The 56,476-nt window shown below is 60.3% G+C and carries 54 protein-coding genes and 1 riboswitch (2 of these 55 running past the window's edge); of the genes, 15 read left to right on the forward strand and 39 right to left on the reverse strand.

What is annotated here, in order from left to right:
- Positions 1-203, forward strand: the end of a protein-coding gene (locus IB254_RS08115; RefSeq protein WP_008042115.1) for an MraY family glycosyltransferase. It extends 811 nt beyond the left edge of the window; only the last 203 of its 1,014 coding nucleotides appear in the window; the start codon falls outside the window, past its left edge; it ends in the stop codon at positions 201-203.
- A gap of 100 nt (positions 204-303) precedes the next feature.
- On the opposite strand, the gene IB254_RS08120 is transcribed toward IB254_RS08115, so the two are convergent.
- The 11 genes from IB254_RS08120 to mtnA all read right to left on the reverse strand — a co-directional run bounded on the left by IB254_RS08120 (position 304) and on the right by mtnA (position 13,946).
- Positions 304-543 (reverse strand): lipopolysaccharide assembly protein LapA domain-containing protein, encoded by a 240-nt coding sequence (locus IB254_RS08120; protein WP_192226150.1) that lies wholly within the window; start codon positions 541-543, stop codon positions 304-306.
- A gap of 21 nt (positions 544-564) precedes the next feature.
- Complete coding sequence (gene ihfB / locus IB254_RS08125; protein ID WP_008042113.1) at positions 565-858, reverse strand: integration host factor subunit beta; 294 nt, start codon at positions 856-858, stop codon at positions 565-567.
- Between the two features lie 148 nt (positions 859-1,006).
- A complete protein-coding gene (locus tag IB254_RS08130) occupies positions 1,007-1,285 on the reverse strand; it encodes a hypothetical protein (protein ID WP_192416966.1) in 279 nt (92 codons plus the stop codon).
- A 217-nt stretch (positions 1,286-1,502) separates the two neighbouring features.
- Positions 1,503-3,191: a 30S ribosomal protein S1 gene (rpsA, locus tag IB254_RS08135; RefSeq protein WP_008031789.1), complete on the reverse strand. Its 1,689-nt coding sequence runs from the start codon at positions 3,189-3,191 to the stop codon at positions 1,503-1,505.
- A gap of 119 nt (positions 3,192-3,310) precedes the next feature.
- A complete protein-coding gene (cmk, locus tag IB254_RS08140; RefSeq protein ID WP_008031791.1) occupies positions 3,311-4,000 on the reverse strand; it encodes a (d)CMP kinase in 690 nt (229 codons plus the stop codon).
- A complete protein-coding gene (locus IB254_RS08145; RefSeq protein ID WP_230427588.1) occupies positions 3,997-6,204 on the reverse strand; it encodes a bifunctional prephenate dehydrogenase/3-phosphoshikimate 1-carboxyvinyltransferase in 2,208 nt (735 codons plus the stop codon). The genes cmk and IB254_RS08145 overlap by 4 nt, the downstream gene beginning before the upstream one ends.
- Before the next feature lie 28 nt (positions 6,205-6,232).
- Positions 6,233-7,345, reverse strand: a complete 1,113-nt coding sequence (gene hisC / locus IB254_RS08150) for a histidinol-phosphate transaminase (RefSeq protein ID WP_192416967.1) — start codon at positions 7,343-7,345, stop codon at positions 6,233-6,235.
- A gap of 10 nt (positions 7,346-7,355) precedes the next feature.
- Positions 7,356-8,450 (reverse strand): prephenate dehydratase, encoded by a 1,095-nt coding sequence (gene pheA, locus IB254_RS08155; RefSeq protein ID WP_007899727.1) that lies wholly within the window; start codon positions 8,448-8,450, stop codon positions 7,356-7,358.
- The gene (gene serC / locus IB254_RS08160) at positions 8,450-9,535 is read right to left on the reverse strand and encodes a 3-phosphoserine/phosphohydroxythreonine transaminase (RefSeq protein WP_008042110.1); all 1,086 of its coding nucleotides are present in this window, start codon (positions 9,533-9,535) and stop codon (positions 8,450-8,452) included. The genes pheA and serC overlap by 1 nt, the downstream gene beginning before the upstream one ends.
- Before the next feature lie 252 nt (positions 9,536-9,787).
- On the reverse strand, positions 9,788-12,442 hold the full coding sequence (gene gyrA / locus IB254_RS08165) for a DNA gyrase subunit A (RefSeq protein WP_192416968.1): 2,655 nt from the start codon (positions 12,440-12,442) through the stop codon (positions 9,788-9,790).
- A 427-nt stretch (positions 12,443-12,869) separates the two neighbouring features.
- Complete coding sequence (mtnA, locus tag IB254_RS08170) at positions 12,870-13,946, reverse strand: S-methyl-5-thioribose-1-phosphate isomerase (RefSeq protein ID WP_008031801.1); 1,077 nt, start codon at positions 13,944-13,946, stop codon at positions 12,870-12,872.
- A 108-nt stretch (positions 13,947-14,054) separates the two neighbouring features.
- Between mtnA and IB254_RS08175 the strand changes: the two genes are divergently transcribed.
- From IB254_RS08175 to IB254_RS08190, 4 genes are all read left to right on the forward strand, one after another.
- On the forward strand, positions 14,055-15,389 hold the full coding sequence (locus IB254_RS08175) for a TRZ/ATZ family hydrolase (RefSeq protein WP_192416969.1): 1,335 nt from the start codon (positions 14,055-14,057) through the stop codon (positions 15,387-15,389).
- Positions 15,390-15,445: 56 nt separating this feature from the next.
- Positions 15,446-16,144, forward strand: a complete 699-nt coding sequence (ubiG, locus tag IB254_RS08180; protein WP_008031806.1) for a bifunctional 2-polyprenyl-6-hydroxyphenol methylase/3-demethylubiquinol 3-O-methyltransferase UbiG — start codon at positions 15,446-15,448, stop codon at positions 16,142-16,144.
- A 4-nt stretch (positions 16,145-16,148) separates the two neighbouring features.
- Positions 16,149-16,820 carry an N-acetylmuramic acid 6-phosphate phosphatase MupP gene (gene mupP / locus IB254_RS08185; RefSeq protein ID WP_008031808.1) on the forward strand — a complete coding sequence of 224 codons (672 nt, stop codon included), beginning with the start codon at positions 16,149-16,151 and terminating at the stop codon, positions 16,818-16,820.
- A gap of 177 nt (positions 16,821-16,997) precedes the next feature.
- Entirely contained in the window at positions 16,998-17,738 is a 741-nt protein-coding gene (locus IB254_RS08190; RefSeq protein WP_008031809.1) for a YciK family oxidoreductase, read from the forward strand.
- Here the strand turns inward: IB254_RS08190 and IB254_RS08195 are convergent.
- A complete protein-coding gene (locus IB254_RS08195; protein ID WP_192416970.1) occupies positions 17,725-17,883 on the reverse strand; it encodes a hypothetical protein in 159 nt (52 codons plus the stop codon). The two genes, IB254_RS08190 and IB254_RS08195, sit on opposite strands and share 14 nt — an antisense overlap.
- Positions 17,884-18,116: 233 nt before the next feature.
- Between IB254_RS08195 and IB254_RS08200 the strand changes: the two genes are divergently transcribed.
- Positions 18,117-19,043, forward strand: a complete 927-nt coding sequence (locus IB254_RS08200) for a GGDEF domain-containing protein (protein ID WP_192416971.1) — start codon at positions 18,117-18,119, stop codon at positions 19,041-19,043.
- A 49-nt stretch (positions 19,044-19,092) separates the two neighbouring features.
- Here IB254_RS08200 and IB254_RS08205 read toward each other — a convergent pair whose 3' ends face one another.
- The 4 genes from IB254_RS08205 to IB254_RS08220 form a co-directional block, all read right to left on the reverse strand.
- A complete protein-coding gene (locus IB254_RS08205; protein WP_008031813.1) occupies positions 19,093-20,967 on the reverse strand; it encodes an MFS transporter in 1,875 nt (624 codons plus the stop codon).
- 86 nt (positions 20,968-21,053) lie between these two features.
- The gene (locus IB254_RS08210) at positions 21,054-22,202 is read right to left on the reverse strand and encodes a TDT family transporter (RefSeq protein WP_192416972.1); all 1,149 of its coding nucleotides are present in this window, start codon (positions 22,200-22,202) and stop codon (positions 21,054-21,056) included.
- Between the two features lie 105 nt (positions 22,203-22,307).
- On the reverse strand, positions 22,308-22,619 hold the full coding sequence (locus tag IB254_RS08215) for a cupin (protein WP_192416973.1): 312 nt from the start codon (positions 22,617-22,619) through the stop codon (positions 22,308-22,310).
- A 33-nt stretch (positions 22,620-22,652) separates the two neighbouring features.
- The gene (locus IB254_RS08220) at positions 22,653-23,552 is read right to left on the reverse strand and encodes a LysR family transcriptional regulator (RefSeq protein ID WP_192416974.1); all 900 of its coding nucleotides are present in this window, start codon (positions 23,550-23,552) and stop codon (positions 22,653-22,655) included.
- A 160-nt stretch (positions 23,553-23,712) separates the two neighbouring features.
- Between IB254_RS08220 and IB254_RS08225 the strand changes: the two genes are divergently transcribed.
- Positions 23,713-24,462, forward strand: coding sequence for an SDR family NAD(P)-dependent oxidoreductase (locus IB254_RS08225; protein ID WP_192416975.1), 750 nt, complete (start codon positions 23,713-23,715; stop codon positions 24,460-24,462).
- A 44-nt stretch (positions 24,463-24,506) separates the two neighbouring features.
- Here IB254_RS08225 and IB254_RS08230 read toward each other — a convergent pair whose 3' ends face one another.
- Positions 24,507-25,703 (reverse strand): MFS transporter, encoded by a 1,197-nt coding sequence (locus tag IB254_RS08230; RefSeq protein WP_192416976.1) that lies wholly within the window; start codon positions 25,701-25,703, stop codon positions 24,507-24,509.
- 91 nt (positions 25,704-25,794) lie between these two features.
- On the opposite strand from IB254_RS08230, the gene IB254_RS08235 reads away from it, so the two are divergent.
- Both IB254_RS08235 and IB254_RS08240 read left to right on the forward strand, forming a co-directional pair.
- A complete protein-coding gene (locus tag IB254_RS08235) occupies positions 25,795-26,334 on the forward strand; it encodes a TetR/AcrR family transcriptional regulator (protein WP_008031824.1) in 540 nt (179 codons plus the stop codon).
- Between the two features lie 151 nt (positions 26,335-26,485).
- A complete protein-coding gene (locus IB254_RS08240; protein ID WP_008031826.1) occupies positions 26,486-29,956 on the forward strand; it encodes a hybrid sensor histidine kinase/response regulator in 3,471 nt (1,156 codons plus the stop codon).
- Positions 29,957-30,072: 116 nt separating this feature from the next.
- Here IB254_RS08240 and rmuC read toward each other — a convergent pair whose 3' ends face one another.
- Together rmuC and IB254_RS08250 are read right to left on the reverse strand one after the other, a co-directional pair.
- Positions 30,073-31,437, reverse strand: a complete 1,365-nt coding sequence (gene rmuC, locus IB254_RS08245; RefSeq protein ID WP_177318191.1) for a DNA recombination protein RmuC — start codon at positions 31,435-31,437, stop codon at positions 30,073-30,075.
- A 175-nt stretch (positions 31,438-31,612) separates the two neighbouring features.
- Entirely contained in the window at positions 31,613-31,936 is a 324-nt protein-coding gene (locus IB254_RS08250) for a sel1 repeat family protein (RefSeq protein WP_192416977.1), read from the reverse strand.
- 998 nt (positions 31,937-32,934) lie between these two features.
- Between IB254_RS08250 and IB254_RS08255 the strand changes: the two genes are divergently transcribed.
- The 3 genes from IB254_RS08255 (at position 32,935) to IB254_RS08265 (ending at position 36,227) form a co-directional block, all read left to right on the forward strand.
- The gene (locus IB254_RS08255) at positions 32,935-33,159 is read left to right on the forward strand and encodes a hypothetical protein (RefSeq protein WP_008031832.1); all 225 of its coding nucleotides are present in this window, start codon (positions 32,935-32,937) and stop codon (positions 33,157-33,159) included.
- A 1,158-nt stretch (positions 33,160-34,317) separates the two neighbouring features.
- The gene (locus IB254_RS08260) at positions 34,318-34,800 is read left to right on the forward strand and encodes a hypothetical protein (RefSeq protein WP_008033583.1); all 483 of its coding nucleotides are present in this window, start codon (positions 34,318-34,320) and stop codon (positions 34,798-34,800) included.
- 146 nt (positions 34,801-34,946) lie between these two features.
- On the forward strand, positions 34,947-36,227 hold the full coding sequence (locus IB254_RS08265; RefSeq protein ID WP_192416978.1) for an OmpP1/FadL family transporter: 1,281 nt from the start codon (positions 34,947-34,949) through the stop codon (positions 36,225-36,227).
- Between the two features lie 90 nt (positions 36,228-36,317).
- On the opposite strand, the gene IB254_RS08270 is transcribed toward IB254_RS08265, so the two are convergent.
- The 14 genes from IB254_RS08270 to cobO form a co-directional block, all read right to left on the reverse strand.
- Positions 36,318-36,866, reverse strand: a complete 549-nt coding sequence (locus tag IB254_RS08270) for a glutathione peroxidase (RefSeq protein WP_411736630.1) — start codon at positions 36,864-36,866, stop codon at positions 36,318-36,320.
- 61 nt (positions 36,867-36,927) lie between these two features.
- A complete protein-coding gene (locus tag IB254_RS29650; protein WP_008033574.1) occupies positions 36,928-37,050 on the reverse strand; it encodes a hypothetical protein in 123 nt (40 codons plus the stop codon).
- Positions 37,047-38,255: an MFS transporter gene (locus tag IB254_RS08275; RefSeq protein ID WP_008033572.1), complete on the reverse strand. Its 1,209-nt coding sequence runs from the start codon at positions 38,253-38,255 to the stop codon at positions 37,047-37,049. The genes IB254_RS29650 and IB254_RS08275 overlap by 4 nt, the downstream gene beginning before the upstream one ends.
- Before the next feature lie 52 nt (positions 38,256-38,307).
- Positions 38,308-38,712 (reverse strand): MarR family winged helix-turn-helix transcriptional regulator, encoded by a 405-nt coding sequence (locus tag IB254_RS08280; protein WP_192416979.1) that lies wholly within the window; start codon positions 38,710-38,712, stop codon positions 38,308-38,310.
- A 151-nt stretch (positions 38,713-38,863) separates the two neighbouring features.
- Complete coding sequence (locus IB254_RS08285; RefSeq protein ID WP_192416980.1) at positions 38,864-39,595, reverse strand: adenosylcobinamide-GDP ribazoletransferase; 732 nt, start codon at positions 39,593-39,595, stop codon at positions 38,864-38,866.
- A 2-nt stretch (positions 39,596-39,597) separates the two neighbouring features.
- Positions 39,598-40,173, reverse strand: coding sequence for an alpha-ribazole phosphatase family protein (cobC, locus tag IB254_RS08290; protein ID WP_192416981.1), 576 nt, complete (start codon positions 40,171-40,173; stop codon positions 39,598-39,600).
- Positions 40,170-41,225 carry a nicotinate-nucleotide--dimethylbenzimidazole phosphoribosyltransferase gene (gene cobT / locus IB254_RS08295; RefSeq protein ID WP_192416982.1) on the reverse strand — a complete coding sequence of 352 codons (1,056 nt, stop codon included), beginning with the start codon at positions 41,223-41,225 and terminating at the stop codon, positions 40,170-40,172. The genes cobC and cobT overlap by 4 nt, the downstream gene beginning before the upstream one ends.
- Positions 41,222-41,743, reverse strand: a complete 522-nt coding sequence (cobU, locus tag IB254_RS08300; RefSeq protein ID WP_192416983.1) for a bifunctional adenosylcobinamide kinase/adenosylcobinamide-phosphate guanylyltransferase — start codon at positions 41,741-41,743, stop codon at positions 41,222-41,224. Before cobU ends, cobT begins: the two co-directional genes overlap by 4 nt.
- Positions 41,744-41,898: 155 nt before the next feature.
- Positions 41,899-43,350: a cobyric acid synthase gene (locus tag IB254_RS08305; protein ID WP_192416984.1), complete on the reverse strand. Its 1,452-nt coding sequence runs from the start codon at positions 43,348-43,350 to the stop codon at positions 41,899-41,901.
- Positions 43,347-44,339, reverse strand: coding sequence for a threonine-phosphate decarboxylase CobD (cobD, locus tag IB254_RS08310; RefSeq protein ID WP_192416985.1), 993 nt, complete (start codon positions 44,337-44,339; stop codon positions 43,347-43,349). The genes IB254_RS08305 and cobD overlap by 4 nt, the downstream gene beginning before the upstream one ends.
- Entirely contained in the window at positions 44,332-45,240 is a 909-nt protein-coding gene (gene cbiB, locus IB254_RS08315; protein WP_008033562.1) for an adenosylcobinamide-phosphate synthase CbiB, read from the reverse strand. Before cbiB ends, cobD begins: the two co-directional genes overlap by 8 nt.
- Positions 45,237-45,887 (reverse strand): 5,6-dimethylbenzimidazole synthase, encoded by a 651-nt coding sequence (gene bluB / locus IB254_RS08320; RefSeq protein WP_192416986.1) that lies wholly within the window; start codon positions 45,885-45,887, stop codon positions 45,237-45,239. Before bluB ends, cbiB begins: the two co-directional genes overlap by 4 nt.
- Positions 45,884-47,281 carry a cobyrinate a,c-diamide synthase gene (locus IB254_RS08325; protein ID WP_192416987.1) on the reverse strand — a complete coding sequence of 466 codons (1,398 nt, stop codon included), beginning with the start codon at positions 47,279-47,281 and terminating at the stop codon, positions 45,884-45,886. Before IB254_RS08325 ends, bluB begins: the two co-directional genes overlap by 4 nt.
- Entirely contained in the window at positions 47,278-47,889 is a 612-nt protein-coding gene (cobO, locus tag IB254_RS08330) for a cob(I)yrinic acid a,c-diamide adenosyltransferase (RefSeq protein ID WP_008033559.1), read from the reverse strand. Before cobO ends, IB254_RS08325 begins: the two co-directional genes overlap by 4 nt.
- Positions 47,890-47,969: 80 nt before the next feature.
- A riboswitch (cobalamin riboswitch) is annotated at positions 47,970-48,205 on the reverse strand.
- 154 nt (positions 48,206-48,359) lie between these two features.
- Between cobO and IB254_RS08335 the strand changes: the two genes are divergently transcribed.
- Together IB254_RS08335 and IB254_RS08340 are read left to right on the forward strand one after the other, a co-directional pair.
- A complete protein-coding gene (locus tag IB254_RS08335) occupies positions 48,360-48,944 on the forward strand; it encodes a hypothetical protein (RefSeq protein ID WP_192416988.1) in 585 nt (194 codons plus the stop codon).
- Between the two features lie 68 nt (positions 48,945-49,012).
- The gene (locus IB254_RS08340; protein ID WP_192416989.1) at positions 49,013-50,326 is read left to right on the forward strand and encodes a PQQ-dependent sugar dehydrogenase; all 1,314 of its coding nucleotides are present in this window, start codon (positions 49,013-49,015) and stop codon (positions 50,324-50,326) included.
- A 120-nt stretch (positions 50,327-50,446) separates the two neighbouring features.
- Here the strand turns inward: IB254_RS08340 and IB254_RS08345 are convergent, their stop codons facing one another.
- From IB254_RS08345 to IB254_RS08370, 6 genes are all read right to left on the reverse strand, one after another.
- The gene (locus IB254_RS08345) at positions 50,447-51,100 is read right to left on the reverse strand and encodes a class I SAM-dependent methyltransferase (protein ID WP_192416990.1); all 654 of its coding nucleotides are present in this window, start codon (positions 51,098-51,100) and stop codon (positions 50,447-50,449) included.
- 15 nt (positions 51,101-51,115) lie between these two features.
- Positions 51,116-51,652, reverse strand: coding sequence for a C40 family peptidase (locus IB254_RS08350; RefSeq protein ID WP_192416991.1), 537 nt, complete (start codon positions 51,650-51,652; stop codon positions 51,116-51,118).
- A 220-nt stretch (positions 51,653-51,872) separates the two neighbouring features.
- Entirely contained in the window at positions 51,873-52,499 is a 627-nt protein-coding gene (locus IB254_RS08355) for a C40 family peptidase (protein ID WP_008033546.1), read from the reverse strand.
- 213 nt (positions 52,500-52,712) lie between these two features.
- Positions 52,713-53,417 carry a DnaA regulatory inactivator Hda gene (hda, locus tag IB254_RS08360; RefSeq protein ID WP_008033543.1) on the reverse strand — a complete coding sequence of 235 codons (705 nt, stop codon included), beginning with the start codon at positions 53,415-53,417 and terminating at the stop codon, positions 52,713-52,715.
- 230 nt (positions 53,418-53,647) lie between these two features.
- Positions 53,648-54,721 carry an AI-2E family transporter gene (locus IB254_RS08365; protein ID WP_192416992.1) on the reverse strand — a complete coding sequence of 358 codons (1,074 nt, stop codon included), beginning with the start codon at positions 54,719-54,721 and terminating at the stop codon, positions 53,648-53,650.
- 38 nt (positions 54,722-54,759) lie between these two features.
- Positions 54,760-55,818 (reverse strand): DUF2066 domain-containing protein, encoded by a 1,059-nt coding sequence (locus IB254_RS08370; protein WP_192416993.1) that lies wholly within the window; start codon positions 55,816-55,818, stop codon positions 54,760-54,762.
- A 385-nt stretch (positions 55,819-56,203) separates the two neighbouring features.
- Here IB254_RS08370 and purM point away from each other — a divergent pair, with 385 nt between their 5' ends.
- On the forward strand, positions 56,204-56,476 hold the start of the coding sequence (gene purM, locus IB254_RS08375) for a phosphoribosylformylglycinamidine cyclo-ligase (protein ID WP_008033526.1). The gene runs 786 nt beyond the window's last position; only the first 273 of its 1,059 coding nucleotides appear in the window; the start codon lies at positions 56,204-56,206; the stop codon falls past the right edge of the window.

The following is a 56,476-nucleotide window of genomic DNA, read 5'->3' on the forward strand; positions in this document are numbered from 1 at the left end:
ATGCCTATCAGTTTGCTTCCCGCCAGTTTGGCAAGCACTTGCCAGTCACCCTGACGGTCGCAGCGATCAATCTGTGCTGGCTGTTACCGATCGCCCTGGTGGTCGGGAGCGGAAAACTGGATGGCCTGTCGGGAGTGTGCCTGGCTTATCTGCCGTTGGTAGTTTTAGCCGTCAAGTTCAAGGCTGGGGAAAAAGAGGCTTAACAGCCGGGTCAGGGAATGGAGATGGGGGATGGGGGATGGCACTAACCCCCTCCTCCGGCCAACCACTGGAAGTAACCGGTGACGCTTCCATCGTTGTAGATCAAACCAGACGCTTGCGCCGCGCTCTTGCGGTGCGACCAACGATCCAGCCAATCGCAGGCCCTGCGACCATCCCTATCAGCAATGAAACCACCACTACAACGGAAACTGGCAGCTGCGGCCCAGCCCATCCAAGGAACAGCAAGGAAACCGACTGCTGGTTCTCAAGCACAAAAGCCAGTATCGCCAGCACCAGCAACAGTAGAACGACCATCACCAGCACGCGCTTCAAGCTACTCATGAGCCCCTCCCTGTCTGGATTTCAAACTTCTTCCTCTTCTTCATTTACCCGATCCCGCAACTCTTTCCCCGGCTTGAAATGGGGAACGAATTTGCCGTCAAGGCTCACGGACTGACCGGTTTTCGGATTGCGGCCTACGCGCGGTGCGCGATAGTGCAGGGAGAAGCTGCCAAATCCACGGATCTCGATACGATCACCGGTGGCCAGACATTGGGACATTTGTTCAAGCATGGTCTTGATAGCCAGCTCCACATCCTTTGATGAGAGCAGCCCTTGATGGGTGACAATTCGTTCGATCAACTCCGACTTCGTCATATTTTTCCCTTCTTTTTCAAGCAGCTAGGAAAAGCGCTTCAAAGGTTTTAGCATGCCCGAAGGAATTTGAACAGCCCGAGCTTTGACATATCTTCGCCAGCAATGGGATGCCGATTTCAGAACAGAAGCCTGATCAAGCCCGACCCGCTCATCTGCAGATAACCAGCATGGTTCGTGTCACATAACCTGCCGGGTTGAAGCCAAAGGGAAACTCATCTTCGTCCTTGGCGTCATCGGATCTTGTGACCACCTTGTAGCCCGCGCCCTTGCACTCCTTGGCAGCGCGCTTGTGACACTTCTCCCACCCCGACCCCAACCCCGAACAATCGATCTCGATACCACTAACCCCACGCGCTGCGTGAGTCTTCACATTAGTGGTACAACCCGCCAATGTCAGTACGGCTAGTGCGACAACGAGCTTGTTCATTCATTTCCTTATGCCGGGCGCCCTGCCCGACTGTCGTTCGCTTCTGACTAAAGACTAGCTGCAAATAAACGATTGATCCGATTAAAGAAAGAGACAGCGTTTGGGGGCTATTGGTTTCACGGGCGAATAATGTCGTGCGATACGGATACTGCACACACCAAATCGCAGGCACAAAAAAGGGCGACCGAAGTCGCCCTTTTTAATGATCAAGCAGAACTTAGTTCTGTTTGGCCATTGCCTGGCGCAGCAGTGCCGCCATGGTGGTGTCAGCAGCAGCTTCACCTTCCGGAGCAGTTTTCAGGCTCTGGATGGCTTCTTTCTCTTCAGCATCGTCTTTCGATTTGATCGACAGCTGAATTACGCGGCTCTTACGATCAACGCTGATGATCTTGGCTTCTACTTCCTGGCCTTCTTTCAGAACGTTGCGCGCGTCTTCAACGCGGTCACGGCTGATTTCGGAGGCTTTCAGAGTCGCTTCGATATCGTCGGCCAGAGTGATGATGGCGCCTTTAGCGTCAACTTCTTTCACGATGCCTTTAACGATTGCGCCTTTGTCGTTCTCTTGAACGTACTCGGAGAACGGATCGCTTTCCAGTTGCTTGATACCCAGGGAGATACGCTCGCGCTCTGGGTCAACCGACAGGATAACGGTGTCCAGCTCGTCGCCCTTCTTGAAGCGGCGAACGGCTTCTTCGCCCACTTCGTTCCAGGAGATGTCGGACAGGTGAACCAGACCGTCGATGCCGCCGTCCAGACCAATGAAGATACCGAAATCGGTGATCGACTTGATGGTGCCGGAGATTTTATCGCCCTTGTTGAACTGGCCAGAGAAATCTTCCCATGGGTTAGATTTGCACTGCTTGATGCCGAGGGAGATACGACGACGCTCTTCGTCGATGTCCAGAACCATAACTTCCACTTCGTCGCCGACTTGTACGACTTTCGAAGGGTGGATGTTCTTGTTGGTCCAGTCCATTTCGGAAACGTGTACCAGACCTTCAACGCCTTCTTCCAGCTCAGCGAAGCAGCCGTAGTCGGTCAGGTTGGTTACACGAGCGGTAACGCGAGTGCTTTCTGGGTAACGGGCTTTGATAGCAACCCATGGATCTTCGCCCAGTTGCTTCAGGCCCAGGGAAACACGGTTGCGTTCGCGATCGTATTTCAGAACCTTAACGTCGATTTCGTCACCAACGTTGACGATCTCGGAAGGATGCTTGATGCGCTTCCAAGCCATGTCGGTGATGTGCAGCAGGCCGTCCACGCCACCCAGATCGACGAATGCGCCGTAATCGGTGAGGTTCTTGACGATACCTTTGACTTGCTGACCTTCCTGCAGGGATTCCAGCAGAGCTTCACGCTCGGCGGAGTTCTCGGCTTCGAGGACGCTGCGACGGGAAACGACAACGTTGTTGCGTTTCTGGTCGAGTTTGATGACCTTGAATTCCAGCTCTTTGCCTTCCAGGTGCGTGGTATCGCGCACAGGACGGACGTCAACCAGGGAACCTGGCAGGAACGCACGGATGCCGTTAACGTCGACAGTGAAGCCGCCTTTAACCTTACCGTTGATAACGCCCTTGACCACTTCCTCGGCTGCGAAGGCAGCTTCCAGAACAATCCAGCATTCAGCGCGCTTGGCTTTTTCACGGGACAGCTTGGTTTCACCAAAGCCGTCTTCAACCGAGTCCAGCGCAACGTGAACTTCGTCACCGACGTTGATAGTCAGGTCGCCAGCGTCGTTGTAGAACTGCTCAAGCGGGATGAGTGCTTCAGACTTCAGGCCAGCGTGAACGGTTACCCAGCGAGCTTGGTAATCGATATCAACGATAACACCGGTGATGATGGAGCCTGCCTGAAGGTTCAGGGTTTTTAGGCTTTCTTCAAAGAGTTCCGCAAAGCTTTCGCTCATTTTAATTCCTGTTGATGAGGGCGAAGAATACGCCCATCTCCACACCCCAGACGGTGTGGGTTAGTTTCATTTAAAAGAAGCGCCACAGGACTATGACTGGTCCCCTGCGGCCTTCTTGGTCACCCGGCGATATCGCGAATGGCGATCTCGCTCATGATGCGTTCCAGCACCTGGTCGATGGATAATTCCGTGGAATCCAGCTGTATGGCGTCAGCCGCCGGTTTGAGCGGGGCTACCGCTCGCTGGGTGTCACGCTCATCGCGTGCACGTATCTCATCTAGCAGACTCGACAGACTAACACCATCGACTTTGCCCTTCAACTGCAAGTATCGACGGCGCGCACGCTCCTCGGCACTGGCGGTAAGGAAAATTTTCAACGGTGCATCCGGAAAAACCACCGTACCCATGTCGCGACCATCGGCCACCAGGCCCGGCGCTTCCTGGAATGCACGCTGGCGCTGCAGCAGCGCCTCGCGCACTGCGGGCAACGCCGCGACCTGCGAGGCTCCGGAGCCGATGCTTTCGGTACGAATCACATCGCTGACTTCATCGCCCTCGAGAATGATGCGCTGCAACTGACCGTCGGTCGCCGCGATGAACTGCACATCCAGATGAGCGGCAAGTTTTTTCAGCAGTTCTTCATTGGTGAGGTCGACACCGTGATTATGCGCAGCGAAGGCCAGCAACCGATAAAGCGCACCGGAATCCAGCAGGTTCCAGCCCAGACGCTTGGCCAGAATGCCAGCTACCGTGCCCTTGCCGGAGCCGCTTGGCCCATCGATGGTGATGACCGGTGCGATGTTTTTCACGACTGAGCCTCTTGTGCAACACGGATACCGACCTGTGCGCACAGCGCCAGGAAGTTCGGGAACGACGTTGCGACGTTGGCACAGTCATGGATGCGAATGGGCGCAGTGGCACGCAGCGATGCCACGCTGAAAGCCATGGCAATCCGGTGATCGCCGTGACCATGCACTTCGCCGCCGCCGATCAGGCCGCCGTCGATGATGATGCCGTCCGGGGTCGGTTCGCATTTGACGCCCAGTGCCAGCAAGCCATCGGCCATGACCTGGATACGGTCCGATTCCTTGACGCGCAATTCTTCGGCGCCACGCAGGATGGTGCGCCCTTCGGCACAGGCCGCCGCCACGAACAGCACCGGGAATTCGTCGATGGCCAATGGAACCAGCGCTTCGGGAATCTCGATACCTTTGAGTTTAGCTGCACGTACGCGCAGGTCCGCTACGGGTTCGCCGCCGACTTCGCGCTGGTTTTCCAGGGTGATGTCAGCGCCCATCAGACGCAGAATGTCGATCACGCCGGTACGGGTCGGGTTGATGCCGACATGCTCGAGCACCAGTTCGGAACCTTCGGCAATGGACGCCGCCACCAGGAAGAACGCCGACGACGAAATATCGCCCGGCACTTCAATGTGGGTCGCGGTCAGCTTGTGCCCGGATTCGACCGACGCCGTAGCGCCATTGACGCTGACCGGGTAGCCGAAGCCGCGCAGCATGCGCTCGGTGTGGTCGCGCGTCGGTGCAGGCTCGGTGACGGTGGTTTTGCCATCAGCGTACAGGCCGGCCAACAGCAGGCAGGATTTAACCTGGGCACTGGCCATCGGCATGGTGTAGGTCAGGCCTTTGAGCTTGTTACCGCCACGAATGATCATCGGTGGACGACCTTCAGCGGCGGTCTCGATCACGGCACCCATTTCACGCAGCGGATTGGCCACGCGATTCATCGGACGCTTGGACAGCGAGGCATCACCGGTCAAGGTGCTGTCGAAGTTCTGCGCAGCCAGCAGGCCGGACAGCAGACGCATCGAAGTGCCGGAGTTGCCCAGATAGATCGGGCCCGGCGCAGGCTTCAGACCATGCAGGCCGACGCCGTGGATGGTCACGCGACCGTGGTGCGGACCTTCGATCACGACACCCATGTCGCGGAAGGCCTGCAAGGTCGCCAGAGCATCTTCGCCCTCGAGGAAGCCTTCGACTTCGGTGACGCCTTCGGCCAGGGAGCCGAGCATGATCGAACGGTGGGAAATCGATTTATCGCCCGGTACACGAATCCGCCCAGTCAGGCGGCCACCAGGTTGTCCCAGGAAAATCAGGTCGTTGGAGTTCATAGCGTCCACATAAGCCCGGCGAGCCAGGATTTTACTGAAATGTTCGCGGGCAACCCGGGCGCGCGTGAACACGCCCAACAATTGGTGCCCATCCCCTGCATCGACCGCGTCGCGCAAGGCGTCGAGGTCGCTGCGAAATGTATCAAGCGTGCGCAGGACAGCTTCGCGGTTGGCGAGGAAGATGTCGTGCCACATGACCGGGTCACTTCCCGCGATTCTTGTGAAATCGCGGAAACCGCCGGCAGCGTAACGGAAGATCTCAAGGTTTTCATTGCGCTTGGCCAACGAATCGACCAAACCGAACGCCAGCAAGTGCGGCAAATGGCTGGTCGCCGCCAACACTTCGTCGTGACGTTCGACCTGCATGTGCTCGACATCGGCGCCCAGCTCACGCCACAACCGGTCGACCACGGCCAGCGCGGCCGGATCAGTTTGGTCCAGCGGCGTCAGAATCACTTTATGACGACGGAACAGTTCGGCATTGGAGGCTTCCACCCCGCTCTGCTCGGAACCGGCAATCGGATGGCCCGGCACGAAACGCGCCGGCATGCCGCCAAACGCTTCGGTCGCGGCGCGCACGACGTTGCCCTTGGCACTGCCGACATCTGTCAGAATCGCTTGCCCAAGGTCCATGCCGGCCAACCGGCCGAGCATCTTTTCCATGGCCAGGATCGGCACCGCGAGTTGAATCACGTCGGCGCCCTGGCAGGCAACGGCCAGGTCTTCTTCGCAGCGATCCACCACGCCCAACTCGACCGCGAGCTTGCGCGACTGCGGATCGAGATCGACACCCACCACTTCGCGGCACAGGCCGCTTTCACGCAGGCCCTTGGCAAACGAACCGCCGATCAACCCAAGACCGACCACCACCAGGCGACCGATCATAGGTTCAGCAGATTGCAGAGCAGTGACATCAACCACGAGCCAGAACCTTGGTCAGCGCCTCAAGGAAGCGGCTGTTTTCCGCCGGCAGGCCGATGGTGATGCGCAAGTGGTTCGGCATGCCATAGTTGGCCACCGGACGCACGATCACGCCTTCACGCAGCAAGCCCTGGAAGACCGGCAAGGCAACACGGCCGAGATCGACGCAGATGAAGTTGCCCTTGGACGGGATCCAGCTCAGCCCCAGTTCGCGGAAACCCGCTTCCAGCTGCAGCATGCCGGCTTCGTTCAGGCGGCGACTTTCAGCCAGGTACTCGGCGTCCTGCAGCGCAGCGCACGCAGCGGCCAGGGCCAGGCTGTTGACGTTGAATGGCTGACGCACACGGTTCAGCACGTCGGCAACCACCGCCGTGGACAAGCCGTAACCAACGCGCAACGCCGCCAGGCCATAGGCCTTGGAGAAGGTGCGCGAAACCAGCAGGTTCGGGTACGCCGCCAGGAAGTCCAGGCCATCCGGCAAGTCGCTGCCTTCGGCGTATTCGATGTAGGCCTCGTCCAGCACCACCAGCACGTGCTCCGGCACATCCTGCAGGAAATCGTCCAGCGCTTCGGCGCCAAACCAGGTTCCGGTCGGGTTGTTCGGGTTGGCGATGAAGACCACACGGGTATCGGCATCGATCGCGGCCAGCATGGCCGACAGATCATGGCCCCAGTCTTTGGCCGGGATCACTTTGGCTGTCGCACCGACGGCCTGGGTGACGATCGGATAGACCGCGAACGCATGCTCGCTGAACACCGCATTCAGGCCCGGCGCCAGATAGGCACGCGCGACCAGTTCCAGGATGTCGTTGGAACCGTTGCCCAGCGTCACCTGATTCAGTTCGACGCGGCACTGATCGGCCAGCAGGGTCTTGAGCGCAAAACCGTTGCCATCCGGATAACGGGTCAGCTCGGCCAATTCTTCGCGAATGGCCGCCAAAGCCTTTGGACTGGCGCCCAACGGGTTTTCGTTGCTCGCCAGTTTGACGATGCTGGCCGGATCGATGTCCAGCTCGCGCGCCAGTTCGTCCACGGGTTTGCCCGGAACGTAAGGCGACAGTTGTTGCACGCCCGGCTGTGCCAGAGCGAGGAAGTTGCCACTCATTTGCTACCCCTTAGAGAACGGCTTTCGGGTAGGAACCCAACACTTTAAGTGCCACTGCTTCCTGACTGATCTTTTCCAGCACACCTTTTACCAGCGGATCGCGGTGATGGCCGACGAAGTCGATGAAGAACACGTAGGTCCATTTACCGCTACGCGAAGGACGTGTCTCGATGCGTGTCAGGTCGATGCCATTGTCGTGGAACGGCACCAGCAACTCGTGTAGCGCACCGGGCTTGTTGCTCATCGACACAATGATCGACGTCTTGTCGTCGCCGGTCGGTGGCACTTCCTGGCTGCCGATCATCAGGAATCGCGTGGAGTTGTCCGGGCGATCCTCGATTTTCTCTGCCAGACGGGTCAGCCCGTACAAGCCTGCGGCCATGTCGCCGGCAATCGCCGCCGAGTTCCACTCACCCTTGACCCGCTTCGCCGCTTCGGCGTTGCTGGAAACCGCGACGCGCTCGACATTCGGGTAGTGTGCATCCAGCCACTTGCGGCACTGCGCCAGCGACTGGGCGTGGGAATAGATGCGGCTGATGCTGTCGGTCTTGGTGTTTTCACCGACCAACAGATGGTGGTGAATCCGCAACTCGACTTCGCCACAGATGACCATGTCGTGTTCGAGGAAGCTGTCGAGCGTGTGGTTGACCGCGCCCTCGGTGGAGTTTTCCACCGGGACCACGCCAAAGTTCACCGCACCGGCCGCCACTTCGCGGAACACTTCGTCGATGGCCGCCATCGGCTTGCTGATCACCGCGTGGCCGAAGTGCTTCATGGCCGCCGCTTGAGTGAAGGTGCCTTCAGGACCGAGGTAAGCCACTTTCAGCGGCTGCTCGAGGGCCAGGCACGAAGACATGATTTCGCGGAACAACCGCGCCATTTCTTCGTTGCCCAGCGGGCCCTGATTGCGCTCCATCACGCGCTTGAGCACCTGAGCTTCACGCTCAGGACGATAGAACACCGGCACTTCGCCTTCGGCCAGCGAGGCCATCTTTACTCGCGCAACTTCCTGGGCGCAGCGTGCGCGCTCACTGATCAGCTCCAGGACTTTTTCGTCCAGGGCATCAATGCGCAGGCGCAGTGCCTTGAGTTCTTGCTCAGACATTAGCCGTGTTCCTTCTCGAACTCTGCCATGTACGAAACCAGTGCGTTGACCGCAACGATATCGACGGCGTTATAGATGGAGGCGCGCATGCCGCCCACGGAACGGTGACCCTTGAGGTTCAGCAGGCCACGCTCGTCGGCGCCGGCCAGGAATGGCTTGTCCAGACGATCGTCAGCCAGGCGGAACGGCACGTTCATCCACGAGCGATCCGACTTGTTGATCGGGTTGCTGTACAGGCCGCTGGCATCAATGAAGTCGTACAGCGTGCGCTGTTTCACTTCGTTGAGCTTGCCGATGGCTTCGACGCCGCCCTGCTCTTTCAGCCACTCGAACACCAGGCCAGACAGGTACCAGGCCAATGTTGGCGGGGTGTTGTACATCGAGCCGTTATCGGCCGCGACCTTGTAGTTGAGCATGGTCGGGCAAAGGGAACGGGCGTGACCCAGCAGGTCTTCGCGAACGATGTTGACGACGATGCCGCTCGGGCCGATGTTTTTCTGGGCGCCGGCGTAGATCATGCCGAAACGTGAAACATCAATCGGGCGCGAGAGGATGTCCGAAGACATGTCGGCGACCAGCGGAACGTCACCGGTTTCCGGGACCCAGTTGAATTCCAGGCCACCAATGGTTTCGTTCGGCGCGTAGTGAACGTAGGCCGCGTCTTTCGACAGCTTCCATTCGTTCTGGCCGGGAATCGCGAAATAGTCGTAAGGCTTGGCGGTGGCGGCAACGTTGACGTGGCCGTAGCGCGAAGCTTCCTCGATGGCTTTCTGCGACCAGATACCGGTGTCGATATAGTCGGCAGTGCCGCTTTCCGGCAGCAGGTTCAGAGGGATCTGAGCAAACTGCTGGCTGGCGCCACCTTGCAGGAACAGCACTTTATAGTTCGAGGGGATATTCAGCAGATCACGCAGATCCTGCTCGGCCTTGTTAGCGATGGACACGAACTCATCACTGCGATGGCTCATTTCCATGACCGACAGACCCTTGCCGTGCCAATCAAGGAGTTCACCCTGGGCGCGCTGCAGGACAGCTTCGGGAAGTGCCGCAGGACCGGCACAGAAGTTATAGGCTCTCTTGCTCACATCCAATCTCGCTCTGATTTGGTGGTAATCACGCAATAAATCACAACATCAATCGACACGGAGTCCCTGCTGAAGCACAGCTTTTTGTGGGAGTGAGCCTGCTCGCGATTGCATCACCGCGATGTGTCAGACATACCGCGGCGCCTGCATCGCGAGCAGGCTCACTCCTACAAGGGACTCCATGGGTGTCGATATTTTCATACAGGACAAACAACAAGGGGGCGAATTTTCATCCGCCCCCTGTTTGTCCGCTTACTCTTGCGGTTCTTCGTCAGCGGCAGCATCGAGTTGCTGGTCTTCAACAACGTCGTCGATCACGACTTCGCCGTCGAACACCGCACCCTCTTCGCCTTCCAGCTCTTCGCCTTCGACTTCCGACGGCTCCTGCACCCGCTCCAGACCGACCAGCGTTTCATCGCTTGCCAGCTTGATCAAGGTCACGCCCTGAGTGTTACGACCCAGGCTGGAGACTTCGTCGACACGGGTACGAACCAACGTGCCCTGGTCGGAAATCAGCATGATTTCCTCGCCGTCGAGCACCTGAACCGCGCCGACCAGACGGCCGTTACGGTCGTTGCTGACCATGGCGATAACGCCCTGGCCGCCACGCTTGTACTCAGGGAACTCGGTGATCGCCGTACGCTTGCCGAAACCACGCGCCGAAGCGGTGAGGATCTGGCTGCCTTCTTCCGGGATCAGCATGGAAATCAGCTTCTGGCCTTCCGGCAGACGCATGCCGCGGACACCGCGAGCGGTACGGCCCATGGCGCGAACGTCGGTTTCCTTGAAGCGAGTGACCTTGCCGCCGTCGGAGAACAGCATGACTTCGCGATCGCCATCGGTAATGGCGGCGGAGATCAGTACGTCACCTTCATCCAGCTCCAGCGCGATCAGACCGACGCTGCGTTGACGGCTGAAGGATTCCAGCGGGGTCTTCTTCACGGTGCCTTTGGCAGTCGCCATGAAGATGAAGTGACCTTCGGTGTATTCCTCGACCGGCAGCATGGTGGTGATGTATTCATCACTGTCCAGCGGCAGCAGGTTGACCAGCGGACGACCACGGGCAGCGCGGGACGCTTCCGGGATTTCGTAGGTTTTCAGCCAGTACACCTTGCCCTTGCTGGAGAACAGCAGCAGCGTGGTGTGGCTGTTGGCGACCAGCAGGTGAGCGATGTAGTCCTCATCCTTGACGCCGGTCGCCGATTTGCCTTTACCGCCACGACGCTGGGCCTGGTACGCAGCCAATGGCTGGGTCTTGGCGTAGCCACCGTGGGAAATGGTCACGACGCGCTCTTCTTCCGGGATCATGTCACCCAGGGTCAGGTCGAGACGGGCATCGAGGATTTCGGTGCGGCGCACGTCGCCGTATTCGGCGCGGATCACTTCCAGCTCTTCGCGGATCACTTCCATCAGGCGCGTAGCGCTGCTGAGGATGCGGATCAGCTCGCCGATCTGGTTGAGGATCTCTTGATACTCGGCCAGCAGTTTTTCGTGTTCCAGACCGGTCAGGCGGTGCAGACGCAGTTCCAGAATGGCTTGCGCCTGTTCCGGCGACAGGAAGTACTTGCCTTCACGCAGACCGTATTGCGGATCCAGGGTCTCCGGACGGCAAGAGTCGGCACCGGCACGTTCAACCATCGCCACTACGGCGGAGGATTCCCAAGGCGTGCTGATCAGCGCTTCCTTGGCTTCCGACGGCGTTGGCGAGGCCTTGATCAGCGCGATGACCGGGTCGATGTTCGACAGGGCAACCGCCTGGCCTTCCAGAATGTGGCCACGTTCGCGCGCTTTACGCAGCTCGAACACGGTACGACGGGTAACGACTTCGCGACGGTGACGAACGAAGGCTTCCAGCAGGTCCTTGAGGTTCAAGATGCGTGGACGGCCGTCGATCAGCGCAACGATGTTGATACCGAATACCGCTTGCAGCTGGGTCTGGGCGTAGAGGTTGTTGAGGATCACCTCAGGCACTTCGCCGCGACGCAGCTCGATCACAACGCGCATACCGTCCTTGTCGGACTCGTCGCGCAGTTCGGTGATGCCTTCGAGCTTCTTCTCTTTAACCAGCTCGGCGATCTTCTCGATCAGACGGGCCTTGTTCAGCTGGTAAGGGAGTTCGGTGATGACGATCTGCTGACGGCCACCGACCTTGTCGATGTCTTCGATGATCGAGCGGGCGCGCATGTAAATGCGGCCGCGACCGGTGCGGTAGGCTTCGATGATGCCGGCGCGACCGTTGATGATCGCGGCGGTCGGGAAGTCCGGACCGGGGATGTATTGCATCAGCTCATCGATGGTCAACTCAGGGTTGTCGATGAGCGCCAGGCAACCGTCGATGACTTCACCGAGGTTGTGCGGCGGGATGTTGGTCGCCATGCCCACGGCGATACCGCTGGAGCCGTTGACCAGCAGGTTGGGAATACGGGTCGGCATGACCGCCGGGATCATTTCGGTGCCGTCGTAGTTCGGCACCCAGTCCACGGTTTCTTTATGCAGGTCAGCCAGCAGCTCGTGCGCCAGCTTGGTCATGCGCACTTCGGTGTATCGCATGGCCGCGGCATTGTCGCCGTCCACCGAACCGAAGTTGCCCTGACCGTCTACCAGCAGGTAGCGCAGCGAGAATGGCTGCGCCATCCGAACGATGGTGTCGTACACCGCGGTATCACCGTGCGGGTGATACTTACCGATCACGTCACCGACAACACGGGCAGATTTCTTGTACGGCTTGTTGAAGTCGTTGCCCAGCTCGCTCATCGCGAACAGCACGCGCCGGTGCACGGGCTTCAAGCCATCGCGCGCATCCGGCAGTGCCCGCCCGACAATTACGCTCATTGCGTAGTCGAGGTAGGACTGCTTCAGCTCGTCTTCGATATTGACCGGGAGGATTTCTTTGGCCAGTTCGCCCATGAGAAGCTCGATTCCTTTTTCTGGTGAAACCTCGTCACATCCATATGGGACGAACGAAGCTCGCCGCTGCAGGCTGAGTGCCATGCACCGACTTACGACAAATCAACGAGTTATGCCATGGATTTGCGCAGTAAAGACAACCCCGTGGGACTGCCTCGGAAAACGCCGGATGTTATCACAAGAGCCGCCACGCACCTATCCCCCAGATGCGCATGGAGTGTAGTTAGTTGACTGATGGCAGGCTTGAAGGGGACGAGAGGGGCTTAGAGCTGCTGCGAATGCAGAATCCGGGGCTGAATTACAGATGTTTATTGACTTTCAGACCCTAATCGCCAGCAGGCTGGCTCCCACATTTGATCCGTGTCGATCACAAACCCTGTGGGAGCCAGCCCGCTGGCGATGGCGTCCTTTCGAACGCCACGCCCAATCAATGCAACCGCTTGCGGCACATCAACTGCGCCATTTTCGCGGTGTCCGGGCGCTCGACGATGCCTTTTTCCGTGACGATCGCATCAATCAAGTCCGCCGGGGTCACGTCGAACACCGGATTGAACGCATCCACATCCGCCCCGACCCGCTTGCCGCCGACTTCCAGCAACTCGCGCCCGTCTCGCTCTTCAATCGGAATGTCATCGCCGCTGGCCAGGTTCATGTCGATGGTCGAACTCGGCGCCACCACCATGAAGCGCACGCCGTGGTGCATGGCGTTGACCGCCAGTTGATAAGTGCCGATCTTGTTGGCCACGTCGCCGTTGGCGGTGATCCGGTCGGCACCGACGATGACCCAGGTGATGCCTTTGGTCTTCATGATGTGAGCAGCGGCGGAGTCGGCATTGAGGGTCACGGGGATGCCCTCGTTGGCCAACTCCCACGCCGTCAGTCGCGAACCTTGCAGCCAGGGACGGGTTTCGTCGGCATAAACGCGCTCGACCATGCCTTCGATGAACGCCCCGCGAATGACACCCAGCGCCGTACCAAAGCCGCCAGTGGCCAGTGCGCCAGTATTGCAGTGGGTCAGGATCGCCTGCGCATTGCCCTGGTGCTTGCGGATCAGGTCCACGCCCAGTTGCGCCATGGTCAGGTTGGCTTCGCGATCACTTTCATGAATGGCGATGGCTTCTGCCTCCAGCGCCGCGAGAGGATCGGCATCGCCCTTGATACGATCAAGGCGGTCACGCATGCGACTCAGCGCCCAGAACAGGTTCACCGCCGTTGGACGGGAATCGGCCAGCAACGCGTAATCCTCTTCCCATGCGGCCTGCCAGTCACCGCCCTCGAGAATTCGGGCACGGGCTGAAAGCACCATGGCATAGGCGGCACTGATGCCAATCGCCGGCGCGCCGCGCACCACCATCGAGCGAATCGCCTCGGCCACGCCAGCCGCGCTGGTGTAGGCAATCCATGTTTCCTCGAACGGCAAAATACGCTGATCCAGCAGGTACAGGGCGCCATCACGCCAATCGATGGCCTTCACCTTCTCCGCAGCCAACAGTCGATCGCGCATCCTTCACCCCGCACTCATGAACAAAAGCCGCCGATTATAGCGATCCCCCCGCGAAGACGCTCGGGTATACTTCGCCATCCTTTACAAAAGCACTGGAACCGACCCTCGATGCCGAACACTGCCGCTGCGCTCGACCTGTTATTGCTGCCGACCTGGCTGGTACCCGTCGAACCCGCTGGCGTTGTCCTCAAAGAGCATGGCCTGGGCATCCGCGACGGGCGCATTGTGTTTATCGGCCCGCGGTCCGCCGCGCTGAAGCTTAACGCAACCGAAGTCCGCGAACTGCCGGGCATGCTGCTCAGCCCCGGCCTGATCAATGCTCACGGGCACGCGGCGATGACGCTGTTCCGTGGCCTGGCCGATGACCTGCCGCTGATGACCTGGCTGGAAAACCACATCTGGCCCGCCGAAGCCAAATGGGTCGATGAGGCTTTTGTACGCGATGGCACCGACATTGCCATCGCCGAACAGATAAAAGGTGGCATTACCTGCTTCTCTGACATGTATTTCTTCCCGAAGGTTGCCAGCGAACGTGTGCATAACAGCGGCATACGCGCACAAATCGCGATTCCGATCCTCGATTTCCCGATCCCGGGCGCCGGCACGGCGGATGACGCCATTCGTCAGGGCGTCGAACTGTTCAACGATCTCAAGCACCACGAGCGCATCAAAGTCACCTTCGGCCCCCACGCGCCCTATACCTTGGGCGACGAAACCCTGGAGAAAATCCGGGTGATTGCCGAAGAACTGGACGCGTCGATTCACATGCACGTCCACGAAACTGCGTTCGAAGTACAGCAAGCCGTCGAGCAGCGTGGCGAGCGGCCGCTGGCCCGACTGGCACGCCTGGGCCTGCTGGGGCCGCGCTTCCAGGCCGTTCACATGACGCAGATCAGCGATGAAGACCTGGTGATGCTGGTAGAAAGCAACACCAATGTGATTCATTGCCCGGAGTCGAACCTGAAGCTGGCCAGCGGTTTCTGCCCGGTAGAACGTTTGTGGCAGGCGGGCGTCAATGTGGCTGTCGGCACCGACGGCGCGGCCAGCAACAACGACCTCGACTTGCTCGGCGAAACCCGCACCGCCGCGTTGCTGGCCAAAGCCGTTGCCGGTTCGGCCACCGCGCTGGACGCTCATCGAGCGCTGCGCATGGCCACGCTGAACGGCGCACGCGCCATGGGCATCGAGGCCGACGTCGGCTCGCTGGAAGTCGGCAAAGCGGCGGACATCGTCGCGTTCGACCTCTCGGGCCTGGCGCAGCAACCGGTCTACGACCCGGTTTCGCAGCTTATATATGCCACCGGTCGCGACTGCGTGAAACACCTGTGGGTGGGTGGCAAGCAATTGCTCGACGACCGTCGCCTGACCCGCCTGGATGAAGAACAGCTGTGCGCCACCGCCAAGGCCTGGGGCCAGCGCATCAGCGGCCACACCGAATTGTAAGCACCCCGGACTCACCGCCGGGGCAACAGGATTTTTCAAGTTTTAGAGGATGAACCATGAGTAACGTCGACTACGCCGAAATCGCCAAATTCGAAGCCCTGGCCCATCGCTGGTGGGACCGCGAAAGCGAGTTCAAACCGCTGCACGACATCAACCCGCTGCGGGTCAACTGGATTGACGAACGGGTCAATCTGGCGGGCAAGAAAGTTCTCGACATCGGTTGCGGCGGCGGCATCCTCAGCGAAGCCATGGCGCAACGCGGTGCGACCGTGATGGGCATCGACATGGGCGAAGCGCCGCTGGCCGTCGCTCAACTGCACCAGCTTGAGTCGGGTGTGAACGTCGAATACCGGCAGATCACCGCCGAGGCCCTGGCTGAAGAAATGCCGGAACAGTTCGACGTGGTCACGTGCCTGGAAATGCTTGAGCACGTACCGGATCCGTCCTCGGTGATCCGCGCCTGCTTCAAAATGGTCAAGCCGGGCGGCCAGGTGTTCCTCTCCACGATCAACCGCAACCCGAAGGCGTACCTGTTCGCCATCGTCGGCGCCGAATACATCATGAAGCTGCTGCCGCGCGGCACGCATGACTTCAAGAAATTCATCCGCCCTTCCGAGCTGGGTGCCTGGAGCCGTATGGCGGGCCTGACCGTCAAGGACATCATCGGCCTGACGTACAACCCGCTGACCAAGCATTACAAACTGGCTGCCGACGTGGACGTCAACTACATGATCCAGACCCTGCGCGAGGAATAAGTCGATGCGTATCAGAGCAGTCCTTTTTGACATGGACGGCACGCTGCTCGACACCGCGCCGGACTTCATTGCGATCTGTCAGGCAATGCGTGCCGATCGTGGCTTGCCGCCGATGAACGACAAGCACATCCGCGACGAGATCTCCGGCGGCGCCAAGGCGATGGTCGCGGTGACGTTCAGCATGGACCCGGAATCGCCAGGCTTTGAAGAGCTGCGCCTGGAGTTCCTGGAGCGTTACCTCGTGGGCTGCGCGGTGCACAGCAAGCTGTTCGACGGCATGGGCGAGCTGCTGGCCGACATCGAAAAAGCCAACCTGATCTGGGGCGTGGTCACCAACAAGCCTCTGCGGTTTGCCGAACCGATCATGCAGCAGCTCGGGCTGGCCGAGCGTTCGGCGCTGCTGATCTGCCCGGATCACGTGAAGAACAGCAAACCGGACCCGGAGCCGTTGATCCTCGCGTGCAAGATGCTCGACCTCGATCCGGCCAGCGTGCTGTTTGTCGGTGATGACCTGCGCGATATCGAATCAGGTCGTGACGCCGGCACCAAGACCGCCGCCGTGACCTTTGGCTACATTCACCCGGACGATAACCCGCGGCATTGGGGTGCGGATGTGGTGGTCGATCATCCGCTGGAGTTGCGCAAGGTTTTGGATAGCGCCCTCTGTAGCTGCTGAACCGCCTTTGTAGGAGCCAGCTTGCTGGCGATGGCGACTATGAAATCGCCGAGCTGAACCGCCTTTGTAGGAGCCAGCTTGCTGGCGATGGCGATGCTGGAAACGCCATCGCCGGCAAGCCGGCTCCTACAGGACCGCGCAACGGTCGCGCGTATTCTGATTTGTTGAGGTTTCTTTATGTTTGATTATTCCGCCCGCCCTGAATTGCTCAAGGACCGGGTCATCCTGGTCACCGGCGCTGGTCGCGGTATCGGCGCTGCCGCCGCGAAAACCTACGCCGCCCACGGCGCCACCGTACTGTTGCTGGGCAAGACCGAAGCCAACCTGACTCAGGTCTACGACGAAATCGAGGCCGCCGGCCATCCACAACCGGCGGTGATCCCATTCAACCTGGAAACCGCCCTGCCCCATCAATACGATGAGTTGGCGGCGATGATCGAGACCGAATTCGGCCATCTCGACGGCTTGCTGCACAACGCCTCGATCATTGGTCCGCGCACGCCGATCGAACAGCTCTCCGGCGAGAACTTCATGCGTGTCATGCAAGTCAACGTCAACGCAATGTTCATGCTCACCAGCACCCTGTTGCCGCTGCTCAAACTGTCGCAGGACGCTTCGGTGGTGTTCACTTCCAGCAGCGTCGGCCGCAAGGGTCGTGCGTATTGGGGCGCTTATGGCGTCTCCAAGTTCGCCACCGAAGGCCTGATGCAAACCCTGGCCGACGAAGTCGACACCGTCGCACCGGTGCGCTCCAACAGCATCAACCCCGGCGCCACCCGCACCAGCATGCGCGCCCAGGCTTATCCCGGTGAAAACCCGCTGAACAACCCGACGCCAGAGGAGATCATGCCGGTCTACCTCTACCTGATGGGCCCGGACAGCACCGGCATCAACGGCCAGGCATTCAACGCGCAGTAACACCGTGCGTCGCTTTTGTGCCGTGGCGAATTACCGTCACGGCACTTAAAAAGCGTCGCAACTGCACCTTTTTTTTAGTCAAAGAAATGTCATGAAACGGGCCAGACAAAATCAAAAACACTTTCAAGATATTGATTTTCATCATCTTTTATTCAAATGAACCGAATGGCATGACTTTCGCTCTATATCTGCTCAGACACGCCGAGTGAGTGAAAGCAGTCGGGCAGGCCTTCGAGTCGATAGGTTACTAATCTTCAGCAAAGCAGATTAGACTTGCGCCAAATGTCCTACGGGACTGATGGACCAGTATGACGCGCAGCCCAAAGCCGCTCTCACCCAGCCTGTAAGACAGCCTTACTGCTTAGGGGCGCACGCCATATGAAATCACCTTCCCAGACCAACGCAATTGACTTCGATAGCGCCAAATTGCAACGCCTGGGCTTTGGTCAGCAGCCCCCTCTTCTGGAGAGGCCGGTCAGCCTCGCGCAATTGCGCCAGCAACTGAGTTTGCAGCTGCAAACCAGTCTTGAGCCACAACGCATTCTTGGGCTCTTCTACCGTGAAATTCAGCGTCTCGTACCGCTCGACGCCTTGAGCTACCAGCACAAGGCCAGCGACTTGCGCCTGGAATACGGCCAGCGCGGCCACCACTCGATCAGTTACACCCTCAGCCACGAAGGCGAGCAGCTGGGTGAACTGGTGTTCCGTCGCAATCAGCGTTTCAGTGAGCAGGAACTGGGCAACCTTGAGTCGCTGCTGTCCGCATTGCTGTACCCGATGCGCAACGCCCTGCTCTACCGCGCCGCCACCCAGAGCGCCTTGCGCGACCCGCTCACGGACACCGGCAACCGCATTGCCATGGACCAGACGCTGCAACGGGAAATCGACATGTCGCGTCGGCATCTGCAGCCCTTGTCGCTGTTGATGCTGGACATCGACCATTTCAAACAAATCAACGACACCCATGGCCACAGCGCTGGCGATGACGTGCTCAAGGGGGTCGCCGCCTCGATCAAAGGCCAGCTGCGCAACGTGGACATGGTGTTCCGCTTTGGTGGCGAGGAGTTTTTGATTCTGCTGTCCAACACCGGCCGGGAAGCCGCCGCCATGGTCGGCGAGCGTCTGCGACTCGCGGCGCAAGCCAAGGATTTTTCGGCTGATGGCAACCTGATCGAGCTGACCGTCAGCCTCGGCTGTTCGACCCTGCTGCCCGGCGAATCGGCCGAGAGCCTGCTGCGTCGGGCCGACAGCGCGCTTTATGTGGCCAAGCGCGAGGGACGCAACCGCTTGGCGATGGCGGGCTGACTCCCGCCATCACGGGCTCGCGAAAGTAGCGGCCCGCATCGGACAGGGATCAGCGGACAGCGCCGCGCAACTCTCCGACCATCCCTTGCAGCTTCGCCGGCTCCGCCGCTTCTACCGCCACTGCCGGCCCCGCCACCAGAGTCACCCGCGACCATAACCGACGGAACAGACCCTTGTCGGGATCGCGACTGAAGAAACTCCCCCACAACCCCTGCAATGCCAATGGAATCACCGGCACCGGCGTCTCTTCGAGAATCCGCGTCAACCCGCCCTTGAACTCGTTGATCTCGCCATCGGCGGTCAATTTTCCTTCAGGGAAGATGCACACCAGCTCACCGTCCTTCAGATATTGAGCAATGCGTGTGAAGGCCCTTTCGTAAATCTGAATGTCTTCCTGACGTCCCGCGATCGGAATCGTCCCGGCCGTACGGAAGATAAAGTTCAGCACCGGCAGGTTGTAGATCTTGTAATACATCACAAAGCGAATCGGCCGACGCACCGCGCCGCCAATCAGCAGCGCGTCGACGAAAGACACGTGGTTGCACACCAGCAACGCCGCGCCTTCATCCGGAATCAGCTCCAGATTGCGATGCTCCACGCGGTACATGGAATGGCTGAGCAGCCAGATCATGAAACGCATGCTGAACTCTGGGACGATCTTGAAGATGTAGGCGTTGACGCCGATGTTCAGTAGCGACACCACCAGGAACAGGTGCGGGATCGACAGCTTGGCCAGGCTCAGCAGCACGATCGAGACAATCGCCGAGACCACCATGAACAGCGCGTTGAGAATATTGTTGGCGGCAATCACCCGCGCCCGCTCGTTCTCCGGGGTGCGTGACTGAATCAGCGCGTACAGCGGCACGATGTAGAATCCACCGAAAACCCCAAGACCGAGAATGTCGATCAATACCAGCCAGGTGTGGCCAAAGCCGAGGATTTCGATCCAGCCATGGCCGTCGACACTCTCGGGAATCCCGCCGGAATGCCACCACAGCAGCAATCCGAATACCGTCAGGCCAAACGAGCCGAACGGCACCAGACCGATCTCTACTTTGCGTCCGGACAGTCTTTCGCAGAGCAGTGAGCCAAGCGCGATGCCGACCGAGAACACGGTGAGAATCAGCGTCACCACGGTTTCGTCGCCGTGCATCCATTCCTTGGCGTACGCCGGGATTTGCGTCAGGTAAATCGCCCCGACAAACCAGAACCACGAGTTGCCGACAATCGAGCGCGACACCGCCGGCGTTTGCCCCAGGCCCAGTTTCAGGGTGGCCCAGGATTGACTGAAGATGTTCCAGTTCAGACGCATTTCCGGTGATGAGGCCGCCGCCCGCGGAATGCTGCGACTGGCCAGGTAACCGAGCACGGCAATGCCGATGATCGCCGTGGACACGATGGGCGCGTAATGCGCGGAGGACATCATGATCCCGGCGCCGATTGTCCCGGCGAGGATGGCCAGGAAGGTGCCCATTTCCACCAGACCGTTGCCGCCCACCAGCTCTTCTTCGTGCAAGGCCTGGGGCAGGATCGAGTATTTCACCGGCCCGAACAGCGCCGAATGCGTGCCCATGGCGAACAGCGCCAGCAGCATCAGCGACAGATGATCGAAGACAAACCCCACCGCGCCCACCGCCATGATGGCGATTTCCCCGAGCTTGATCAGACGGATCAGGGCGTCCTTGGCGAACTTTTCGCCAAACTGCCCGGCCAACGCCGAAAACAGAAAGAACGGCAGGATGAACAACAGCGCACACAAATTGACCCAGATCGAGCGATCACCCTCGATCGTCAACTTGTACAAAATGGCGAGGATCAACGATTGCTTGAAGACGTTGTCGTTGAACGCCCCAAGGGACTGGGTCACGAAAAACGGCAGGAAGCGCCGGGTGCGAAGCAAGGTGAACTGTGAGGGGTGACTCATCTTCCGTGTGCCCTGATGTTGTTAGAGAGTGGCGTGGATACTGTGATTGGAATGCCGCACGCCGATCCAGGCCACACATTACCCGGTTATTTGTTTAAACCTGCAATGCACGGCGAAACAAACAACTCACCCCGCCACGCGCCTTGTACCGTGCGTTTGGCAACGATCAGCCACATCACCGCCAGCAACGCCACCAACACACAGCCAAAGGCATTGAAAAACGCCAGGTTCAACGTGCTTCCCAGTTTCAACGTTGCCAGAGAATAGACGCCCAGCGGAAAGGTGAAGCCCCACCAGCCGAGATTGAATGGGATCCCGGCGCGCAGGTAACGCCCGGTGATCAGCAGCGCAATCAGCATCCACCACAAACCGAAGCCCCACAGCGTGATCCCCGCCACCAGCCCCAGCCCCGCCGCGATTTCACCCAGGCCGGCAAGCCCGTTGGCGGCGAAGATGGCCGGTGCGTCGGCGCCCAGCAGCAACATGCCCAGCGCCCCGGTGCCAATCGGGCCGAGCGCCAGCCAGCTCGACGCTGCCATGTTTTCGTGAGGCAGTTTGTGCAACGCCATGCGCAGCATGAGAATGGTCAGAATGCTGAACGCCACCGGCAGGGAAAATGCCCAGAGCACGTAGCTGGTCACCAACACCACCAGTTGCCCATGGGCCTCGGCCAAATGCGGCGCCAGCAACCCGCCACTGGCGGCCGCCACTTCCGCCGCCACCACTGGCAACAGCCAAACGGCGGTCATCTGATCGATGCTGTGTTCCTGGCGGGTGAACATCATGTAGGGAATCAGCACACCGCAGGCCAGCGACATCGCCACGTCCAGCCACCACAGCAGCGCAGCCACATGGACGACACCCTCGCCCCAGCGCGGCAGGCCAAACAGCAGAAATCCATTGATGATGGTCGCCAACCCCATGGGAATCGTGCCGAAAAACATCGAAACCGTGGAGTGCCCGAAAATCCGTCGGGCCTCATCGAAGAACAGCACCCAGCGCGCCGCGTACAGCGCCGTGAACAAGATGAACAGACCGATATTGAACAGCCAAAGGGCTTCGGCGATCGCGTGCAGACCTGGGGTCGCGCCAGGCAACTGGGCCAAGGCCAGCGCCAGAACGCCCGTGCCCATGGTCGCGGCGAACCAGTTCGGGGTGAACTGGCGGATGACCTCGCGCGGGTGCTGCAAGTGACTGAAAGGTTTGAAAACGGGGGTGGCGTTGGGGCATGTCATAGCGAACTCCTGTCCTCTGTTGAGGTGGAGTTCAGGGTAGGTCCAAATCGAATATCTATATAACGGGTAATATCTCTAACTGTTATCTGTTTTGTAGATATAGCGTCAAACGCTGCCTTCCGATTCGATCACCAATATCCTCGCCACCCCCAGCGGATGCGCCACATGCTCGGTGCCCACCGAGGCGTAAAAGATATCGCCGACAGCCAACATCACCGCTTTCTCCTGGCCTGCTTCGCGATAGCGCATTTGCACCTGGCCATCGAGCACAACGAACACTTCCTCGCCATCATTCACATGCCACTTGTATGGCTGATCGGTCCAGTGCAGACGCGTGGTGATGCCGTTCATGTTGGCGATGTCCAGCGCTCCCCAGGCACGGTCAGCGGTGAAGGATTGGCTGCGGATGATCTTCATGGGCGGTCCGTCGAAAGAAATGGCGTGCCAAGGCTAACCCAAACCGGCGAACAGCTGCGCCAGCCAATCGATAAATACCCGAACCCGGTTACTCAGGTGCCGGTTCGGCGGATACAACACGTGAAACGGATACCGGGGCGGGCGCCAGTCCTGAAGAATCGGCACCAGCTCGCCACGCTCGATGTGCGGCTGCACGGTGTAAGTGAACGTGTGGATCACCCCAAGTCCCGCCAGCCCCGCGGCCAGATGGGCGTTGCTCTCGTTGACACTGAAAGCTCCCTGCCCCCGAATCTCGAACTTTTCACCGTTGCGCTCGAATCGCGCCGGCATTACCCGCCCGGTACGCGCCGAGTGATAACTGACGATGCGATGATTTTTCTCAAGGTCTCGCGGGTCCGTCGGAATGCCAAAACGTTCGAGATAGCCCGGGGTGGCACAGGTGGTCCATGACGACAGGCCCAGGGGTCGCGCGGCCATGGAGAGTTCGGTCAATGGCCCGCCGCGAATCACGCAATCGACGTTTTCGCTGATCAGGTCCACGGGCCGATCGCTGACACCCAACTCGACCTGGATGTCCGGGTATCGGGCATAGAAATCCGGCAATGCGGGGATGATCAGGATCGTCGCCACCGAGCCGCCGACATCGACGCGAATCCTGCCGCGCGGGTGGCCCTGGGCACTGGCGAAACTGTTGTCCAGATCGTCCAGCTCCACCATCAACTGCAAGGCGCGCTCGTAGTAAGCCATGCCATCCGCCGTCACCGTCAGCCGGCGCGTGGTGCGCTGTAACAGCCGCGCACCGAGGTGCTCTTCAAGCTCGGCCACCAGTTTGCTGACCGAGGTTTTTGGCATGTTCAGCGAGTCGGCGGCCCTGGTAAACGAACCGGCCTGCACGACGCGGGAGAAAACACGCATGGCCAACAGTTGATTCATGACAGACATCTCAAGGGACGAGCCTTGAGTATTGTCCACAACCATGTACAAACAAACCCGATTCAGGCGATTTTTCCGATGAATCTTCCGGCATAGAGTTTGTTCAACGGCGCACGACAGTGCCAGGAACTTCCTTAACGACTCAGCGGAGATTCACCTCATGAGCAACACACTCACAGGCAAGGCTGCACTGATCACTGGCGGCACCACCGGCATCGGCCTGGCATCGGCTCAAGCGTTCGTCGACCAAGGCGCCACGGTGTTCATCACCGGCCGCCGCCAGGCCGAACTGGATGCGGCGGTCAGCAGCATCGGTCACAACGTTACCGGGATTCAGGGCGACGTCGCGAACCTTGCCGACCTGGACCGCATCTTCGACGTGATCAGGACCAAGGCCGGTACTCTGGACATCGTCTTTGCCAATGCGGGCGGTGGCGACATGTTGCCCCTCGGCGCGATTACCGAGGAACACTTCGACCGGATTTTCGGCGTCAACGTCAAAGGCCTGCTGTTCACCGTGCAGAAATCACTGCCACTGCTCAAGGACGGCGGTTCGGTGATTCTCACCGCGTCCACGACCGCCACCAAAGGCACGGAAAACTTCAGCGTCTACAGCGCCAGCAAAGCGGCGGTGCGCAACTTTGCCCGCTCCTGGTTGCTGGATTTGAAAGCCCGCAGGATTCGCGTCAATGTCATCAGCCCCGGCCCGATTCACACGCCCGGCCTGACTGAACTTGCGCCAGCAGATCAGCAGCAGGGGTTGCTGGATTACCTCGCCAGCCAGGTGCCGATTGGCCGTCTTGGAACGCCATCGGAGGTGGGCAAAGCCGCGGTGTTCCTCGCCTCGGATGACAGCAGCTTCATCAATGGGATCGAGTTGTTCGTCGATGGCGGATTTGCGCAGATTTGATCGCGGCACACAAAAACGCGGCGCCTTGAACGGCGCCGCGTTTTTTATGGATGACCGGTCGCGCTGCACACGTCGGCAGAGCGCGGCCGCATCAACGCCAGCAACGCACCGACCGACAGGACAATCAGCACGGCACCATAACCATCGGTGGTCGCCACCAGGCCAAACGTGCGCGTCAGATTCCCCGCCAGCAACGACGGCAAGCAGAACGCCAGGTAACTGAGCACGTAATACGCCGACATCAACCCGGCCCGCTCATGGGGCTGCGCCAGCGGAACCAGACTGCGCACCGCGCCGAGGAAACCGGCACCGAATCCGCAACCGGCCACCAGCGTGCCGAGGAAAAACAATGGCAGGCTGGCGCTGTGCACGCCCAGCAACAGCAACACGAGGCCGATAGGCAGTAACGTGCCGCCCAGCAACAGTCCCTTGGCGGCGGGCCGGTTGCGCAGGGTGAAGATCATCAGCGCGCCGGTCAGCGTCAGTGCGGCGACTGCCGCTCCCCCCATCAAGTTCGAGGTGGAACCGGTGGCCGTGCGCAACAACGAAGGGCCGAGCGAGGCATAAAAACCGCCGAGCGCCCAGGTCGCGATATTCAGCGGCAACACTCGCCACAAGGTCGAGCGAGCCTGGGTCGGCACATGCAGGGTCGGACGCAACGAGGCCCATGCCCCCGGTTGCGAACTGACGCTTTCCGGCAGGCGCCAGACATACAGCGCCTGCATCACAAAAAGCGCGAACAACACCCAATAAGTGAGCTGCAGCGGCAGCGGCGCAAACTCGGCCAGCAAGCCGCACCCCACGGCACCAACCGCCATACCAAGCAGCGGCGCGACACTGTTGATCAGCGGCCCCTGCTGGCGATCGGTGTCCAGCAGCGCGGCGCTCAATACGGCGGTGGCCATCCCGGTCGCGAACCCCTGAAGCACTCGCGCGCCGATCAACCACGCCACACTGTCGGCATTGATAAACAGCAGCATCGCCAGCAGGTTCAGCAGGACGGCGCTGAAAATGACCGGCTTGCGTCCCAGATAGTCCGAGAGCGAACCGACCGTCAGCAGCGCCACCAGCAGACTGATGGCGTAGATGCCGAAAATCACGGTCAAGGTTGCTGCCGAGAAATGCAGCTGCTCCTGATACAAGTGATACAACGGCGTCGGCGCCGTGGAAGCGGCGAGAAAACTCAGTAAAGTGATCGCCAGAAACCACAGGGTTGAACGGTTTGAAACAGAACTCGACATGCGCACACTCCGCAAAAGCTAACTTTTTGCTTTTACGGAGTGTGCTACTCGTCTGCGCTTAAAGCAAATTCTTTGTGTTAAGGTCCGTTCCATGGCTATTAAAGAAGGTTTACGCCCCGGCGGCCGCAGTGCCCGGGTGCAAGAGTCGATTCATTCGGCAGTCCGTGCGCTCCTCGAAGAACAGGACCGTTCCACCGTGACCGTCCCGCAAATCGCGGCTCGCGCGGGGGTTACGCCGTCGACCATCTATCGGCGTTGGGGCGATCTGTCGGCGCTGCTGGCGGATGTCGCCCTGGCGCGCATGCAACCCGACAGCGAGCCTGCCAACACCGGTAGCCTGCGCGGGGATGTGCAGGCCTGGGCCGAGCAGTATCTGGACGAGATGAGCTCCGAACCTGGCCGCAACATGCTGCGCGATGTGCAATCGAGCCCCACGCCGGGCCTTTGCGTGACGATCATTGGCGGACAGTTGCAGATGATTCTGGATCGTTATCCGGATCAGCCGAAACCGGGTGTTGATCGGCTGATCAATCTGATGGCGGCGCCTACGGTGTTTCGCATTCTGTTTTCACCGGCGCCGCTCGAGGTTGAGGAGTTGCATCGGTTGATCGAGATTGCGTTCAGTCAGTGATGACGCCTTCGCGGGCAAGCCACGCTCCTACAAGAACAACCCTGCGACACCCCGCCGCTCCGCGACCTTGGTCGACACTGACTAACGCGGACGGTCGTGCGAGACTGTCTGTCCGGGCTGTCGTCCCGTGTGTCTTTTGTCTGGAGTTTCCATGTCGCTGTCCAGCGGGCTGATCGCCGCCGTCGCCCTGGCCTATATGGCCATCATGTTCGCCATCGCCTTCTACGGTGACCGTCGCAGCGCGCCGCTGCCGCCGCGAGTGCGCGCCTGGGTGTACAGCCTGTCGCTGGCGGTCTATTGCACCAGTTGGACGTTCTTCGGTGCCGTCGGCCAGGCCGCCGAACAACTCTGGTCGTTCCTGCCGATCTACCTCGGGCCGATCCTGCTGCTGGTCTGCGCGCCGTGGGTCCTGCAAAAAATGGTGATGATCAGCAAGCAGGAGAACATCACCTCCATTGCCGACTTCATCGCCGCCCGATACGGCAAATCCCAGTCACTGGCGATTGTCGTGGCGCTGATCTGCCTGGTCGGCGTGCTGCCCTACATTGCACTGCAACTCAAAGGCATCGTGCTCGGAGTGAACCTGTTGATCGGTGCCGGTGCCGACGCCATGGGCACCCGCGCCCAGGACACGGCGCTGATTGTGTCGCTGGTGCTGGCGTTGTTTACCATCGTCTTCGGTACGCGCAACCTCGACGCCACCGAACACCACCGCGGCATGGTGCTGGCGATTGCGTTCGAGTCCCTGGTCAAGCTGTTCGCGTTTCTCGCGGTGGGTGCGTTCGTGACCTACGGCCTGTACGACGGTTTCGACGACCTGTTTGACCAAGCCATGCTCGCCCCACGCCTCGAAGCCTACTGGAAGGAAACCATCAACTGGCCATCGATGGTGGTGCAGACCGGCGTGGCGATGATGGCGATCATCTGCCTGCCCCGGCAGTTCCACGTGACCGTGGTGGAAAACATCGACCCGCAGGATTTGCGCCTGGCCAAGTGGGTGTTTCCGGCGTACCTCGCGTTGGCGGCATTGTTTGTCGTGCCGATCGCACTGGCCGGCCAGATGCTGCTGCCAAGTTCAGTGTTGCCGGATTCCTTTGTGATCAGCCTGCCACTGGCCCAAGCCCATCCCGCACTGGCGATGCTGGCCTTTATCGGCGGTGCTTCGGCGGCGACCGGCATGGTGATTGTTGCCAGCGTGGCGCTGTCGACCATGGTCTCCAATGACATGCTGCTGCCGTGGCTGCTGCGTCGCAACAACGCCGAGCGGCCGTTCGAAGTGTTCCGCCAGTGGATGCTCTCGGTACGCCGCGTCAGCATCGTGGTGATTTTGCTGCTGGCGTACGTCAGCTATCGACTGCTGGGCTCGACCGCGAGCCTGGCGACCATCGGCCAGATCGCCTTTGCCGCTGTGACCCAACTGGCCCCGGCCATGCTTGGCGCGCTGTACTGGAAACAGGCCAACCGCCGTGGCGTGTTCGCCGGCCTCGCCGCTGGTACGTTCCTGTGGTTTTACACGCTGATTCTACCGATTGCCGCGCACAGCCTCGGCGTGTCGTTGAGCACGTTCCCCGGGCTGGCGTGGTTGCACAGCAATCCGCTGAACCTGCCGCTCACCCCGCTGACCCAAGGCGTGGTGTTGTCGCTGGCGGCCAACTTCACGCTGTTTGCCTGGGTGTCGGTGCTGTCACGCACAAGGGTTTCGGAGCACTGGCAGGCCGGGCGTTTCATCGGCCAGGAAATCAGTGCCCGCCCCAGCGCGCGTTCAATGCTGGCGGTGCAAATCGAAGATCTGCTGCAACTCGCGGCACGGTTTGTCGGTGAAGAACGCGCCCGTCAGAGCTTCATCCGTTTTGCCTATCGCCAGGGCAAAGGCTTCAACCCCAACCAGAACGCCGACAGCGAGTGGATCGCCCATACCGAACGTTTGCTGGCCGGTGTATTGGGTGCTTCTTCGACGCGGGCGGTGGTAAAAGCCGCCATCGAAGGTCGGGAAATGCAACTTGAGGACGTCGTGCGCATCGCCGACGAAGCCTCGGAAGTGCTGCAATTCAACCGTGCCTTGCTGCAAGGCGCGATCGAGAACATCACCCAGGGCATCAGCGTGGTCGACCAGTCGCTGCGGCTGGTGGCGTGGAACCGGCGTTATCTGGAACTGTTCAATTACCCGGATGGCTTGATCAGCGTCGGCCGGCCGATTGCCGACATCATTCGCTACAACGCCGAGCGTGGTCTGTGCGGGCCGGGTGAAGCTGAAGTGCACGTCGCACGCCGATTGCACTGGATGCGTCAGGGCCGTGCCCACACTTCTGAAAGACTTTTCCCCAATGGCCGTGTGATCGAGCTGATCGGCAACCCGATGCCGGGCGGCGGTTTTGTCATGAGCTTCACCGACATCACCGCGTTCCGCGAGGCCGAACAGGCGCTGACCGAAGCCAACGAAGGCCTGGAGCGACGGGTCACCGAGCGCACCCACGAGCTGTCGCAACTCAACGTGGCCCTGACCGAAGCCAAGGGCACCGCCGAGTCGGCCAACCAGTCGAAAACCCGCTTTCTCGCGGCGGTCAGCCACGACCTGATGCAACCGCTGAACGCCGCCCGACTGTTTTCTGCGGCCCTGTCCCATCAGGACGATGGCTTGTCCAGCGAAGCGCAGAAACTGGTTCATCACCTGGATTCATCACTGCGCTCGGCCGAAGACCTGATCAGCGATTTGCTGGACATTTCCCGCCTGGAAAACGGCAAGATCAACCCGGAGCCGAAACCGTTCGTGCTCAATGAGCTGTTCGATATTCTTGGCGCGGAATTCAAGGCGCTGGCCCGGGACCAGGGGCTCAAATTCCGCGTTCGCGGCAGTACGCTGCGGGTCGACAGTGACATCAAACTGTTACGACGGATCTTGCAGAACTTCCTGACCAACGCCTTTCGCTACGCCAAGGGGCCAGTGCTTTTAGGGGTTCGCCGGCACAAGGGTGAACTGTGCCTGGAGGTCTGGGACCGTGGCCCGGGGATCCCGGAAGACAAACTGAAAGTGATTTTCGAGGAATTCAAACGCCTCGACAGCCACCAGACCCGTGCCGAGAAAGGCCTGGGGCTGGGCCTGGCGATTGCTGACGGGCTGTGTCGCGTTCTGGGCCACACCTTGCAAGTACGTTCCTGGCCGGGGCGCGGCAGCGTGTTCAGCGTCAGCGTGCCGTTGGCTCAGGCGCAAATCGCGGCGCCGGCCAACGTCACCGAACTCAACGGCAAACTCCTGAGCGGCGCGCAGGTGCTGTGCATCGACAACGAGGACAGCATCCTGATAGGCATGAACAGTTTGCTGACCCGCTGGGGTTGTCAGGTCTGGACAGCGCGCAATCGCGACGAATGCGCGGCGTTGCTCAGCGATGGCGTACGTCCGCAATTGGCGCTGGTGGATTATCACCTGGACGATGGCGAGACCGGGACCGAGTTGATGGCGTGGCTGCGCACCCGTTTGGGCGAGCCGGTGCCAGGCGTGGTGATCAGCGCCGACGGGCACCCCGAGACGGTGGCGCAGGTGCATGCGGCGGGGCTGGATTACCTGGCCAAACCGGTGAAACCGGCGGCGTTGCGGGCGTTGTTGAGTCGGCATTTGCCGTTGTAGATCGGCAGATTTTTAGTGATGTGGTGTTTTGACGGACGCCATCGCCGGCAAGCCGGCTCCTACAGTCTAGAACTCGGTCGAATGTAGGAGCTGGCTTGCCGGCGATGCTTTTGAGATTACTCGGGCAACTCGACCAGGCCATCGACATCCGTCATCGCCCGCTCCAACAGGTCCGCCGGCAGACTCTTGCTGGCCCGCGCGCCGAGCAACTTGAGCTGCTCGCTGCGGCTGACCAGATTGCCACGGCCTTCCGTCAGCTTGTTGCGCGCAGAGCTGTAGGCCTTGTCCAGTTGCTGCAAGCGATTGCCGACTTCATCCAGGTCCTGAATGAACAACACGAACTTGTCGTACAGCCACCCTGCCCGCTCGGCGATTTCCCGGGCGTTCTGACTCTGCCGTTCCTGCTTCCACAGGCTGTCGATGACACGCAGGGTGGCCAGCAACGTGGTCGGGCTGACGATCACGATGTTGCGATCGAACGCTTCCTGAAACAGCGTTGGCTCCGCCTGTAACGCCGCGGAAAACGCCGCTTCGATGGGCACGAACAGCAAGACGAAATCCAGGCTGTGCAAGCCGTCGAGCCGTTTGTAATCCTTGCCGGCCAGACCTTTGACGTGGTTGCGCAGCGACAGCACGTGCTGCTTGATGGCGATCTGGCCGATGGCATCGTCTTCGGCCGCCACGTATTGCTGATAGGCCGTCAGGCTGACCTTGGAGTCGACTACCACCTGCTTGTCGCCCGGCAGATAGATGATCACGTCCGGCTGGAACCGCTCGCCGTCCGGGCCCTTGAGATTGACCTGGGTCTGATACTCGCGGCCCTTCTCCAGACCGGCGTGCTCAAGCACCCGTTCGAGAATCAGCTCACCCCAGTTACCCTGGGTCTTCTGCCCTTTCAAGGCGCGGGTCAGGTTGGTCGCTTCGTCGCTCAGGCGCAGGTTCAGCTGTTGCAGACGCTCCAGCTCCTTGGCCAGCGAAAAGCGTTCGCGCGCCTCGGCCTGATAGCTTTCCTCGACGCGTTTTTCAAACGACTGGATGCGCTCTTTCAACGGATCGAGCAACTGCCCCAAACGCTGCTGACTGGTTTCGGCGAAGCGCTGCTCGCGCTCGTCGAAGATCTTGCCGGCCAGCTCGGCGAACTGGGCACGCAGCTCGTCCCGCGAGCCTTGCAGGTCACTGAGACGCTGCTGATGGCTTTCCTGTTGCTCACGCAGCTCGGCATTCAGCGAGGCGGCTTGAGCGTCCAGGCGACGCAACTCAACGTCTTTGCCGGCGCGCTCAATGTTCCAGGCATGAGCGGCGTCGCGGGCGTCATCACGCTCGATCTGCAGCAGTTCGACTTCACGGCGCAAGGCCGCGAGGTCTGCCTGCTTGGCGGCGTTGGCCTGCCCCAGGTCAGCGATTTCGTCGCGAGCAGCTTCGAGCTGGGCATTCAACCCATCCTGTGCCAGGTTGGCCATGGCTAGACGCTCTTCCAGCAGTGCAACCTCTGACTGCGTGGTGCTCGCACGGCGCTGAAGTTGCCAGGCCAATGCCAGCAACGGCAGTGCAGCACCTGCCAGACCGAGCAATATGCTGGTCAAGTCCATCGCCATAGCCAATCCTGCCCGTTCGATAAAGCTTGAAGGTTAACCAAGGTGTCAGGTCTTGGACAGCTCAGTCTTCGATCAGACCGAGTTCCTGTTGAGCGCGCCGATCCCCGGCCCGCGCGGCCTGACGCAAGAGGTCCTGGCCGATACGACGGTCCCGGGCATTCCCGCATTCGCGGCACATCAACTGACCGAGACGGCTCTGCGCGGCCACCACGCCTTCACGCGCCGGCTGCTTGAGCAAACGCCCGGCGAAATGTTTGACGTTGTGGTTTTCGCCCAGGCGCGGGCTGTCCAGCAGCCATTCGGCTACACGCATCGAAAAGCGCTTGGGTGGGGTGACGCTGGTAGGTGTCGAGGTTGCGGAAGCTGGTACTGAGCGAAACTTCATAAAGCACTGTGGGGCAGATCGGAAGGCGCGCCACTCTACTCTTTTTTTCTTACAGGTAAAGCCTAAAAAAACCCGGCACGCCCGTCCTAGAGCAAGCGCTCGGGACAATCCACAGAAGCTGTGGATAACTCAGTGGACAACCGCCCTTGAACTCTCGCAAAGCCCTGTGGAATGGGGCTCGCAGTCAAACTGACGATTTTTTCACCAGTAAAAAAAACCGATGTTTTTCATTGACTTAAATTTTGGTTACAGGCACCCACTACGTTTGAAGGGCAGATGACAGTGGGGTGACAGTCCGCGCAACTTATGTGCACAAGTACCTTCGAGGCAGTTATATCCATGCGCTTTTTCGGCGCATTTTCTCACCTCACTTGGGGATAAACCCTGGCGAACCCATGATCCAGACCGGTTTCGAACCGACGAACGTCGACGACCGATGGTCGGAATCTGTGCCATTACGGGGCGAAACCGGCGCTCTCTGGCCGCTGGTGAGCGCCAGTCCGCACACGAATGGCGGCATACGGGAGATGTTTTTTGACTAACACACTTCCTTTCTGCAATTCAATCCGTTAGTATCCGCGGCGTTAGTACCAAGCTGAAAGTCAATTCTGGTCGAACAAATCCTCCCGGTCAGCCTTCCCAAAGGAAGCCTCAACCGAACAAGCGGGATCGACCACCTCGATGGTTTCCAGGTAAACCTTGCGCCAACACAGCCTTTGAATCGAAAGCAAAGGGTGTTGCGAAGCTCACTTACTCTGACCGAACCAGCCTGCAAATTGATCAGGATCTTCACCCCGGGCCCAGAACCTTTGCCCTTGATGTGTTGCCTGCCCTCCTAAGTACCTACCTGCCAGCCCAAGCGCGCCAACTTAATCAGCGCTTCAAACTGGCTGCTTTGTTCCAGTCGGGTTCTTCGTTCGACCAATGGTGGTCGTCGTCACTGGAACGTTTTAATTTTGCACGGTTCTTATCCGTGTCGCTTGTAGGAACACCCATTAATGACTACTCAAATCCACACCCAGGATGCCATTCGCACCCTAACCAACGCTTTTGCACCAATGAACTGCCTGATCATGGCCGCTCGCAAAGGCTGCTTCAGCTTCACTCTGGTCAACGAACACGGCATCGCTCGTCACAGCGAACGCCTGTACCCCGATCAATACTCCAGCGCCGAGCCGCTGCAGGCCGTGATCGAGCGTACCCGTCAGGCACTGGTTGCCTGAGACGCCAGAAACGCTGAAAACCTCAAAAGCCTCGCCTTGAAAAGCGGGGCTTTTTATTGCCTGTTGTTTGTGTGTGGGCTTTGGTTGGGTTTTGATGGTGAGTACATATCCGTTTCTTCGGTCACGGCTGACATTGGTTTCGCCCTTACGGCGAGTCACTTGGAAGAGCCCCAAGTAACCAAGGGCTCTTGCCCCTTTCGTTCGGTGGCTCGCTAATGCTCGCCATGCCCTCGCTCCGGTCCTGCTCCGTGGGCCCGCCGCCATCGGCCATCCCTGGCCGGGGGCGGCTAACCCGGCATCCATGCCGGGTTGCCCACTACGCAGAACCTCCACTCGGCCTCTCGAGGGGGCGCTCAGATCAAAAGCGGAAGGCGAGCTAACGCTCGGCCTGATGAGTGGTGAAAAGCAAAAGCGTATGGGATTCCCTGTAGGAGCCGGCTTGCCGGCGAAAAGCGTCTGGGCAACGCGTTGATTCAGACAGCCCGCGTTATCGTTGGCGTCCATCGCCAGCAAGCTGGCTCCTACAAGGGAAATGCAGATGTGTTTGGATAAATACGATCAACTGTAGGAGCCGGCTTGCTGGCGATGGTGGTGGGTCAGTCGACGTTTGCATTGGTTGGACCGACGCCATCGCCAGCAAGCCGGCTCCTACAGGGGATCGGTGTACATATCCGGAATGAGTGAACGCAGCAGTGAAGGAGAACGCGTGCACCAAAGAGCCAGGTCGGCTTTCAGGCCGCCTCGGCGGCTGTGGCGGTAGTCGCCCCCTCGAGGGTATGCCGAGCATTAGCGAGGCACCAAACGAAAGGGGCAAGAGCCCTTGGTTACTTGGGGCTCTTCCAAGTGACTCGCTGTAAAAGCGAAACCAATAGCCGCCGTTACCGAAGAAACGGATATGTACCCAAACGAAAGCCCCCCTAAAAAACGGGTCTTTTTATTGCCCGATATTTCTCTTTTCGCAGCCGCCGCGTAAGCACAAACCGATATAACGGTTATAACTGTCTGCCGGAAATATTTTAAAAACAGACCTTTACAGCGCGAATATGACACTACACTTCAACTCAAGCGGCTTGAACCGCTTACGGCGAGCCTGAGTCGATCCACCCGCTGCCAACGCTAAGTTCAGGACTCGCCGACCACTTCTTGTTCGAGGGTTTTATGGGTATCGCTGCCAGCGAACTGTGCCGTTATGTGATCCGTCCGACACTGATCTACCTGGGACGCCATAGCGCGACCGCCGAATCCCTGCTGCTGGGCATCGCCGCCAGTCAGTCAGCCCTTGGTTCCGCCCTGCATGACCGCCGTGGACACGGCTTGTACCGAATCGCCGAACCCCGCCACCAGGCACTCTGGGACCATTACCTCGCACTTGATCCGGAACGCGCGAGCCTGGTGCGCGGACTGGCCAGCCAGCATGCGTTCCTCAGCGGCCCACACCTCGAATTGACCGTAAACCTGCGATACGCCACAGCCATTGCGTGGCTGCTGGTCGAAGAACAGAACACCCCCCTCCCCGAAGCAGACGACTTGCTGGGAATGGCCCGAATCTGGCGCCAGACCTTCCAGCCTCAAGGACGCCTGAGAGATTTCACCTACGCCTGGCAAACCTGTGTATCACCGTTGAATCAAGTCGCCTGCTAAACCCCTCGCTTAACAAGATCGCCCAACTGGTCGCGATTTTGGTCTGATTGTCCTACAAAACCGCTCTAAATCAAGCCATACAGCCTATAGCGCTGGGACGAAAATGTTGGTAATTTTCGCCCCGGTGATCACCAGGAGTTCTAATAATGAAAAAAGTAATGCTCAAAACCACCCTTAGCCTCGCCGTTGCCTTGGCATCCACCCAAATCTTCGCAAGTGGTTTTGCCCTCAACGAACAAAGCATCAGTGGGATGGGCACTGGTTTTGCCGGGCGATCTTCTGCTGCCGACGACGCATCCACCGTTTTTGGCAACCCTGCCGGTATGTCTCGCCTCAAGCGCGAACAAGTGACCGGTGGTGTTGCATTTATCGACGCGCACGCTGACATCAGCGATGCAAGCTCCCGCCCGAACAGTGGTACCAACAAAGGTGACATGGTCCCTTTCATGGGCGTACCCATGGGCTACTACGTAAAGCCAATCGATGACCAGTGGGCTGTCGGTTTCGGCGTCTACGCGCCATTCGGCCTGGTGACCGACTACGAGAACGGCTTCGCCGGCAAGTACTTCGGCAGCAAGAGCGAAGTCAAAATCGTCACCCTGCAGCCAACCGTCAGCTACGCCTTCAACGACAAGGTGTCGATCGGTTTCGGTCCGACCATCAACCGCATCGACGGCAAGCTGGAATCGAACCTGTCGCTGAACCCGCAGGCAGCGGACGGTACCGTCAAGATCAAGGGTGACGACACCGCAATCGGCTACAACATCGGCATCATGGTTCAAGCCCTCGAAAGCACTCGCCTCGGCCTGACCTATCACTCGAAAGTGAAGTACAAGCTGGACGGTGACACCAAGGTCAACTACGGCGTACTCGCAGCGCTGGGCCAGAACCCGAACCAGAAGTTCGACGCTTCGCTGGACATCACCACGCCTGAGTCCGTGGACTTCTCGGTCACTCATCAGCTGGACGACAAGTGGACCCTCTACGCAGGCAGCACCTGGACTCGCTGGAGCCGCCTGAAAGAAATCACCGTCGAGAACGAAGGCGTTCCTGCCGCTCTGGCAGCGCGCGGCCTTCGCACGATCACTGAAGAGCAGAACTGGCACGACACCTGGGCTCACGCCATCGGTGCCTCCTATCAGTTGAACAAGCAATGGGTGCTGCGTACCGGTCTGTCCGTCGACCAGGCGCCGACCAACAACGAAAACCGTTCCCCGCGCATTCCGACTGGCGATCGCAAGATCTTCAGCCTGGGCGCTGGCTGGAGCCCGACCGACGACCTGACCATCGACGTAGCGTATTCGTACCTGCGCGAAGAGTCGGTCAAGGTCAACAACAGCAACGGTGCTCCTCGCAACCAGACCTACAACGCCAAGTATGAAAACTGGGCGAACGGTTTCGGCATTGGTGCGACCTACCGCTTCTGATGTGATTCACGGCGAGCCTGAACCCCTCGCCGCCTGAATCAAAAAAGCCCCGCGCTCTTTACAGAGGCGGGGCTTTTTAGTGGGCGTCGATCAGGGTTGTGAAGCCAGGGCTTTTTCCACGGCGGCGATGAATTCGGGATCGTCAGGCGTGGTGAGGCTGGAGAAGTTGGCGATCACCTTGCCTTTGCGATCGACCACATACTTGTAGAAATTCCACTTCGGCGCATCGCTTTGGGCGGCAAGTACCTGGAACAGATGAATCGCATCATCACCGCGAACCTTCTGGGTCTCGGTCATGGTGAAGGTCACGCCGTAATTCACGTAGCAAACCTTGGCGGTTTCCGCACCATCCTTGGATTCCTGCTTGAAGTCATTGGAAGGCACACCGATCACCTCCAGCCCCTGCCCCTTGTAACGCTGATTCAGCGCCTCCAGGCTTTTGAACTGAGGGGCGAAACCGCAAAAGCTCGCGGTATTGACCACCACCAGCGGTTTGCCGGCGAAGCGCTGGCACAGGTCGATCGTTTCCTTGGCCCGCAGCTTGGGTAACGAGCCTTGCAAAAGCTCAGGGCACTCGTCTGCCGCTTGAGCCAATCCGGTAAACGCCATGAGTAACGCGGGAACGGCAAGCCAGCGCATCAGCATGTCCATGCTTCCTTGAAAAGTCGTCTGCAATGAACTTACTCGCCCTCACATCGTGCTAGCAAGCGCCCATGCCCAATTGCATCAACGCCAGCCCGCCCTGATGCCAGCCCCACCACGCCAGGGCCAGCAGCAACAGGCCGCCCGCTGCCACGGCGATTCGTGGCCAGAGGCTGTTCATGTCGCGCTCATCCGGGTTTGCAGGCGCGCCACCGGCCGCTCACGCACTGGCCAATTCAAGGCAGCCGCCAACAGGCTCAAAAGAATCGCTACTTGCCAGATCAAGTCATAACTCCCGGTTCGGTCATACACCACCCCACCCAACCAGCCACCCAGGAACGATCCGAGCTGGTGGAACAGGAAAACGATCCCACCGAGCATGGACAGATTTCTTACGCCGAACAAGGTCGCCACAGTGCCGTTGGTCAACGGCACCGTCGACAGCCACAGGAAGCCCATGGCCATGCCAAACAGATACGCCGTGGTCGTCGTCACCGGCGCCCACAGAAACAGGACAATCACCACGGCCCGCAGCACATACAGACCGGTGAGCAAACGCGGCTTGGACATCCGCCCGCCGAGCCAGCCCGCTGTGTAAGTACCGAAGATGTTGAACAACCCGATCAGCGCCAGCACCGTCGTGCCGACCGTGGCGGGCAAATGCTGATCCACCAGATACGCCGGCAAGTGCACACCGATGAACACCACCTGGAAACCGCAGACAAAAAAGCCGAACGACAGCAGCCAGAATCCCGAATGGGAACAGGCTTCGCGCAAGGCTTCGGAGAGGGTCTGCTCGTGACCGAGGACCGGCAACGGCTTGTCCTTGAGCATGCTCACCAGCGGCACGATCAGCGCGACCAGCAGGCCCAGCGCCAGCAATGCCGCCGACCAGCCGAGCCAACCGATCAAACCCAGTGTGCCCGGTACCATCGCGAACTGGCCAAAAGAGCCGGCAGCGCTGGCGATACCCATGCCCATGCTACGTTTCTCTGGGGGTACCACGCGGCCAACCACGCCCAGGATCACCGAAAATGAGGTGCCCGACAGCCCGATACCGATCAATAGGCCCGCGCTCAGCGACAGGGTTACTGCCGAATCGGATAAACCCATGAACAGCAGGCCCATTGCGTAGAGCACGCCGCCGATCAGCACCACTTTCGCCGCGCCGAAGCGGTCGGCCAGCGCGCCGGTAAAGGGCTGCGCCAGGCCCCAGATCAGGTTCTGCAAGGCGATGGCAAAGGCAAACGTCTCACGCCCCCAACCGAACTCGGCACTCATCGGTGCCAGAAACAGCCCGAAGCCGTGTCGCACGCCCAGAGACAACGCAAGGATCAGCGCACTCCCCACTAAAACCCAACCGCAAGTACGCCACATCGATGTCATTCTTATTCTCCGGTAGCGGGTATATACCCGCTTAAGATCGGAAAAACTGGCGTCAGGCCAGTTCGTCCAGCAGCTTCAGCAAAATTTCGCGTTTTTCGGCGCCCAGACGATCAACCAGTCGCTGCTGCGCCGCCTCCCAGGCCGGCAAGGCCGCTTTCAGGCGTTCAGCGCCGGCCTCGGTCAACCTGACGATGCGATTACGCATGTCTTCGCCCTCGACCAGTATGACCAGGCCATCACCTTCCAATACCCGCAGATTGCGCCCGAGAGTGCTGCGGTCCAGACCCATGGCTTCCGCCAGGGTGGAAATACTCGGTTCATTCAGACGCTGCAGATTGCACAGCAAAGAATACTGGGCAACGTTGATTCCGAAGCCGTCGAGAGCGCCGTCGTAGTGCCTGCTGACGCCACGGGCGGCGCGACGCAGGTTGATGCATAAACATTGAGAGTCGAGCATGGTGCGTGTATATACCCGCGAGTGTGTTAAATCAAGTTACAAGTGTCTGTAAGACCGCTATCGCGAGCAGGCTCGCTCCCACATTGGAATGCGATCCCTTGTGGGAGTGAGCCTGCTCGCGATAGCGGTCCGGCAAATCCAAACATAAACATCAGGCCAACGCCAAACCCACCAGCACCGCCACCTCCAGCAATTCCAGCAACGCCCCCGCCGTATCACCCGTCGTCCCGCCCAATCGCCGCACCATCACCTGCCGCAACCAAACGAAAACCAGCCCCGCCAACACCACCGCCAGAACACCGCTGAGCCCGGCGATCAACACGCAACCCAGTGCACTGACCGCCAGCACCTGCTTGCTGGCCAGACGCGGCAGATGATCGGCCAGCGCCTGCCCCAAGCCACCTGCCCGCACATACGGCGTAGTCAGGAACAACCCCAGCAACGCAGCACGGCCAATCAACGGAACGATGATCAGGAAAACGCTGTGCTGCTGCTCAATCAATGCCAGCAACGCCGCGAATTTGAGCAGCAACACCAACACCAGCGTGACCACCGCTATCGGACCGCTGCGCGGGTCCTTCATGATCGTCAGCGTTCGCTCGCGATCGCCAAAACCACCGAGCCACGCATCGGCGCTATCGGCCAGGCCGTCGAGGTGCAACGCACCGCTGAGCAACACCCAAGCCGTCAACAACAACGCCGCGTGCAGCAACAACGGCGTATCCGACAACACCCAGTTCAACGCCCACAAGATCCCGCCGAACAGCAGCCCCACCAGCGGATAAAACAGCAGCGAGCGCCCCAATTCCTGCGGTGCCGGCATGCCCGGCAGACGAATCGGCAGGCTGCTCAGAAATTGCAGGGCGATCCAGAACGGCAACATGATCAGATCGCTTCCTTGAGAATGACGCCGGGTTCGACGCTCAACGAAAACAGCGAACCATGGCCCACTTCAACGTTGAGCAACTGCTCGCGCGGCAATCCCCGCGCCTGCGCCAGCAACAAACGCATGACGCCGCCGTGGCTGATCAGCAACACACGCTCGCCCGCGCAGGCAGCCTGCAAACGCCCGACCGCGGCCAGTACTCGCGTCGAAAAATCCTCGACCCGCTCCCCCTGCGGCGGTGTAAACGAATAGGGATCAGCCCAGAACAAACCCAACGCCTCGGCATCCGTTTCCATCAACGCCGCTGCGCTCTGCCCTTCCCAGGCACCGAAATGCAGTTCTTGCAGATCTTTATCCAGCTGCACTGGCAAACCCAGTTGCGCACCAAGTTCTTCGGCGAACCGCGCACAGCGTTGCAAGGGCGAGCTGACCAGTCGATCCCATGGCCCCTGCGCGACCACCGCTGCGCGCATCTGCGCCCAGCCTGTGGCGGTCAGTGCATCGTCGAGGCTGCCGCGCAAACCGCCGCCCAATTCGGTTTCGCCGTGACGCAACAGGTCCAGGCGCAAGGTCATGCCGGACGGTCCGCCACGGCGGCTTCGGCGAAGGTCGCCATTTGCCCGTGGAGGTCACACGCCAGGCGCAGCAACGGAACCGCCAACGCAGCGCCGCTGCCCTCGCCCAAGCGCAGACCGAGGTCCAGCAAGGGTTCGGCGTTCAGGGTTTCCAGCACATGGCGATGACCCGGCTCGGCACCGCGATGCCCGAACAACAGCCACTCGCGGCATTGCGGATTCAAGCGCACCGCCACCAATGCGGCGACGCTGCAAATGAACCCGTCCACCAGCACCGCGACGCCTTCCTGGGCACAGGCCAGATATGCGCCGACCAGTGCGGCGATTTCAAAACCGCCGAGGTTGAACAGGGTTTGCAGTGCATCGCCACGCTGAGCGCTGTGCAAGGCCAAGGCACGTTCGATGACCTGAGCCTTATGACTGACACCCGCCGCGTTGAGGCCGGTGCCCGGCCCGGTCAAGTGCACCACCGGACAATCCAGCAAGGCACAGGCCAACGCACTGGCCGCCGTGGTGTTGCCGATGCCCATCTCGCCGCCGATGAACAACTGCGCGCCCGCCGCAATGGCGCGCTGCACGCTGTCGCGACCGGCCTGCAAGGCGAGTTCACCCTGGGCTTGAGTCATGGCCGGGCCGTCGACAAAATTCGCGGTGCCGGCACCGATGTTCAAGTGGCGCACGCCCGGCAGACTCAACGACGGCGTGACCGTGCCGAGGTCGACCACTTCGAGCGACGCGCCGAGTTGGCGCGCCAACACACTGATCGCCGCGCCACCGTTGACGAAGTTGTGCAGCATCTGCCCGGTGACTTCCTGGGGAAACGCCGACACACCTTCGGCGACCACGCCATGGTCGCCGGCAAAAATCGCGATCCACAGCTGATCCAGGCTCGGCTTGACCTGCCCCTGCAATCCCGCCAACTGCACCGCCACCGACTCCAGCCGCCCAAGGGAGCCGGCCGGTTTGGTCAGTTGCTGTTGCCGGACTTCAGCCTGCTCGACGGCTTGGGCATCGATCGGCTTGCACGGGTTCAGCCACCAGGATTGAGTCATAACGCAGTTCCTTTCAGAGTCAGGGGCAGGCCGGCGACGGTCAGGACGACTCGCTGACAGCGCTCGGCCAAAGCTTGATGCAGCCAACCGGCTTCATCGACGTAGCGGCGAGTCAATTCGCCCAGCGGCACGACACCCATTCCGGTCTCGTTGCTGACAAAAATGATTTCACCCGGCAGTTCGGCCAGGCAGTCCAGCAGGGCTTCGCGTTCGGCTGTCAGGCGCTCGACGTCGTCGAGCATCAGCAGATTGGTCATCCACAGGGTCAGGCAATCCACCAGCAGGCAACGCTCGGCACGGGCGGTTTCGCGCAGGACGCGGGCCAGCTCAACGGGCTCTTCGATCAACGCCCATTCGGCTGGACGACGGGCGCGGTGGTGGGCGACCCGCTCACTCATTTCACCGTCCAAAGGTTGGCTGGTGGCGATGTAGGTCACCGGGAGCTGGCTGTCTGCTGCCAGTTTTTCGGCCAGGCGACTTTTGCCGGAACGGGCGCCGCCGAGGATCAGTTGCAGCATGGTTCATTCCTTAAAATCTTTGGTGTAGCGACTGACGCCTTCGCGAGCAGGCTCGCTCCCACAGGGGAATTGCATTGATCACAAAATGGAGCAACACCTGAGATCCAATGTGGGAGCGAGACCGGCTTGCCGGCGATGAGGCCGGAACAGCCACCTCAAATCCCGCAGAGCTCACGCAACAGTCGGGTATCCAGATGCTTCTCCACCAAATCCGCCAGCCGCTCGATATCTCGCTCACGCAACCCGTGATAATCCACTTCCTGCACATCCTGCAAACCCGCCCAGCGCAACAGCGCACTGCACGCCGCCGGCGATTCAAACAGGCCATGCAGGTACGTGCCGAAAATCTGCCCGTCGCCACTTTGCGCACCATCGCAACGACCATCGTCCAGCTGCACGGCGGCGTTTTCCAATGCCGGGCCGGTGGTGACGCCGGCATGAATTTCGTAGCCGCTGACCGGCGCATCTTCCAGCGCCAGACGCCCGCGCACATTGCGCAACTGCTTTTCTTCTTCCAGTTGCGTTTCGAACGCCAACAACCCCAAACCGGCGCTGGAGCCCGGCGCACCTTCAAGGCCCAACGGATCATGCACCTGCTCGCCGAGCATCTGCAGGCCGCCGCAAATACCCAGGACTTTTCCGCCGTAGCGCAGATGGCGGGCGATGGCGGTTTCCCAGCCATTGGCGCGCAGGTACGCAAGGTCGCTACGCACGCTTTTCGAGCCAGGAAGAATGATCAAGTCGGCAGGCGGAATCGCCTGGCCGGGGCCGATGAATTGCAGGTCGACTTGCGGGTGCAGACGCAGCGGATCGAAGTCGGTGTGGTTGCTGATGCGCGGCAACACCGGCACCACCACTTTGAGCACTTGATCGGCCTTGTCGGTCTGGCGCTGATCGATGCCGTCCTCGGCTTCCAGGTGCAGGTCCATCACGTACGGCAGAACGCCAATCACCGGTTTGCCGGTGCGCGTTTCCAGCCAGTCGAGGCCCGGTTGCAGCAAGGCAATGTCGCCGCGAAAACGGTTGATGATGAAGCCTTTGACCCGTGCCTGCTCGCTCGGCGACAGCAGTTCCAGGGTGCCTACCAGATGCGCGAACACCCCGCCGCGATTGATGTCAGCGATCAATACAACAGGGCAATCCACTGCCTCGGCGAACCCCATGTTGGCGATGTCGCCGGCGCGCAGATTGATCTCGGCCGGTGAGCCTGCGCCTTCGACCATGACCACTGGATACGCCGCGCTCAGTCGCGCATGGGAGGCCAGCACCGCTTGCATGGCGATGGCTTTGTAGTCGTGATAGGCGACCGCGTTCATGGTCGTGACGGCGCGCCCATGGATGATCACCTGGGCGCCGGTGTCGCTGTTGGGTTTGAGCAATACCGGGTTCATGTCGGTGTGCGGTTCGAGGTTGGCGGCCTGAGCCTGCACGGCTTGCGCGCGGCCGATCTCGCCACCGTCAGCGGTCACGGCGCTGTTGAGCGCCATGTTCTGCGGTTTGAACGGCACCACGCACACGCCCTGCCGCGTGACCCAGCGACACAACGCCGTCACCAGCGTGCTTTTACCGGCGTCCGATGTAGTGCCTTGCACCATCAGCGTAGTCATCGGTTTTCCTTTGCGTAATCTGTAAACGCTTGCGCGAGACGGGTCCAGTCGGCTTCTTCGCCGGGCAGGCCGAAACGCAGGCTGCTGTTGTGGGTGAACAACCGCAGCAGGATGCCGCGCCGGGCCATGAACTCATGCAGCTCCTCGGCGCACTCGGTCACCAGCCATTGAAACAACGCGCAACCGCCCTGAGGTTTGAAGCCGTGTTCTTCAAGCAACAGCGCCAGCCGCTTGCTGGCTTCTTCGGTACGCAGACGCTGCCTGGCGTGGCCTTCGGCATCCTGCAGGCAGGCTTGTCCCAACACGCGGGTCGGCCCACTGACGGCCCAGGGGCCGACTTGTTCGGCGAGCAACTTGAGCAACTTGCGCTCCGCCAGTACGAAGCCCAAGCGCACCCCGGCCAGTCCAAAAAACTTGCCGAAGGAACGCAGCACGATCAAACCCACCATATGGGCACATGGCGCCAGACTCAGCTGCGGCGTGTTGTCCATGAACGCTTCGTCGACCACCAGCCAGCCGCCGCGCTGCGCCAGCCTGGAATGCCAGTCGAGCAGACGACTCGGGGTCAGGCTCAAGCCCGTTGGATTGTTCGGATTGACCACCACCAACACATCGAGACTGTCGAGGAAGAAGTCGACTTCCTGCTCCAGCACTTCACGCACGATGTAACCGTTGCGACGCCAGGCTTCGGCGTGCTCGGCGTAACACGGCGACAGCACGCCAACCTTGCCGACCCGTCGCAAACGCGGCAGCAACTGGATCGCCATTTGCGAACCGGCCACCGGCAACACCTGCGCGGTGCCGTAATAATCACAGGCGGCCTGCTCCAGACCGTCATCGGTTTCCGGTAACCGCGCCCAGGCGCGCAACGGAATGTCCGGGACTGGAAACGGCCAAGGCGCGAGGCCGCTGGACAGGTCAAGCCAATCGGCTTCGGTGATGCCGTATTCGAGCGCGGCCTTGCGCAGCCGTCCACCGTGTTCAAGCATAGAATTCAGCTCCCACGCAGAGAATCAGCAGCCATAACCATACCCCGCGCTGGACCAATTGCCAGCCACGGTCAATGGAGTCGGCGTCCGCCGGCACGCCTTCGCCCAGTTGCGGACGCTGATGCAATTCGCCGTGATAAATCGCCGCCCCGCCCAACTCGACACCCAGCGCACCGGCCCCCGCAGCCATCACCGGACCGGCGTTCGGGCTGTCCCAGGTCGGGCCCTGGGTGCGCCAGCATTTCAGTGCAAGTCGGGTTTTGCCCAGCAGCGCGTAGGTCAATGCCACCAGCCGCGCCGGAATGTAGTTGAGCACGTCGTCGATTTTCGCCGCCGCCCAGCCAAACCGTTCGAAGCGTTCGTTGCGATAGCCCCACATCGCATCCAGCGTATTGCTCAATCGGTAGAGCACCACGCCGGGCGCACCGGCCACGGCAAACCAGAACAGCGCAGCAAACACCGCGTCGCTGCCGTTCTCCAGCACCGATTCGGTAGCGGCACGGGCCACTTCGGTTTGATCCAGTTCGCTGGTCTGGCGACTGACCAGATAGCCAACGCGTGTGCGCGCCTCCTCCAGATCATCACTGCGCAGGGCCTTGGCGACCGGCTCGACGTGTTCACCGAGACTGCGCAGGCCGAGGGCGCAATAGAGCGCGAGAATCTCGACGATCCAGCCAACGTAAGGCGCCCAGGAAAACGCCGTGGCCAGCAAGGTCAGCGGCAACACCGCAATCACCCATGCCGTGACGCCGTGGCTGCGCCAGCCGCGCCCGCCACCATTGAAACGTTGCTCGATGCGGTCGGCAAAACGGCCGAACGCCACCAGCGGATGCCAGCGTTTGGGTTCACCCAGCAGCGCATCCAGCGCAACCGCGGCGACACTCAACAACGCCACACTCATTGACTCACTCCCCAATAATTTTCGTACAGCATTTCACTGAGCGGGCGCGCTTGCGCCCAGCCTTCGAGTACCAGCATCGGCGCCGGATAGAATTCCTTGACCGGGCCCAGGCAAAGAACAGCCAAAGGCTTGGCCCCGGCGGGCAAACCCAGCAGATCGGCCAGGGCTTGCGGCTCGAACAGAGAGACCCAGCCCATGCCGAGTCCTTCGGCACGGGATGCCAGCCACAGGTTCTGGATCGCACAGGACAACGACGCCATGTCCATTTCCGGCAAGGTGCGACGGCCAAAGATGTGCCGCTCGCGATCGTCCATCAGCGCAGCGACCAGCACCTCGGCGCAGTCGTTGATGCCTTCGACTTTCAGCTTCATGAATTCGTCGGTGCGCTCGCCGAGGGCTTCGGCGGTGCGCATGCGTTCCTCTTCCACCAGCAACTGAATCTTGCCGCGCAGGGCCCGGTCGCTGATGCGGATGAACCGCCAGGGCTGCATCAGGCCGACGCTTGGCGCCTGGTGCGCGGCGTCGAGCAGGCGCCGGAGCAACTCGGGCTCGACGGTGCCGCCGCTGAAGTGGCGCATGTCGCGGCGTTCGGCGATTGCGCGATAGACCGCATCGCGCTCGGCTTCCGAAAAGGCGTTGTCGGTCATGGCCTCATCGCTGGCAAGCCAGCTCCTACAGAGGTTAGGTGATCAACTGTAGGAGCTGCGGTGCGGCGATCCGACTTGCCAGCGATGGCGGTCTGAAGGTCAGGCGCCAGCAACGCGGCAATCGCGGTCGGATTCGACGGAAAATAAAAATGCACATAAGAAGCCGTCATCCGCCCCTCACGATAAACCGCCTCCGCCCCACGCCCGCCATTCGGGCTCAGGCCGCGAGCAATCGGCTCAAGCTCGGTACTGGTCAACGAATGGTGATAGGTGTGCCCGCGCAGCGAACCTTCCGGCAAGTCAACCGCCTGCAACGCCAGCGCCGCCAATCGTTTCTGCATCACTGCATCACCGCTCAGCAAACCAACCAGCTCCGCCCGCGTGCCTTCGACATCGGTCAGCGAATCGAGCAAATACAACATGCCGCCACACTCGGCCAGCAAGGGTTTACCCGCCGCGTGATGAGCGCGGATGGCGTTGAGCATTTGAGTATTGCGAGACAGCGCCACATGGTGCAATTCCGGGTAGCCGCCCGGCAGATAGAGGCTGTCAGCCTCCGGCAATTGCGTGTCGCGGATCGGCGAGAAGAATGACAATTCGGCGCCCATGGCCCGGAGCAAATCCAGGCTCGCGCCGTAGGTGAAAGCGAACGCCTCATCACGGGCCACGGCGATTCGGACACCGGCCAGCAACGGCTCGGCGGCGATCACTTCTGGAGCGGCGAATTCCACAGGCGGCGGCAGCGTAACGTCGCAGCTGTTGGCCAGCGATTCGGCCGCCGCGTCGAGGCGCAGGTCGAGGTCATTCAGCTCGCTGGCCTGAACCAGACCAAGATGCCGGCTCGGCAGCTCGATCCCGGTTTCCCGGGACAACGCGCCGTACCAGCGCAAACCTTCGGTCAGGCTGCCTTCAAGCAATTGCGCATGGCGCAAGGTGCCCACGCGGTTGGCCAGCACGCCGGCGAACGGCAAGTCCGGCTGATACTTCGCCAGCCCCAGCGCCAGCGCACCAAAGGTCTGCGCCATCGCCGTGCCGTCGATCACCCCGAGCACCGGCACACCGAAGTGCCGCGCCAGATCGGCGCTAGACGGCGTGCCGTCGAACAGGCCCATGACACCTTCGATCAGGATCAGATCCGCTTCACCGGCGGCTTCCCACAACAATCGACGACTTTCCTGCTCCCCGACCATCCACATGTCCAGTTGATACACCGGCGCACCGCTGGCGCGCTCGAGAATCATCGGGTCGAGAAAGTCCGGGCCGCATTTGAACACGCGCACCTTGCGTCCCTGATTGCGATGCAAACGGGCCAGCGCGGCGGTGACGGTGGTCTTGCCCTGACCGGAGGCCGGCGCGGCAATCAAGACCGCCGGGCAATGACGTGGTTGATTCACAGCTCGACGCCTTTTTGCGCTTTGATCCCGGCCTGGAAGGCGTGCTTGATGACGCCCATCTCAGTGACGGTGTCAGCCAGCTCGATCATTTCCGGCTTGGCGCCGCGACCCGTGACGACAACGTGTTGCATCGGCGGGCGCGCCTGCAAGTCGCTGAGCACCTGATCGAGGTCGAGGTAGCCGTGTTTGAGGGCGATATTCAGTTCATCGAGCACTACCAGGCCAATCGATGGATCTCGCAACAGTTCGCGGGACACTTCCCACGCGGCTTCGGCGGCGGCGATGTCACGCTGGCGGTCCTGGGTTTCCCAGGTAAAGCCCTCGCCCATCACATGAAAACGCACCTGCTCCGGGAAGCGCCGGAAGAACAACTCTTCGCCCGTGCTGCTGCGCCCCTTGATGAACTGCACCACGCCACACTGCATGCCGTGACCCATCGAGCGGGCGAGCATGCCGAAGGCCGAGCTGCTTTTGCCCTTGCCGTTGCCGGTCAGCACCAGCAACAGGCCGCATTCATTCGGGGAATTGGCGATGCGTTCGTCGATCACGGCTTTTTTGCGCAGCATGCGCGCCAGATGGCGTTCGTCACGATCGGGAGTATCAGTCATGGGGGAGCTCTCCGTTGAGGCTGGATAACGGCGGGCAGGCACAAGAATAGACGGCAAGAAGCCTGGCATCGCCCACCGTGATGCCGCTGAATGGATCAGGCCGGTCTCCGGGCTCATGAGCGGCGTTTCGCCTGACTGCGCGCCTTCCCATATCGACATTCGACACAGTGGCTCAAGGCGCAGCCTTCACTCATTTACCGTTGCGGGGGCAGCGCCGGGATCGTGGTTGTTCATGAATTGAACGAGCGCACTCACCGGCTTCCCTGTTTCACTCTGTCGACCGACGCCACAGAGCACCTGAAACAAGCCGCGAAGGTTAGAGGGTTGGGGGTGGAGCGTCAATTAAAGCCGGGAGACCGCCGGGCGAATAACTGCCGCCGATCAATAAAATGACGCCAATCTTGTGCCACACTCTCAGCAGTGATATCAAAGCGCCACAACCTGACAACACAATAACAAGGGTGAGCCACATGCAAGGCATGACCATCAGCAATCCGAAGCTGGAATTCCTGCGCCCGGTGCTGGAGCGCTGGTTTGACTGTATCGACCGCTACAACGCGGTGCGCGGTGATAACGACACGCCTTACTGGTACGACGAAAAAGCCAACCTCGGCTTGCTCTCGGCTGCCGCGTGGATGGCGGAAATGGTCACGCTGCAGAACACACCCACCCGCAAACAAAACGAGGAAGGCGAACGCAACGCCCGCGCCGACCTGTTCATCGCCAGCAGCGAAGAACGCGCCTACCTCCAGGCCACGCAACGCTGGCCACGGGTCAACAGCTTGAACCTGACGCAGGCCCTGGCCGATATCACCAGCGACGCCAGACGCATCAGCTACGCCGGCGACCTGAAACTCGGCTGCCTGTTCGTCGCCCCGCAAAAGGCCCAGCACGGCGCCACTCCGGAAGAACTTCAGGACATGGTCGACGACCTGCAAAAGGAACACAGCTGCGCGGTCGCCTGGTATCTCCCCTACGCCTACCGCAAGTTGCGCAACGAAGCGGGCAACTATCATCCCGGCATCGCCGTACTGTTCAAGGAAGCCCGCGGCTGACCGGTTGAACCATCGCGGGTTTGCACTTCTCTATTGATCAGGTCACTGCATTTATAGGGAAGATCAGCATGCACAAGCCCCTGCTCGTTCTCGTCATCGCCCTCACAGGAGGGCTCGCTGCCTGCAGCGAGACCTCCACCCTGCAAGTCTCCGACGGCACCGGCCCGTCCCCTCGACTGCCAGAACCGAATAAAACCCTGATCCCGACAGTCAACATCGCCCCGGCAATCGGCTGGCCGAACGGAGCGAAACCCACGGCGGCAGCGGGAACGCACGTGGCGGCATTTGCTGAAAACCTCGATCACCCACGCTGGCTGTACGTGCTGCCGAACGGCGACGTGCTCGTCGCCGAAACCAATGCGCCGCCCAAACCCGATGATGGCAAAGGCATTAGAGGCTGGGTCATGAAGAAAGCCATGGGCCGCGCCGGTGCCGGCGTCCCGAGCCCGAACCGCATCACGTTGCTGCGCGACAAGGACCACGACGGTATCGCCGAAACTCGCACGGTGTTTCTGGAAAACCTCAATTCGCCCTTCGGCATGACCCTGGTCGGCAATGACCTGTATGTCGCCGACACGGACCGCTTGCTGCGATTTCACTACGAGGACGGCGCCACGACCATCAAGTCGCCGCCGATCAAAGTGGTTGATCTGCCGGGCGGTACGCTGAATCACCACTGGACCAAAAACGTGATCGCCAGCAAGGACGGCAGCAAGCTGTACGTCACGGTGGGTTCCAACAGCAACGTCGCCGAAAACGGCATGGATAAGGAAGAAGGTCGCGCGGCGATCTGGGAAGTGGATCGCGCCACCGGCAAGCATCGGATTTTCGCCTCGGGCCTGCGCAACCCCAACGGCATGGCCTGGGAACCGCGGAGCGGCGCGTTGTGGACGGCGGTCAACGAGCGGGATGAAATCGGCAGCGACCTGGTGCCGGACTACATCACCTCGGTCAAGGACGGCGGGTTCTATGGCTGGCCTTACAGTTATTACGGCCAGCACGTCGACATTCGCGTCGAGCCGCAAAACCCGGACCTGGTGGCCAAGGCCATTGCTCCGGACTACGCGGTCGGCCCGCATACCGCCTCACTGGGCCTGACGTTCGCTGAAGGCAACAGGCTGCCAGTGCAATTCAAGGAAGGCGCGTTCATTGGCCAGCATGGTTCATGGAACCGCAAGCCGCACAGTGGTTACAAAGTGATTTTCGTGCCGTTCAGTGCCGGCAAACCGAACGGAAGCCCGGTTGATGTGCTCACGGGCTTCCTCAATGACGAGGAAAAAGCCATGGGCCGGCCGGTGGGTGTGGTGATTGATCAGCAGGGTGATTTGCTGGTGGCGGATGATGTGGGGAATAAGGTGTGGCGGGTGTCGGCAACCAAGTAACTGCGCCACACACATACCCTGTAGGAGCAAGCTTGCTCGCGATAGCGGTGCATCAGGCAACATCAATGTTGGATGTACTGCCCTTATCGCGAGCAGGCTCGCTCCCACAGGGATCAGCGTTTACCGCTTGCGGCAGAGGGTTAATCCATCGCCCAGCGGCAACAACGACAGATCCACACGCGAGTCATCCTTCAAGGCGCGATTGAGCGCCTGGATAGCGCGGGTGTCTGCGCTTTCGGGATTCGGCTCCAGCACCCGGCCGCTCCACAGGGTGTTATCGAACACCGCCAGGCCACCGACGCGCAGCAGACGCAGCGCGTGCTCCAGGTAGGCCGGATAGTTGGCCTTGTCGGCATCAATGAAAATCAAATCGAATTGCCCTGGCTGATCCAGCCGGGCCAGGGTTTCCAGCGCGGGCGCCAGGCGCAGGTCAATTCTTTCGGCAACGCCCGCTTCCTGCCAGTAACGGAGCGCCGTGGCGTTGTAGTCGCCGGGGATATCACAACAAATCAACGAACCGTCATCCGGCAATGCCGCCGCCATGCACAACGCGCTGTAACCGGTGAAGGTGCCGACTTCCAGCAAACGCCTCGCGCCGGTGAGTTTCACCAGCAATGCGAGAAACTGCCCCTGCTCCGGCGCCACCTGCCAGCGCGCCATCGGCAGCGCCTGGGTTTCATCGCGCAAACGCTTGAGTAGCGGCGTTTCCCTAAGGGAAACGTCGAGCATGTATTGATACAGGGAATCGTCGAGATTGAGTGTGCGGGCGGTCATGACGACCTCTGCGAACTAGGGGTTACGCGCCAAATGCTCGGGTTGCAGAACTCGCTTGGCGCTCAGGTAAGCTTTCTGCCAATACGCTTTGGACAAGCTGTCGAGCTTCACCGTGCCGCCAGTGGCTGGCGCATGGACGAAGCGACCTTCGCCAACGTAGATCCCGGCATGGCTGACCTGGGAGCCGCCATTGGTGGCGAAGAAAACCAGGTCGCCGGTTTGCAAGCCTTCCTTGCCGACATTGGCTGCCTGCATGCTGATCATCTCGCGCGTGGTGCGTGGCAGGGAAATACCCGTCACGTCACGGTAGACATAACCGATCAGACCACTGCAATCGAACCCGGAATCTGGCGTATTGCCGCCCCAGCGATAAGGCGTGCCCACGAGGCCCAAGGCGCGAAACAACACGTCTTCCGCCTCAGGCGAAAAGGGTTGCGCGGAGCCGAAGACAATGGGTGTGCGAACCACCGGCGCAGGTGGCGGTGTGCGGCTGGCGCAGGCACTGAGCAGCGCTGCGAAGAACATGAGTGCGAGGCGGGCCGACATCGTCATAAGCAGAACATCCTGATCTGGCTGCGGCTTTTTCCACCGGAAAGGCAGAAAAGAAAACCGCCTGCGCAGGACGCAGGCGGTTTGCCATCAATAATAGATCAGGATTCTAGCGGGTACGCGGCAAACTTCAAGTAAGACTTTAAGTTCGCCTTACAAACTGTCCGACTACTCTGTTGCAGAGAGGCCGTTGCCGCCACTGATGTGGCGACAGGCTAGACAATTACTTGCGTGCAGTGACCACGGTCGGGGCCATCGCGAGTGCGCGCTTGGCTTCGATGAAGGTTTTGCTCCAGTAGCTGTCGCCCAGGCTATCGACCCGGACACCACCGCTTTTGCGGCTGCTGGAGTGGATGAACTGGTTGTCACCCAGGTAGATCCCGGCGTGACTGACACGACCGCGGCGACCATTGGTGGCGAAGAACAGCAGATCGCCCGGCTTGAGCGCGCTACGGGAAACCAGTGGCGCGTCAACGTTGATCATTTCGCGAGTGGAGCGCGGCAGGTTCATGCCGGCCTCTTCACGAAACAGGTAACCGATGAAGCCGCTGCAATCGAAGCCAGCCTCGGAGGTGCCGCCGAAACGGTAACGGGTACCGATCAGGGACATGCCACGCTCGAGGATGCTGTCGGCCAGAACCGGAAGCTGGTAGGACTTGCCGTCGGCGAAGTCTGCCAGTTCTTTATCGGTGGCCAGCTCTTCCTGGAAAAGAACGGAAGAAGATTGCGCAGTAACTGAATTTTTAACCTGCTGTTGTTGCTCTTGCTGGGACACTGGAGAGTGAGCAGCGCAACCGAACAACAGGGTGACGAGTGCGAGAGGCACGAGGGGTGCGAAGCGATTTAGCATGGGCACGACCGTGGCTGATAGTTGTAAAGAAGCCGAGACTATGCCCGCTATCAACCTCATTTGCAAATTCAATCGAACTTTATGTGACTTCTTGGTTTCGCGTTTACATCTAAGCGCTTAAGCCCCATTTAGACGCTCGCGCAGCCTGCCCCATGCAGGAAAGCGGATTTTGTGGCGCCTGAAATATGCCGCAACCCCTGAAAAACCTGGGCCTTACCAGCCCAACGTTTCTTTCAGGAACGGAATGGTCAGCTTGCGCTGAGCTTGAAGGGAGGCCTGATCGAGACGCTCAAGCAGCTCGAACAGAGCGCTCATGCTGCGAGTACCGCGAGTCAAAATAAAATGCCCGACTTCGTCGGTCAGGTGCAGGCCGCGGCGAGATGCACGCAGTTGCAAGGCACGCAATTTGTCTTCGTCGGACAGCGGTCGCATCTGGAAGATCAGCGCCAGGGTCAGGCGGGATTTCAGATCCGCCAGCTTCACCGGCAATTCGCGCGGCGAGGTCGATGCCGCAATCAGCAAACGCCGACCGCTGTCACGCAGGCGATTGAACAGATGGAACAACGCCTCTTCCCAATCCGCGCGCCCGGCAACCGCTTGCAAGTCGTCGAGGCAGACCAGTTCGTATTGTTCGAGGTTGTCGAGGATTTCGATACCGCGATCCAGCAGCTCGGCCAACGGCAAGTACACCGCCGGCTCCCCCAACTGCTCAAAGCGCAGACAGGCCGCCTGCAGCAGATGCGTACGCCCTACCCCGTCCTTGCCCCAGAGATAAATCAGGCTTTCGGTCCAGCCGGCGTCGGCTTCGCAAAGCCGCTCGACATAGCCGAGTGCAGCGGCATTGGCGCCTGGGTAGTAATTGATAAAGGTAGCGTCATCACGCAGACGCACACCTAGGGGCAGCTGAATCGGTTTCATGCTGACTGAACAGTTCCAAAGGAACCGTTAGTGGCCTCTGTGTAAAGTTTGCGAAGTTTATACCCGTGACGCTGACCGCACAATGCGACAGACCATAAGCAAAATCAAAGGTTTGCGTTATCGCACCGGTTTTATGACTGATTCTTTGGCGGCGCATGTGACAGCCACGCAAGGGATACGGGTCAGCCTGGCACTGAACCAGGCCGCCCGCGACGGGCCATCAGCGAACCTTACAGCTCAGGTTCATCGACGCCACTGTAGATATCAGAATCTTTATACAAATCATGCACATGGCGCACCAGCACCATGATCACCGCCGCCACCGGGAGCGCCAGCAGCACGCCGGTAAAACCGAACAGTTCACCGCCGGCCAAAATCGCAAAGATCACCGCCACCGGATGCAGGCCGATCCGGTCGCCCACCAGCAACGGCGTCAGCACCATGCCTTCCAGCGCCTGGCCGACCATGAACACCGCAACGATGCCAATCATCGGGTACAGGTCGCCACCAAACTGGAACAGGCCGGCAATCAACGCCGCGCCAATCCCGATGACAAACCCCATGTACGGCACAATCGCCGCCAGACCGGCGATCATCCCGATCAGCAACCCCAGCTCGAGCCCTACCAGCATCAGGCCCGCCGAATAGATCATACCCAGCGCCACCATGACCAGCAGTTGCCCGCGTACGAACGCCCCCAGCACTTCATGGCATTCGCCGGCCAGAATCACGACGCGCTCTTCGCGATCGCGGGGCAACAGGCTGCGGATCTTGGCCATCATCACGTCCCAGTCCCGCAGCAGGTAAAAGCTCACCACCGGGATCAGCACCAGATTGGCCAGCCAACCGATCAACGCGAGGCCGGAAGCGGTCGCCTGACTCAACACCACGCCGACAATGTCGGTGGTCTGGCCCATGTGTTCGCTGATTGCCGCCTTGAGTTTGTCGAATTTCCAGAAACCCTCCGATAACCCGAACTTCGATTGCGCCCACGGCAATGCAGTGTGCTGCAACCAGTCGAGCATCTGTGGCGCCAGTTCATATAAGCGGAACAACTGCTTGGCAAGCATCGGCACCAGCACCAGCAACAACGCGGTGAAAATCAAAGAGAACAACGCGAACACCGCCACCACGCCCCACGTCCGAGAGAGCCCGGCCTTTTCCAGGCGATCCACCAGCGGGTCGAACAAGTAGGCCAACAGCAGCGCCACCAGGAACGGCGTCAGAATCGGATGCAACAGCCAGATAAACGCGCAGAGCAGAACCACTCCACCCAACCAGAACCAACGCCGCGTATCGGCCATGTACCACTCCATATGCATCTATATAAAGAAAGAAAACCTTACCAACGGAAACGCAGTTGCGGCACCGGTGCAGGCGTTGGCGCAACAGCGGGCGCCGCTCCCTGGACCACCGGCTGGACAGGCGCCGTCGGAGCCGGTGCCTCACCCGCCGGAACCTCCTGCAACTTCGCCAGCGACAACTGCGAGCGCAACTGCTCGGCGCTGCCATTGACCCGGTAGAGAATACGGTTACCGTCAACACTTTGCAGACGCGCGCCGAACGGCTCAAGCAAACGCCCGAGCGTTGCATAGTGCTCCAGGTTCATGCCTTGCACTTCCAGCAGTTGCTCACCCGAAGCACCTGGCTTGACCACAAACCGTGGCGCCAGACGCTGACTGACCGCCAGCAGCACCGCGTCAGCCACAGCGGCCTGATCCGCGCCCTGCACGCTGCCCGCCTCCTTCTGATCGCCCAGCCACAAATGCCATTTGGCCTGCCACTGACCGCCCTCTTCCCGGGCATGCACGGCCAGCAGGGCATCGGCGTTGTAACGCTCCGATGCACCGCGCAGTGGCGCTGCATCCGTACCTTCCAGATTCGGTGCAGTGGCGACCAATTGTTCACTCAAGTCCGCCAATGGCAGACGCAGCGGCAGACCACGATGTTGTGCGGCACGACGCAGCGGTGCAGCAGCGGCCTGGCCATCACCGACCAGGCTCGAACCTTCGGCGGAATCATTCAACCACCAACTGAGGATCGACGGCCGGTTCGCCCCCCACAGCGACAGCCCGGCACGGCGCAACGCCTGTTCGGTGGAGGCCGGGTCGAAATCGACTTTCAGCACTTCCGGCGGGCCGGCGTCGAAGCCGTACTGACTGATGATCTGCTGCGGGTCCTTGCGGACGGCCGCCAACCCCGGACTTTGCGCCGCCCTGGGGTCGCCGGTCAGGCGCAATACCAGCGTGTCGAGCGCACGCTGGGTGGCTTGATCGCGCTCTTCAGGCGCCTGACTGGTGACTGGCTCGCGCACCTGATAAAGGCCTTTTACGGTTTCAGCATGACTCGCCAGGCTGACCAGGGACAAACAACCCACAAACAATGATCTGAAAAAACGCATGGAGGATTCCTGACGACAAGAGCGGCTGGAACTGACCGCATGAAGACAATCGAGCAAGGCTGTGACCATCGCCCGACGCAAAACATTCACACGTCCCGGTTAAGTTTTTCGCACTGCCATAACGATAGACGGTTAATCGCGATACCTTATACAGCCAAGCGGGAGGTGACCAACACGGGCAATCACGGTTTTTTTGTATCGATATGCCCCTGCTGTCGGCCTGAGGATGGCCGCTGCCCCTCAAGCCTGATAAAATCGCGCGCCTTCGCAGACCGGCAACAGCCGGGCAGTGTCGGAATAGCGCGCATGGCACTCGCCTTCGTCTGTTCCGACAGTCCCACTGGACCCGGTCGTTACCCCTGAATCCCCCCTAAAGGCCTGGATCATGAGCAAGCAACCCTCCCTGAGCTACAAGGACGCCGGTGTAGACATCGACGCCGGTGAAGCATTGGTCGAACGCATCAAGAGCGTCGCCAAGCGCACTGCGCGCCCGGAAGTCATGGGCGGCCTGGGCGGTTTCGGCGCCCTCTGCGAAATCCCGGCCGGCTACAAGCAGCCTGTGCTGGTTTCCGGCACCGACGGCGTCGGCACCAAGTTGCGCCTGGCGCTGAACCTGAACAAACACGACAGCATCGGCATCGACCTGGTCGCCATGTGC

The organism is Pseudomonas sp. PDM03, from assembly GCF_014852385.1.
GTDB classification, from domain to species: Bacteria; Pseudomonadota; Gammaproteobacteria; order Pseudomonadales; family Pseudomonadaceae; genus Aquipseudomonas; species Aquipseudomonas migulae.

What these genes read in the sequence shown, in the direction of transcription:
- IB254_RS08355 (WP_008033546.1), bottom strand. Translation starts at nt 52,499, where the DNA reads ATGCTAAATCGCTTCGCACCCCTCGTGCCTCTCGCACTCGTCACCCTG.
- IB254_RS08230 (WP_192416976.1), bottom strand. Translation starts at nt 25,703, where the DNA reads ATGTCGAGTTCTGTTTCAAACCGTTCAACCCTGTGGTTTCTGGCGATC.
- mtnA (WP_008031801.1), bottom strand. Translation starts at nt 13,946, where the DNA reads ATGCGCGATCGACTGTTGGCTGCGGAGAAGGTGAAGGCCATCGATTGG.
- IB254_RS08340 (WP_192416989.1), top strand. Translation starts at nt 49,013, where the DNA reads ATGCACAAGCCCCTGCTCGTTCTCGTCATCGCCCTCACAGGAGGGCTC.
- IB254_RS08215 (WP_192416973.1), bottom strand. Translation starts at nt 22,619, where the DNA reads ATGAAGATCATCCGCAGCCAATCCTTCACCGCTGACCGTGCCTGGGGA.
- ubiG (WP_008031806.1), top strand. Translation starts at nt 15,446, where the DNA reads ATGAGTAACGTCGACTACGCCGAAATCGCCAAATTCGAAGCCCTGGCC.
- IB254_RS08260 (WP_008033583.1), top strand. Translation starts at nt 34,318, where the DNA reads ATGGGTATCGCTGCCAGCGAACTGTGCCGTTATGTGATCCGTCCGACA.
- IB254_RS29650 (WP_008033574.1), bottom strand. Translation starts at nt 37,050, where the DNA reads ATGAACAGCCTCTGGCCACGAATCGCCGTGGCAGCGGGCGGCCTGTTG.
- IB254_RS08225 (WP_192416975.1), top strand. Translation starts at nt 23,713, where the DNA reads ATGAGCAACACACTCACAGGCAAGGCTGCACTGATCACTGGCGGCACC.
- gyrA (WP_192416968.1), bottom strand. Translation starts at nt 12,442, where the DNA reads ATGGGCGAACTGGCCAAAGAAATCCTCCCGGTCAATATCGAAGACGAG.
- IB254_RS08120 (WP_192226150.1), bottom strand. Translation starts at nt 543, where the DNA reads ATGAGTAGCTTGAAGCGCGTGCTGGTGATGGTCGTTCTACTGTTGCTG.
- IB254_RS08370 (WP_192416993.1), bottom strand. Translation starts at nt 55,818, where the DNA reads ATGCGTTTTTTCAGATCATTGTTTGTGGGTTGTTTGTCCCTGGTCAGC.
- cobD (WP_192416985.1), bottom strand. Translation starts at nt 44,339, where the DNA reads ATGCTTGAACACGGTGGACGGCTGCGCAAGGCCGCGCTCGAATACGGC.
- IB254_RS08175 (WP_192416969.1), top strand. Translation starts at nt 14,055, where the DNA reads ATGCCGAACACTGCCGCTGCGCTCGACCTGTTATTGCTGCCGACCTGG.
- IB254_RS08240 (WP_008031826.1), top strand. Translation starts at nt 26,486, where the DNA reads ATGTCGCTGTCCAGCGGGCTGATCGCCGCCGTCGCCCTGGCCTATATG.
- IB254_RS08130 (WP_192416966.1), bottom strand. Translation starts at nt 1,285, where the DNA reads ATGAACAAGCTCGTTGTCGCACTAGCCGTACTGACATTGGCGGGTTGT.
- IB254_RS08280 (WP_192416979.1), bottom strand. Translation starts at nt 38,712, where the DNA reads ATGCTCGACTCTCAATGTTTATGCATCAACCTGCGTCGCGCCGCCCGT.
- cobT (WP_192416982.1), bottom strand. Translation starts at nt 41,225, where the DNA reads ATGACTCAATCCTGGTGGCTGAACCCGTGCAAGCCGATCGATGCCCAA.
- IB254_RS08210 (WP_192416972.1), bottom strand. Translation starts at nt 22,202, where the DNA reads ATGACATGCCCCAACGCCACCCCCGTTTTCAAACCTTTCAGTCACTTG.
- IB254_RS08275 (WP_008033572.1), bottom strand. Translation starts at nt 38,255, where the DNA reads ATGACATCGATGTGGCGTACTTGCGGTTGGGTTTTAGTGGGGAGTGCG.
- IB254_RS08265 (WP_192416978.1), top strand. Translation starts at nt 34,947, where the DNA reads ATGAAAAAAGTAATGCTCAAAACCACCCTTAGCCTCGCCGTTGCCTTG.
- IB254_RS08205 (WP_008031813.1), bottom strand. Translation starts at nt 20,967, where the DNA reads ATGAGTCACCCCTCACAGTTCACCTTGCTTCGCACCCGGCGCTTCCTG.
- hisC (WP_192416967.1), bottom strand. Translation starts at nt 7,345, where the DNA reads ATGAGTGGCAACTTCCTCGCTCTGGCACAGCCGGGCGTGCAACAACTG.
- IB254_RS08235 (WP_008031824.1), top strand. Translation starts at nt 25,795, where the DNA reads ATGGCTATTAAAGAAGGTTTACGCCCCGGCGGCCGCAGTGCCCGGGTG.
- cobU (WP_192416983.1), bottom strand. Translation starts at nt 41,743, where the DNA reads ATGCTGCAACTGATCCTCGGCGGCGCCCGTTCCGGCAAAAGTCGCCTG.
- hda (WP_008033543.1), bottom strand. Translation starts at nt 53,417, where the DNA reads ATGAAACCGATTCAGCTGCCCCTAGGTGTGCGTCTGCGTGATGACGCT.
- cobC (WP_192416981.1), bottom strand. Translation starts at nt 40,173, where the DNA reads ATGACCTTGCGCCTGGACCTGTTGCGTCACGGCGAAACCGAATTGGGC.
- cbiB (WP_008033562.1), bottom strand. Translation starts at nt 45,240, where the DNA reads ATGAGTGTGGCGTTGTTGAGTGTCGCCGCGGTTGCGCTGGATGCGCTG.
- IB254_RS08250 (WP_192416977.1), bottom strand. Translation starts at nt 31,936, where the DNA reads ATGAAGTTTCGCTCAGTACCAGCTTCCGCAACCTCGACACCTACCAGC.
- IB254_RS08345 (WP_192416990.1), bottom strand. Translation starts at nt 51,100, where the DNA reads ATGACCGCCCGCACACTCAATCTCGACGATTCCCTGTATCAATACATG.
- bluB (WP_192416986.1), bottom strand. Translation starts at nt 45,887, where the DNA reads ATGACCGACAACGCCTTTTCGGAAGCCGAGCGCGATGCGGTCTATCGC.
- pheA (WP_007899727.1), bottom strand. Translation starts at nt 8,450, where the DNA reads ATGTCTGAGCAAGAACTCAAGGCACTGCGCCTGCGCATTGATGCCCTG.
- rpsA (WP_008031789.1), bottom strand. Translation starts at nt 3,191, where the DNA reads ATGAGCGAAAGCTTTGCGGAACTCTTTGAAGAAAGCCTAAAAACCCTG.
- IB254_RS08365 (WP_192416992.1), bottom strand. Translation starts at nt 54,721, where the DNA reads ATGGCCGATACGCGGCGTTGGTTCTGGTTGGGTGGAGTGGTTCTGCTC.
- IB254_RS08255 (WP_008031832.1), top strand. Translation starts at nt 32,935, where the DNA reads ATGACTACTCAAATCCACACCCAGGATGCCATTCGCACCCTAACCAAC.
- mupP (WP_008031808.1), top strand. Translation starts at nt 16,149, where the DNA reads ATGCGTATCAGAGCAGTCCTTTTTGACATGGACGGCACGCTGCTCGAC.
- IB254_RS08335 (WP_192416988.1), top strand. Translation starts at nt 48,360, where the DNA reads ATGCAAGGCATGACCATCAGCAATCCGAAGCTGGAATTCCTGCGCCCG.
- IB254_RS08190 (WP_008031809.1), top strand. Translation starts at nt 16,998, where the DNA reads ATGTTTGATTATTCCGCCCGCCCTGAATTGCTCAAGGACCGGGTCATC.
- IB254_RS08305 (WP_192416984.1), bottom strand. Translation starts at nt 43,350, where the DNA reads ATGACTACGCTGATGGTGCAAGGCACTACATCGGACGCCGGTAAAAGC.
- IB254_RS08195 (WP_192416970.1), bottom strand. Translation starts at nt 17,883, where the DNA reads ATGATGAAAATCAATATCTTGAAAGTGTTTTTGATTTTGTCTGGCCCG.
- IB254_RS08350 (WP_192416991.1), bottom strand. Translation starts at nt 51,652, where the DNA reads ATGACGATGTCGGCCCGCCTCGCACTCATGTTCTTCGCAGCGCTGCTC.
- IB254_RS08145 (WP_230427588.1), bottom strand. Translation starts at nt 6,204, where the DNA reads ATGATCGGTCGCCTGGTGGTGGTCGGTCTTGGGTTGATCGGCGGTTCG.
- cobO (WP_008033559.1), bottom strand. Translation starts at nt 47,889, where the DNA reads ATGACTGATACTCCCGATCGTGACGAACGCCATCTGGCGCGCATGCTG.
- ihfB (WP_008042113.1), bottom strand. Translation starts at nt 858, where the DNA reads ATGACGAAGTCGGAGTTGATCGAACGAATTGTCACCCATCAAGGGCTG.
- IB254_RS08220 (WP_192416974.1), bottom strand. Translation starts at nt 23,552, where the DNA reads ATGAATCAACTGTTGGCCATGCGTGTTTTCTCCCGCGTCGTGCAGGCC.
- IB254_RS08285 (WP_192416980.1), bottom strand. Translation starts at nt 39,595, where the DNA reads ATGTTGCCGTTCTGGATCGCCCTGCAATTTCTGAGCAGCCTGCCGATT.
- IB254_RS08200 (WP_192416971.1), top strand. Translation starts at nt 18,117, where the DNA reads ATGAAATCACCTTCCCAGACCAACGCAATTGACTTCGATAGCGCCAAA.
- IB254_RS08270 (WP_411736630.1), bottom strand. Translation starts at nt 36,866, where the DNA reads ATGCGCTGGCTTGCCGTTCCCGCGTTACTCATGGCGTTTACCGGATTG.